This window comes from Psychrobacter sp. BF1 (genome assembly GCF_019279065.1).
GTDB lineage: Bacteria > Pseudomonadota > Gammaproteobacteria > Pseudomonadales > Moraxellaceae > Psychrobacter > Psychrobacter urativorans.
Genome location: NZ_JAGYWV010000005.1, coordinates 1 through 57,671, shown reverse-complemented (window position 1 = coordinate 57,671; position 57,671 = coordinate 1). Strand labels below are relative to the sequence as shown.

The 57,671-nt window shown below is 42.0% G+C and carries 46 protein-coding genes and 1 pseudogene (1 of these 47 running past the window's edge); 23 read left to right on the top strand and 24 right to left on the bottom strand.

What is annotated here, in order from left to right; genetic code table 11:
- From KZA12_RS07440 to KZA12_RS07410, 7 genes are all read right to left on the bottom strand, one after another.
- Positions 1–827, bottom strand: partial view of a tRNA-dihydrouridine synthase gene (locus KZA12_RS07440; RefSeq protein WP_218689799.1) — the 5' portion only. 178 nt of this gene lie to the left of the window's left edge; only the first 827 of its 1,005 coding nucleotides appear in the window; the start codon lies at positions 825–827; the stop codon falls past the left edge of the window.
- Positions 828–1,099: 272 nt separating this feature from the next.
- Positions 1,100–2,596 carry a UvrD-helicase domain-containing protein gene (locus KZA12_RS07435; RefSeq protein WP_218689798.1) on the bottom strand — a complete coding sequence of 499 codons (1,497 nt, stop codon included), beginning with the start codon at positions 2,594–2,596 and terminating at the stop codon, positions 1,100–1,102.
- Between the two features lie 324 nt (positions 2,597–2,920).
- Positions 2,921–3,655 (bottom strand): twin-arginine translocase subunit TatC, encoded by a 735-nt coding sequence (tatC, locus tag KZA12_RS07430; protein ID WP_373416599.1) that lies wholly within the window; start codon positions 3,653–3,655, stop codon positions 2,921–2,923.
- Between the two features lie 137 nt (positions 3,656–3,792).
- On the bottom strand, positions 3,793–4,653 hold the full coding sequence (tatB, locus tag KZA12_RS14870; protein WP_256932890.1) for a Sec-independent protein translocase protein TatB: 861 nt from the start codon (positions 4,651–4,653) through the stop codon (positions 3,793–3,795).
- Positions 4,654–4,711: 58 nt separating this feature from the next.
- A complete protein-coding gene (gene tatA, locus KZA12_RS07420) occupies positions 4,712–4,996 on the bottom strand; it encodes a Sec-independent protein translocase subunit TatA (protein WP_201622928.1) in 285 nt (94 codons plus the stop codon).
- A gap of 222 nt (positions 4,997–5,218) precedes the next feature.
- Positions 5,219–6,145, bottom strand: coding sequence for a phosphoribosyl-AMP cyclohydrolase (gene hisI / locus KZA12_RS07415; protein WP_218689796.1), 927 nt, complete (start codon positions 6,143–6,145; stop codon positions 5,219–5,221).
- Positions 6,146–6,232: 87 nt separating this feature from the next.
- Positions 6,233–6,676, bottom strand: coding sequence for a thioesterase (locus tag KZA12_RS07410; protein WP_201622930.1), 444 nt, complete (start codon positions 6,674–6,676; stop codon positions 6,233–6,235).
- Positions 6,677–7,243: 567 nt separating this feature from the next.
- Between KZA12_RS07410 and rpmI the strand changes: the two genes are divergently transcribed.
- From rpmI to KZA12_RS07370, 8 genes are all read left to right on the top strand, one after another.
- A complete protein-coding gene (gene rpmI / locus KZA12_RS07405; RefSeq protein ID WP_201622931.1) occupies positions 7,244–7,441 on the top strand; it encodes a 50S ribosomal protein L35 in 198 nt (65 codons plus the stop codon).
- A gap of 91 nt (positions 7,442–7,532) precedes the next feature.
- Positions 7,533–7,889, top strand: coding sequence for a 50S ribosomal protein L20 (rplT, locus tag KZA12_RS07400; RefSeq protein WP_218689795.1), 357 nt, complete (start codon positions 7,533–7,535; stop codon positions 7,887–7,889).
- Between the two features lie 272 nt (positions 7,890–8,161).
- On the top strand, positions 8,162–9,217 hold the full coding sequence (pheS, locus tag KZA12_RS07395) for a phenylalanine--tRNA ligase subunit alpha (protein WP_218689794.1): 1,056 nt from the start codon (positions 8,162–8,164) through the stop codon (positions 9,215–9,217).
- A 109-nt stretch (positions 9,218–9,326) separates the two neighbouring features.
- Positions 9,327–11,741 (top strand): phenylalanine--tRNA ligase subunit beta, encoded by a 2,415-nt coding sequence (gene pheT / locus KZA12_RS07390; RefSeq protein WP_218689793.1) that lies wholly within the window; start codon positions 9,327–9,329, stop codon positions 11,739–11,741.
- Positions 11,742–11,961: 220 nt separating this feature from the next.
- Positions 11,962–12,261: an integration host factor subunit alpha gene (locus KZA12_RS07385; RefSeq protein WP_201622934.1), complete on the top strand. Its 300-nt coding sequence runs from the start codon at positions 11,962–11,964 to the stop codon at positions 12,259–12,261.
- Between the two features lie 572 nt (positions 12,262–12,833).
- On the top strand, positions 12,834–13,565 hold the full coding sequence (locus KZA12_RS07380; RefSeq protein ID WP_218689792.1) for a hypothetical protein: 732 nt from the start codon (positions 12,834–12,836) through the stop codon (positions 13,563–13,565).
- Positions 13,566–13,657: 92 nt separating this feature from the next.
- A complete protein-coding gene (locus KZA12_RS07375) occupies positions 13,658–14,185 on the top strand; it encodes a BLUF domain-containing protein (protein ID WP_218689791.1) in 528 nt (175 codons plus the stop codon).
- 71 nt (positions 14,186–14,256) lie between these two features.
- Complete coding sequence (locus tag KZA12_RS07370; protein WP_218689790.1) at positions 14,257–14,688, top strand: BLUF domain-containing protein; 432 nt, start codon at positions 14,257–14,259, stop codon at positions 14,686–14,688.
- A gap of 263 nt (positions 14,689–14,951) precedes the next feature.
- On the opposite strand, the gene KZA12_RS07365 is transcribed toward KZA12_RS07370, so the two are convergent.
- Complete coding sequence (locus KZA12_RS07365) at positions 14,952–15,299, bottom strand: hypothetical protein (RefSeq protein WP_201622938.1); 348 nt, start codon at positions 15,297–15,299, stop codon at positions 14,952–14,954.
- 426 nt (positions 15,300–15,725) lie between these two features.
- On the opposite strand from KZA12_RS07365, the gene KZA12_RS07360 reads away from it, so the two are divergent.
- Positions 15,726–16,616 (top strand): neutral zinc metallopeptidase, encoded by an 891-nt coding sequence (locus KZA12_RS07360; protein ID WP_218689789.1) that lies wholly within the window; start codon positions 15,726–15,728, stop codon positions 16,614–16,616.
- A gap of 142 nt (positions 16,617–16,758) precedes the next feature.
- Here the strand turns inward: KZA12_RS07360 and KZA12_RS07355 are convergent, their stop codons facing one another.
- From KZA12_RS07355 to trxA, 3 genes are all read right to left on the bottom strand, one after another.
- Positions 16,759–17,004, bottom strand: coding sequence for a glycine zipper 2TM domain-containing protein (locus KZA12_RS07355; protein WP_201622940.1), 246 nt, complete (start codon positions 17,002–17,004; stop codon positions 16,759–16,761).
- A 416-nt stretch (positions 17,005–17,420) separates the two neighbouring features.
- Positions 17,421–18,689 (bottom strand): transcription termination factor Rho, encoded by a 1,269-nt coding sequence (rho, locus tag KZA12_RS07350; protein WP_201622941.1) that lies wholly within the window; start codon positions 18,687–18,689, stop codon positions 17,421–17,423.
- Between the two features lie 534 nt (positions 18,690–19,223).
- Entirely contained in the window at positions 19,224–19,550 is a 327-nt protein-coding gene (trxA, locus tag KZA12_RS07345; RefSeq protein ID WP_201622942.1) for a thioredoxin, read from the bottom strand.
- A 377-nt stretch (positions 19,551–19,927) separates the two neighbouring features.
- Here trxA and KZA12_RS07340 point away from each other — a divergent pair, with 377 nt between their 5' ends.
- A complete protein-coding gene (locus KZA12_RS07340; RefSeq protein WP_201622943.1) occupies positions 19,928–20,641 on the top strand; it encodes an RluA family pseudouridine synthase in 714 nt (237 codons plus the stop codon).
- 207 nt (positions 20,642–20,848) lie between these two features.
- The gene (locus KZA12_RS07335; protein WP_373416598.1) at positions 20,849–22,411 is read left to right on the top strand and encodes a flavin-containing monooxygenase; all 1,563 of its coding nucleotides are present in this window, start codon (positions 20,849–20,851) and stop codon (positions 22,409–22,411) included.
- 230 nt (positions 22,412–22,641) lie between these two features.
- Here KZA12_RS07335 and KZA12_RS07330 read toward each other — a convergent pair whose 3' ends face one another.
- Positions 22,642–23,586, bottom strand: a complete 945-nt coding sequence (locus KZA12_RS07330; RefSeq protein ID WP_218689787.1) for a D-2-hydroxyacid dehydrogenase — start codon at positions 23,584–23,586, stop codon at positions 22,642–22,644.
- A 357-nt stretch (positions 23,587–23,943) separates the two neighbouring features.
- Here KZA12_RS07330 and rapA point away from each other — a divergent pair, with 357 nt between their 5' ends.
- Together rapA and KZA12_RS07320 are read left to right on the top strand one after the other, a co-directional pair.
- A complete protein-coding gene (gene rapA, locus KZA12_RS07325; RefSeq protein WP_218689786.1) occupies positions 23,944–26,847 on the top strand; it encodes an RNA polymerase-associated protein RapA in 2,904 nt (967 codons plus the stop codon).
- A gap of 236 nt (positions 26,848–27,083) precedes the next feature.
- Complete coding sequence (locus KZA12_RS07320) at positions 27,084–27,986, top strand: acyl-CoA thioesterase II (RefSeq protein ID WP_201622947.1); 903 nt, start codon at positions 27,084–27,086, stop codon at positions 27,984–27,986.
- 155 nt (positions 27,987–28,141) lie between these two features.
- Here KZA12_RS07320 and mutY read toward each other — a convergent pair whose 3' ends face one another.
- The 5 genes from mutY to KZA12_RS07295 all read right to left on the bottom strand — a co-directional run bounded on the left by mutY (position 28,142) and on the right by KZA12_RS07295 (position 36,584).
- Positions 28,142–29,434, bottom strand: a complete 1,293-nt coding sequence (gene mutY / locus KZA12_RS07315) for an A/G-specific adenine glycosylase (RefSeq protein ID WP_218689785.1) — start codon at positions 29,432–29,434, stop codon at positions 28,142–28,144.
- A gap of 295 nt (positions 29,435–29,729) precedes the next feature.
- Positions 29,730–30,656: a GIY-YIG nuclease family protein gene (locus KZA12_RS07310; protein WP_218689784.1), complete on the bottom strand. Its 927-nt coding sequence runs from the start codon at positions 30,654–30,656 to the stop codon at positions 29,730–29,732.
- Between the two features lie 293 nt (positions 30,657–30,949).
- Positions 30,950–31,906, bottom strand: a complete 957-nt coding sequence (gene ylqF, locus KZA12_RS07305; RefSeq protein ID WP_201622949.1) for a ribosome biogenesis GTPase YlqF — start codon at positions 31,904–31,906, stop codon at positions 30,950–30,952.
- Between the two features lie 205 nt (positions 31,907–32,111).
- Positions 32,112–35,156, bottom strand: a complete 3,045-nt coding sequence (locus KZA12_RS07300) for a DUF2339 domain-containing protein (protein ID WP_256932879.1) — start codon at positions 35,154–35,156, stop codon at positions 32,112–32,114.
- Between the two features lie 690 nt (positions 35,157–35,846).
- Positions 35,847–36,584 (bottom strand): dienelactone hydrolase family protein, encoded by a 738-nt coding sequence (locus KZA12_RS07295; protein ID WP_218689782.1) that lies wholly within the window; start codon positions 36,582–36,584, stop codon positions 35,847–35,849.
- A gap of 208 nt (positions 36,585–36,792) precedes the next feature.
- Between KZA12_RS07295 and KZA12_RS07290 the strand changes: the two genes are divergently transcribed.
- Positions 36,793–37,383 carry a YcgN family cysteine cluster protein gene (locus KZA12_RS07290; RefSeq protein WP_218689781.1) on the top strand — a complete coding sequence of 197 codons (591 nt, stop codon included), beginning with the start codon at positions 36,793–36,795 and terminating at the stop codon, positions 37,381–37,383.
- A 157-nt stretch (positions 37,384–37,540) separates the two neighbouring features.
- Here the strand turns inward: KZA12_RS07290 and KZA12_RS07285 are convergent, their stop codons facing one another.
- Positions 37,541–38,914 carry a DUF4105 domain-containing protein gene (locus KZA12_RS07285; protein ID WP_256932878.1) on the bottom strand — a complete coding sequence of 458 codons (1,374 nt, stop codon included), beginning with the start codon at positions 38,912–38,914 and terminating at the stop codon, positions 37,541–37,543.
- 325 nt (positions 38,915–39,239) lie between these two features.
- Between KZA12_RS07285 and KZA12_RS07280 the strand changes: the two genes are divergently transcribed.
- The 5 genes from KZA12_RS07280 (at position 39,240) to KZA12_RS07260 (ending at position 46,674) form a co-directional block, all read left to right on the top strand.
- Positions 39,240–40,139 carry a CBS domain-containing protein gene (locus tag KZA12_RS07280; RefSeq protein WP_201622954.1) on the top strand — a complete coding sequence of 300 codons (900 nt, stop codon included), beginning with the start codon at positions 39,240–39,242 and terminating at the stop codon, positions 40,137–40,139.
- A 461-nt stretch (positions 40,140–40,600) separates the two neighbouring features.
- The gene (gene lnt / locus KZA12_RS07275) at positions 40,601–42,175 is read left to right on the top strand and encodes an apolipoprotein N-acyltransferase (RefSeq protein WP_218689779.1); all 1,575 of its coding nucleotides are present in this window, start codon (positions 40,601–40,603) and stop codon (positions 42,173–42,175) included.
- Positions 42,176–42,310: 135 nt separating this feature from the next.
- Entirely contained in the window at positions 42,311–42,766 is a 456-nt protein-coding gene (locus KZA12_RS07270; protein WP_218689778.1) for a hypothetical protein, read from the top strand.
- Positions 42,767–43,047: 281 nt separating this feature from the next.
- Positions 43,048–44,610, top strand: a complete 1,563-nt coding sequence (locus KZA12_RS07265) for a peptide MFS transporter (RefSeq protein WP_218689777.1) — start codon at positions 43,048–43,050, stop codon at positions 44,608–44,610.
- A gap of 243 nt (positions 44,611–44,853) precedes the next feature.
- Positions 44,854–46,674, top strand: a complete 1,821-nt coding sequence (locus tag KZA12_RS07260; RefSeq protein ID WP_218689776.1) for an aminopeptidase P family protein — start codon at positions 44,854–44,856, stop codon at positions 46,672–46,674.
- Positions 46,675–47,063: 389 nt separating this feature from the next.
- On the opposite strand, the gene KZA12_RS07255 is transcribed toward KZA12_RS07260, so the two are convergent.
- From KZA12_RS07255 to KZA12_RS07245, 3 genes are all read right to left on the bottom strand, one after another.
- Positions 47,064–47,828, bottom strand: a complete 765-nt coding sequence (locus KZA12_RS07255) for a hypothetical protein (RefSeq protein WP_256932877.1) — start codon at positions 47,826–47,828, stop codon at positions 47,064–47,066.
- A 169-nt stretch (positions 47,829–47,997) separates the two neighbouring features.
- The gene (fabF, locus tag KZA12_RS07250; protein ID WP_201622960.1) at positions 47,998–49,344 is read right to left on the bottom strand and encodes a beta-ketoacyl-ACP synthase II; all 1,347 of its coding nucleotides are present in this window, start codon (positions 49,342–49,344) and stop codon (positions 47,998–48,000) included.
- Positions 49,345–49,565: 221 nt separating this feature from the next.
- On the bottom strand, positions 49,566–50,918 hold the full coding sequence (locus tag KZA12_RS07245; RefSeq protein WP_218689774.1) for an anhydro-N-acetylmuramic acid kinase: 1,353 nt from the start codon (positions 50,916–50,918) through the stop codon (positions 49,566–49,568).
- A 414-nt stretch (positions 50,919–51,332) separates the two neighbouring features.
- Here KZA12_RS07245 and tyrS point away from each other — a divergent pair.
- A pseudogene (gene tyrS, locus KZA12_RS07240) lies at positions 51,333–52,547 on the top strand (tyrosine--tRNA ligase); the annotation flags it as partial.
- 359 nt (positions 52,548–52,906) lie between these two features.
- A complete protein-coding gene (locus tag KZA12_RS07235) occupies positions 52,907–53,131 on the top strand; it encodes a DUF1653 domain-containing protein (RefSeq protein WP_218689773.1) in 225 nt (74 codons plus the stop codon).
- A gap of 71 nt (positions 53,132–53,202) precedes the next feature.
- Here the strand turns inward: KZA12_RS07235 and KZA12_RS07230 are convergent, their stop codons facing one another.
- Positions 53,203–54,240 carry an alpha/beta fold hydrolase gene (locus tag KZA12_RS07230; RefSeq protein ID WP_256932876.1) on the bottom strand — a complete coding sequence of 346 codons (1,038 nt, stop codon included), beginning with the start codon at positions 54,238–54,240 and terminating at the stop codon, positions 53,203–53,205.
- Between the two features lie 190 nt (positions 54,241–54,430).
- Here KZA12_RS07230 and KZA12_RS07225 point away from each other — a divergent pair, with 190 nt between their 5' ends.
- Positions 54,431–55,135, top strand: coding sequence for a hypothetical protein (locus tag KZA12_RS07225; protein ID WP_218689772.1), 705 nt, complete (start codon positions 54,431–54,433; stop codon positions 55,133–55,135).
- On the opposite strand, the gene KZA12_RS07220 is transcribed toward KZA12_RS07225, so the two are convergent.
- Together KZA12_RS07220 and upp are read right to left on the bottom strand one after the other, a co-directional pair.
- Complete coding sequence (locus KZA12_RS07220; protein ID WP_218689771.1) at positions 55,136–55,888, bottom strand: SDR family NAD(P)-dependent oxidoreductase; 753 nt, start codon at positions 55,886–55,888, stop codon at positions 55,136–55,138.
- Positions 55,889–56,090: 202 nt separating this feature from the next.
- Positions 56,091–56,765 carry a uracil phosphoribosyltransferase gene (gene upp / locus KZA12_RS07215; protein WP_216581820.1) on the bottom strand — a complete coding sequence of 225 codons (675 nt, stop codon included), beginning with the start codon at positions 56,763–56,765 and terminating at the stop codon, positions 56,091–56,093.
- A 68-nt stretch (positions 56,766–56,833) separates the two neighbouring features.
- Between upp and KZA12_RS07210 the strand changes: the two genes are divergently transcribed.
- Positions 56,834–57,535, top strand: coding sequence for a DNA glycosylase (locus KZA12_RS07210; protein ID WP_256932875.1), 702 nt, complete (start codon positions 56,834–56,836; stop codon positions 57,533–57,535).
- Positions 57,536–57,671 lie beyond the last annotated feature (136 nt).

Here is a 57,671-nt window from a genome sequence, read left to right as displayed (position 1 = left end):
TGAGTGATCAAGGTTTGCCATGATAGTTCAGGGGTACTCATCGAGTCAGTTTGTGGTAGTTCTAAGTCGAGCTTCCGTACTTCTGCAATCAAATCTGGACGAGTAACAGCGCCGCGACCTAACATCAAGTGCTTAGTTCCCGACTGTTGCATACAAGCCTGCGCTTGCTCCGCATTCCAAATCTCACCGTTAGCAATCACCGGAATGTCCAACGAGTTAAAGGCGTGAATCTTATCCCAATAAGCGGGTGGCTTATAGCCTTGGGTTTTAGTGCGGGCATGAATAGTCAGCCAATTGGCACCACTAGCAGCGATAGCTGCCTGGATATCATCCATTCTACTAGTATCGGTATAGCCCAATCGTATCTTGGCAGAAACGGGTATATTGGCAGGAACGGCCTGACGTACAGCGCTAATAATCTGATACAGCACTTCAGGCTCATCTAACAGTACTGAGCCACCACGATGGCTATTGACTGTCTTAGCAGGGCAGCCGAAATTAATATCGATAGCTGGCGCGCCAAGCTCACAAGCGTAAGCGGCATTTTCTGCCATTAGCTGGGCTTCGCTACCGAGTAGCTGGATATGAATAGGGGTACCCGATGCGGTCTTGGCATCATGGTGCAGTTCTGGCACATATTTATAAAACACATGAGCGGGCAAGACGTGCTGAGTGACTCTTATAAACTCACTGACTGACCAATCATAAGGCCGGCCTAAATCCACGGCAATTTGAGTTAAGATTTGGCGCATTAGAGGATCAGTCAAGCCGTCCATTGGAGCGAGGAGGCGGACAGGGCTGGCAAAGAATTTGTTTTGAAAAGACATTGAGCTCATAGGGTATAGTCTAAAAAATACATGATAGCTTATCGGTATTTTTCTATGTTGGTTTGAATTGATATTTTAAAAGGTAGTGGCTATTGGATTAAACATTATCGTGCTAAGAGTTTTAAAGTGTAGCGGAATTAAGTCATATAGCTAGCGTAGGCTAAGTTTTTCAGTCAGCTTCAATATTTTGTAAAATTAAGATGCTGGGTTAAAAACCCAGCCTACAAACAATCAAGCTCAGTTTAAAGAATTGTGAATATATCCAACCAAACTTAAGACCCATAAATCACCTTTTTACCTGTCTGCAAACCTGATATTAACGGTTGAATATTATGGATATCTAAATTGCTTTGTGCGCGGGTACAAGCCACATAAAGCAAGCGTAACTCCTCAGGGCTAATCTTAATACCATTAGTAGTGACATCATAATAAAAGTCATCATCGAGCTGGACACGACCCCACTCTAAGCCTTTGGCTTTATGCGCGGTTGAAATCACATAGTCAGCATTTTCGATACGGGTGAGACTATTCACGGCTTGCGTCAATACTTTGGTGCCATGGTCATCGACTAGCTTGACCAAAGTCTTTAGGTCACTGCCTTCATTGGTTTCAGAGTATTCCTGTACATCTGACCAATTATAAAAGTATGCTAACTCAGGAACCCCATAAGCCGACTTACCATTCTTCAAATTTTCAGCAGCTTGGCAGAACTTAAGCATGCGCTCAGTATCCGCTTGTAATGCTACTCGATGACCTAGTTTTAATCCCGTTAATAACTGTGACATAGCTGCGGCATTCGTACGACAGAGGATGGCATCTTTTTTGCTATGTACTAGCTCTTTTTCAGTAGAGGAATTTTTATTAGGGTTGCCCACTAACGGCACGTCTTCTTGCAATGCTTTTAGCAAAGTATTAGCAATCTCAGCGATAGGATCGCCGAAACGGAAAGACTGAGTCAATAAAGTTTGCGGTAGCGGTAGTTTTTTCATCGCATTAACAGCACCACGCCACTCATAAATCTGCTGATGCGCATCACCGACATAGATAACTTGCTTCGACTGCTGGGTTAATATGCCCATCATTAGTGGATCAGCGTCTTGCGCTTCATCAAACAAAATGAAGTCAGCAGGAATGCTAGGTTTAGATAGCGCCCATAATTTCAGATAAATATCATGACCGATACCCGCCGGATGGCGAGGGTCTATGGACTGCAACCAACGCTGTTCAACAGCAGGATACAGCATCTCACGCAGTTGCTCGGCATCAGAATCATCGAGCCATTTAGGAAATTCGAGATGTCTTGGCGCCGGATAGCTGGCATGAGTACTACAAAAACCACTTACCGCATCACTGACAAAACGTGCCAAGCGTGCTGGTGTTAAAGTAATATATTTATTAACCCCATCCATCTGTCGACGCACTTGTACTGGCTGCAAGCCTAGATCATCCCCTAAGCGTTTGGGTGAAAATCTCGGTAGTGATAACTTAGCGGTAATATCTCGTGGCACGTGACGGTAAGCCAGCGAATGAAAAGTGCGACAATCTACATGACCGGGAAACTTGGAGCGCGCATCATTAGCGATGGCTTTATTAAAGGCTAAATATAAGCCGCGGCCACGTAAGCGCTCACCAATTAGTTTTAGGGTAGTGGTTTTACCAGCTCCGGCATACGCCACCACTTTGAATGACTTATGGTCCATCGCCATATTGAGCGCATTTAGCTGCTCATCGGTAGGACTACTCATATAAGCGGGCATAGATGCGGACATAAACAAGTTACCTGATAATAGGATAAAGATTGAACTATAAAAATGAATAAAACTACAATCAACAAAAGCAGTAGTGCTAAAAAAAAGCCAAGGTATAAACGATGGCCCGTAGACGTTAGCGAATATCAAAACTCTAAGCGTTATAAAATAATGAGAGCCATAAGTATTTGAAAAATATTGAAATATTGAAATTTATAACGCAATTAATATTAATAGTATAAAGGATATTGGCATTAGATAAGTAAGGCAATAATCAACGCTTCAGTTACTAGTTTTTTACTTATCCTCAATCAAATTAACTGTCCTAAGTGCTTAGCTCGATCCTTATTCTAAATCTGTATTAAGCTGTTTTTGCTTATCTTTCTTAATTAAAATTTTAGCCAGTAATAAGCCTAACTCAAACAATAACCACATAGGGATAGCTAGCATCAACATTGATATGCCATCAGGCGGCGTGACTATTGCTGCTACACCAAAACAACCAACGATGATATAACGACGTTTATCCTCTAAGCTCTGAATGGAGACTATACCGACCAATATCAATAAAAAGGTCACTACTGGAATCTCAAAAGTCAGGCCAAATACCATAAACAACTTTAGCGCAAAGCTGAGATAGCTGTCGATATCAGTCATTGGTAGCACGTTTTGTGGAGCAAACATAATAAAGAATTTCAGTACGCCCTTGAGCACGATAAAGTAGGCAAAGGCGACCCCAGCGTAGAACAGCACTATAGAAGATAATAATACTGGAACGGCGACCTTCTTTTCTTTCTTATATAAACCAGGCGCTACAAATGACCATATTTGATACAAGATAAAAGGCATAGCAAAAAAAGCAGCGACAAAGATCGTCAATCGAATTGGTGCCATAAAGTTAGAGGTAATATCAGTAGCAATCATCGTCGAATTAGCAGGCAGCTGAGCAACTAACGGGTCTGACAAAAAGTCATACAGCTCGCGTGAAAACCCTACTAAAGCCAAAAATATTACTAACACTGCCACGCATATCTTGATCAGATGACCACGTAACTCAATGAGATGTTGGGTAATAGGCATGTCGCCTAAGCTATCTAACAACTCATCAGGCTCACTAGCGTAGCTATTTTTGTTTTCAATGCTTTCAGTAGCAATAGTGGCCTCTTCTGCCGCTGCTATTTTTTGTTGGCGAGTCTTTTTGCGTTTAAATAAACTCATTAATTCGCCTGCTGTTTATCTAAAGCGCTGTTATTCATTGAGCTATCTGCTTGCTTTAAGTTATCCAAGCTATCCTGTTTATACAAGCTATCCTGTTTATCTAAGCTATCTGGTTTATCTAAGCTATCTGGTTTATCTAAGCTATCTGGTTTATCCAAGCGAACCGAGCTATTTACGCTATCTATGCTATTTACGCTATTTACGCTATTTACGCTATTTAAGGTAGTAGAAACTGCTGGAGCGGTATATAACAACATATCAGCCTGATAGTTGGGTAGATAAGGCGCTGCTGGCAAACGCCTTACTCGGTCATAATCGCCTAAGCGAAACCACATGTTTTCCCATGGCCGAGTAATTATCAGTGGCTTAGTAGTCTTCGCTACAGTTGCATCACTAGTGACTGTCTCACCCTCAATTGCTGGCGCTGACTTATCCCCTATTGCATCAGTTGCACTGCTCTCGTAAGCCTCGTAAGCATAGGCAAACTCTGCCGGTAAGTTTTTTCCAGACGGCTGTTGAGTGCTATCAGTTGCAGAAGAGGGCATTGGGCTTTGCTGCGACTTGAGACTATGATTCTGTGAGTTTTCGAACGCTTTTATGCTACCGCGCATCTCTGCCATTTCGCGGTCCATATCGGCTTTGGTCTTGCGGATGTTAGCCAGCTCATCTTGCATCTGTTGCCTAGTCTCTGCCAGATCAAGTTCGGCTTCTATTTCAGATTGGATAGTAGAGATGGTACGACGCAGTTTGGCATACCATTTCCCAGCAGTACGGGCAGCTTGTGGTAACTTCTCAGGACCCAAGACAATTAAGGCGATTACGCCAAACAAGAATAATTCAGAAAAGCCGATATCAAACATAATGGTCAAACATCACTATCTAAAACAGTTTAAAAATGACAGTGGCAAACTGCTTATGTTATACCTTGCGCTGATCATCGACAGGAGCAGGGCTAATTTCGATATCATCAACCTTAGTGCCTAGCGGTCTATTTAAATCGTTATTTGCAGCATGCAAACTAGCATCATGATCAAGCACTCGATGTTTTTTGGCATTTTCAGCCTCTTCATCTTTCACTGCTTCTTTAAAGCCTTTTACCGCACCGCCTAAATCTTTGCCAGCATTTTTAAGCTTAGAAGTACCGAATATCACTACGACTACTACTAATAGAATTAACCAATGTGTAATGGAAAAACTGCCCATAACGTTGTCCTTATCTCTTGACTAGATCAGTATCTTTTTTGTCCAAAGCCATCTATCAGCACGGTTTAAATTTCACAATTAAATGCAATAGCCGTTAACTAAAAATAAAATCTTGTCAGCAGACAATACTTTAGGCAATAGCGCTATATTATAACGCTATTGCTATGGAAAAGGTAAAAACAACTTTATTTAGCCTAGTCACTTTGTTAGAGCTGTCAATAGCTAGCTATTGATAGCCCAAGATTGACGAGAGGCTTTTTCATCAATACCTGAAAGACCAAAGCGTCGTCCTAGCTCACTTAACACTACGTCTGACTCGATATCGAACCAAGCCAAAGCTACCAAAGTATGAAACCAAACGTCAGCTACTTCGTAGATAAGCTCATGCCGTGCGGCATCATATTGGTTTTTATCAGTCAGCGCATTGTTATTGGCCAAATCTTTGGCAGCGATGATGCTTTCAATGGCTTCTTCACCTACTTTTTCTAGAATCTTATTCAGCCCGCGTGCATATAAGCTGGCGACATAAGAGCTATCAGCATCGGCCTGTTTGCGCTCGTTGAGCACTTTATCAAGCTGCTGTAGGATCGACTCACTAGTGGTATTGCTAGGTTGCTTAGTGTCAGCACGATTTGCGCTATTTACTGTTGAGGTAGAGCTTAGGACTTTATTAGTGTCTTCTGTCTCAATACTATGGTCAACAAGATTTTTTTGTTCAGTAGCATTGTGTGCAGCGCCATATATGGCAGCAGGATCTTTTAAAATATCATCGACTGCTTGCCATTGAGGGCTGGCTCCAGAAGTATCTAAGCGCTGATAAAAGCAGGACTCTCGACCAGTATGGCAAGCAATACCGCCAATTTGAGTGACGCTGAGCACAATAACATCAGCATCACAATCTAGACGGATATCGTGAACTTGTTGAGTATGACCGGAGGTCTCGCCTTTATGCCAAAGTTTGGCACGCGAACGAGAAAAATATACCGCGGTCTGAGTCTGTGCCGTCAACTGCAAGGCTTCAGCATTCATCCAAGCCATCATAAGAATGCGGCCTGATTGATGATCCTGCGCAATAGCAGGAAGCAAACCGTCGTCATTGAATTTTACAGCAGTAAGCCAAGCAGGTAAGAGCTGGGTAGGGTCAGTCATAGTAGTCATCTTATAGAAATTAACTAAAAAACAAATAGGGTGCTATTTTCATATCGATGATACTGTGAATACGCCCTGAAAGCGATCTTAAATATCAAGTAATTGCTGATTTAGAGCTTGTTTGATACTGTTATTAATGGTGGTAACTTTGTTAAAACGATAGTCATAATTTACAAAGTGCTGTTGGGCTATTGCTATGGTAGAACCATCATACATTCGTGTCACTTTAGTGGTTATATTGCCACCATCACCAGTCAATAACGATACGCCCATTTCAAATAATAGCTCTTCGCGTGCGCGTACTAAGCTTACAATATTCAATTGCAGGTCATCAACAATCAAGCCCTGATAATCGGCATCAATCTCTTTGATTCCTTTAGAGTATAAAAACCGCACTCGAGTTTCAGATATTAGGGCAGTCAGCGCCTCTAAAGTCAAATGTTGACCAATATCGACCTCCGTATTACGCACCCGCATGACTGTCTCAAAAACGAATATCTGTTCATCAAGATCTAACACTTCATCTATCATCGTTTTCTCCTATAGGGTAGCTGTATAGTCATTCTCATAGCCCGATAAGCAAAGATATAGCTATAAATACGGTCAGCTACGAATCCTATCAGCCATAAGCGATCAATAATTACATTAAAAATAAATACTCCTAGTGAACTAATTAAGGGTTTTACGGCCGTAAGGCAGCACTACATTAATAGGTATTGCTACTTTGCATTCTATATGGTGAATATAATGAATATAACAGTTTACTTAACCATAGCAAAGGCATGGTTGCAATAGTTTTGATGATGAACGGTAGAATTAGCTACTTTTCCGTAAATAATCCATAAATTTTTGCAGTAATAGAATAACAAATAAACTCAACTTTAGTGGGGTAATATTTATTTTATTAGAGGAGTAACGATTATTATGGGTTAGAGTGAATAAACAGCTTAGGCTTAGCTAATAATGGTTAAACTAGCAGTGGCAAAATAGTAACGCTTCTGCTAAAATAGCGCCTCCCACCTCGAGGCAAATAGTTGACGTTAATAACTATAGCTATTTGACGACCAGGTTCTAACTAAGACAAAGAGGCAAATCATCATGAAAGTGAAGATGAAAACCAAACGTGGCGCCGCCAAACGCTTCAAGAAAACAGCGAACGGTTTTAAGCGCAAGCAAGCATTTAAGAGCCATATTTTGACCAAGAAATCAGCTAAGCGTATTCGCCAGTTGCGTGGTCTTAAGATGGTGGACAAGTCTGACGAAGCAGCTGTTCGTCGTATGTGCCCATACATCTAATTGACTTTGCAATCTGACAACAACGGCTATCTTAATAGTAAGCATTGTTGTTTCATTTGACTAATACCGCTAAAAATTCTTGGAGTAAATTATGGCCCGTGTAAAACGTGGTGTACAGGCGAATCGCCGTCACAAAAAAATCTTAAAACGCGCAAAAGGTTACTATGGTGCTCGTTCACGTGTTTATCGTGTAGCAGTACAAGCAGTAACTAAAGCTGGTCAATATGCATATCGTGACCGTCGCAACAAAAAGCGTACTTTCCGTCGCCTTTGGATTGCTCGTATCAATGCTGGTGCACGCTTAAACGGTTTGAGCTATAGCCGCTTTATCATTGGCATGAAAAAAGCTAACATCGCAATCGATCGTCGCGTACTTGCTGACATCGCTATGCATGATGCTGCTACTTTCACTGCTTTGGTCGAAAAAGCAAAAGCGGAACTGGCCTAAATATTAATGGTCCTATCGGTATCTAGATTAGATATTTGTATAGGCAACGTTGATATTGATTAATAGTACGATATTAATGAAAGCTACCGCTAGTCGGTAGCTTTTTTTATGCGTTTGCTGCTCAAGTAGGTTATATTGCTAAGCTATTAATGGTTAATATAAATAATAAGTTTGTTAATATAAATGCCAAGCAGCATAAAGCCTGCTGCGCCGATTAGTGACTATTTCGTCAACCCCTCAAAATTTTGTTCAACTCAGGAATAATGCGTCTTATGACTACCCCTGCTGCTACTACCGATTTGTCGGAATTACCGGTTCTATCTTCAGAGCTAAATGAGCTCAATGAAAGTCAACTGAATGAGCTTGCCAGTGCTGCCGAAATCTTTATTGCCAAAGCTACTAGTGTACCCGTGCTGCAAGAATTACGAGTTCAGCTTACTGGTAAAAAGAGCCAGCTAACCGGCTGGTCAAAGCAAATGGGTAAGCTAAGTAGTGATGACAAAAAGACTTATGGCGGATGGCTGCATCTAGTACGTAGTCGTATCCAAGAAGCATTAACTGTGCAACAGCAACAGCTAGAAATCGCCGCTCTAAATGCCAAGCTTGCTAGTGAAAGTATTGATATTACTTTACCTGCGCGTGGCAGTGAAAGAGGTCACTTGCATCCGGTGACTATGATTACCCAGCGCATGCAGCAGTTCTTTATTCAAGCGGGTTTTAATGTTGCGACAGGGCCAGAAGTTGAGAGTGACTATTACAACTTTGAGGCGCTGAATATTCCTTCGCATCATCCTGCACGTGCTATGCACGATACTTTCTATTTTGATGCGCATTATTTATTGCGTACTCATACTAGTCCAGTACAGATCCGTACTATGGAGAAGAGCGCACCGCCTATCCGTATTATCTGCCCCGGACGCGTCTACCGTAACGATTCAGACCAAACTCATTCGCCAATGTTCCATCAGTTAGAAGGGTTGATGGTCACTGAGTGTAGCTCTTTTGCAGAGTTAAAAGGCTTGATTAGTGAATTTTTACAGGCGTTTTTTGCCAAAGATCTAACGGTACGTTTTCGTCCTTCTTTTTTCCCTTTCACTGAGCCATCCGCTGAGGTCGACATCTTAGACGATAATGGTAAGTGGCTTGAAGTTATGGGCTGCGGTATGGTGCATCCACAAGTACTGACCAACTGTGGCATTGATGCTGAAAAGTACACTGGCTTTGCTTTTGGAATGGGTATTGAGCGTTTTGCGATGCTGTACTATGGCATTGATGATTTACGCTTGTTCTTCCAAAATGACGTACGCTTCTTAAAGCAATTCGGCTAAACAGTGGCTATGTAGAATAGGCTAACGACCCTAGCAACTATGCGTTAGGGATAGACAAGCCGTATCAATACGCCGTTTTTTTATTTTGAAATTTTGATCTGAGATATCTATGAAAATTAGCGAACAGTGGTTACGTCAATGGGTAAACCCTACTAATACTAGCGAGCAATTGGCCGAACAACTCACTATGGCAGGACTGGAGATCGATGATCGTTATGCGGTCGCACGTCCATTTAATGGCGTAGTGGTTGGCGAAGTCATCAGTGTTGAGCCGCATCCTGATGCCGATAAGCTAAGAGTAACGCAAGTTAATATTGGTGCTAAAGAGACGGTACAAATCGTTTGCGGTGCTCCTAATGTCCGTGTCGGTATGAAAGTCCCTGTGGCAACAGTCGGTGCTGTGCTTCCTGGCGATGGCGGTAAAGATAAACCAGGCTTTCATATCAAAGCCAGCGAACTACGTGGTGTAGCTTCTAACGGTATGCTATGCGGCGCCTCTGAGATTGACTTGACCGACGATATCGACGGTTTACTGGAACTTGCAGAAGATGCGCCTATCGGTACAGATATCCGCGATTATCTAGGGTTAGATCATCAGATATTCGACATCTCTATTACCCCCAATCGCGGTGACTGCTTTAGTGTGCGTGGTATAGCTCGTGAAATCGGTGTTATCAACGGCTTGGCAGTGCAGACCCCAGTAGTCAATCCGCCAGTGCTAGCTAGTGATAGCCAAACTACCCCTGAAGTGACAATTACTGCCCCTGCAGCTTGTCCTCGCTACTTAGTCCAGTCTATTAGTAGCATTGATCGTAGTGCTCAAACACCCAAATGGATGACTGATGCTTTAGTTCAGTCCGGTTTACGCTCGCACAATTTCTTAGTTGACGTCACTAACTATGTATTGATGGAGCTAGGTCAGCCTCTACATGCCTTTGATGCAGATACTATTGTTGGCAGTATAGTAGTACGTTTAGCTGAGCCTAAAGAGAGCCTTACTTTGCTCAATGAGCAAACTATAAGCTTAACTGGTGATGAGTTAGTTATTGCTGATGATAGTGGTATCTTAGCTCTGGCTGGTATCATGGGTGGCAAGCGCAGTAGTGTCACGGATGCTACTACTAATATCGTTCTTGAGAGTGCTTTTTTTAGTCCGCTAGCTATCGCAGCTCGTGCACGCCGCTTCGGTCTGCATACTGATGCTTCACAACGTTTTGAGCGTGGAGTAGACTTTGAGTTGCCGGCATTAGCATTAGCGCGTGCTGTTGATTTGATCACTACTATTACTAATGGCAAGGCGGGACCTATCATTACTGTTGAGCAGCAAGATCAGCTACCTGCTCGTACGGCTATCGTTTTACCCATTGCTAAAGTAAAAGACGTCCTTGGTATCGAAATTGCAGTAGATACTATGGTGCGTATTTTAACCCAGCTAGGGCTGGTAGTAGAGCAACAGCCTGATATGCTTATCTGTACACCACCATCGTATCGCTTTGACATGGTCATTAGAGAAGATCTGATCGAAGAAATAGCACGCATCTATGGCTATGATAATATTCCTAGCGTTTTGCCGCATCTACAAGTCAGTATGAACTATGATGACACTGCGGACTTGACTCACGAAATGAAATTGGCTTTGGTTGATATCGGCTATATGGAAGCCATTAGCTTTAGCTTTAGTGATGCTAAGTTAGAAGCCTTAATTAATGATGAAGCACTAGGTGAGGTACTAGCATTAGCTAACCCTATATCTAACGATCTAGCGGTTATGCGTCGTACGCTATTATCAAGTTTATTGCCTTGTGTCCAATACAACCTCAATCGTCAACAAGCGCGTATCCGTTTCTTTGAGACCGGCTTAAGCTTCGTTGGTCAAAACGTGAGCGCCTTAGTACAGACTCCTAGTATTGCCTTAGTCGCTGTCGGTAATCTATGGGATGAACAAGCTTATCAAAATCGTGCGCTAGACTTCTATGATCTTAAACACGATGTCGAGCAACTATTACCTGCGCAGCTTGCGTCAGGACGTATCCGTTATGAGCGTAGTGATTTGGACTTTCTGCATCCAGGACAAAGCGCTAAACTGTATATAGATGAGCATTATATCGGTTGGCTTGGACAGCTACATCCTAACACTGCAAAACAGCTTGATCTACCAGCTACTTGGGTTGCGCAGTTGGCTTTAGCACCATTATTGACACTGGCACGCGAACAACAACTGATCGCCACTCCAAGTAAATTTCCGCAAGTGCGCCGTGATATTGCTATTCTTGTTGACAGCGATATCAGTGTACAAACGCTACAAGCAACTATCCGTAATGCCGCTGGGCCATTATTGACCGATTTATGGTTGTTTGATGTCTATCAAGGCGACAAAGTGCCAGCGGGCCAGCGCTCTCTAGCTTTTGCTTTGACTTGGCAGGATCATAGCCAAACCTTAGCTGATGAAGTAGTTAAAACCGCTACGGATAAAGTAGTTAATGCTCTAACAGAGCAGCATAAAGCCCAATTACGTGATAGCTAATAGTAAATAATAGCGTTACTTTTTAATTTCTCAAACCCTATGACTTACAGGGTTTGGGAGATTGAATTAGTCGTCAACAGTGTTAACTAGTTATTAATAAAAGGTTTTATTGCAGACTCTATTAAAAGTTCGGTAGAAATCATTTATAATAGCTAATATTATTTGTCATAGTTATCCATAACATTAGACACTAGCCACGATATAGCAAAGGAGCACCATAGTGAGCACTTTAACTAAGTCTGATATGATCGAGCATCTAATGACTCGCCTCGATTTAACTCGTCAAGAAGGGCGTTGTTTAGTAGAGAATTTCTTTGATGAGCTGTCAGAGAGTTTGATCGAAGGGAAAGAAGTAAAACTTTCAGGCTTTGGTAATTTTGAGCTTAAAGACAAAAATAGTCGTCCAGGTCGCAATCCAAAGACTGGGGAAGCAGTAGCAGTCTCTGCTCGCCGAGTAGTCACTTTTAAGACCGGTCAAAAGTTCCGTCAAAAGGTTGATGAGCGCTTATTTGATGTTTAATAGTTAGAAATGTTAGCTATAATGATTAACTAGATTATAACTACTTAGCACAGTAAGCCAATTAGTAAAGCAAGCAAATATACTGTAGATAAAGCGGCAAACTAAGCGACATATTAATGTTTCTTAGTTTGCCGCTTTATTTTTGCCATTATTAATACTATTTAGCATTACTTAGTAGGTTTAATACTATTAAACATCAATAATGCAAATAGGGACCTATCCTGCTGGCAAAACTTTATGACACTATTGAGACCGAGCTATATAGCAACTTGCAGACAGGAACTTGTAGACAGGAACTTGTAGATAGAAGCTTGCAGTGGTAGACAAACCGCTCATTGAGTTTATTAGCTGACCATGGAATTATATATTGGTATTAACCTCAGATAGGCTATGCAATAATATACAAAGCTCGATAATCAATTACTCCCTGCTATAAGTAAGCAATATAACTAAGATTTCACTACTACTTATAAAGTTACAGGTAGATGGCTTAACTGCTTAGATCACAAAATTATTCGGTTAGCATCATTTTGCTAAAATACTAGTCTGAATATCTGCGTTGGATTAAAACAATGAATAGTAATGATGTGTATCAAAAAAGCAATTTAGGTCGAGAAGAAATTAGAAATCAAACTTTGGGTGTGTTGCCAAGAGAGGCTAGAACACTACTAATCACTATCGATGGTAAAAAAACTTATCAAAATTATCTGGACTCGCTTAATGACAATGATATGTTTGCTGAGTTTGGTGGTATAACACCGCTATTCGAATTACTTGTGGATTTTCAATGCATTGAGCTTAGCCCGCAGAGTAAGGCCAACGCTGCACACCCGCTCGGCAATGTTGTTAACCAACCGCAATCTACTACGCTTACACAGCCAGACGGTCTCTCTACTACCAGATCTGAAGTAAATACAGCGCTTAATAATAGACAGACAAGTGTTGATCATTATCAGGCTAGTCGATCTTCCGTTATAGCTTTTGACGCAGTGGCAACTCAAGTGCATGATGAAGCTGAGCTTGCTGCTGAGTTCAATAATGTTGCAAACCATAAGCTTGCTGCTAAAGAGGGCTTTGTTAATAGTAAAGCTCCTAAAGTCAGCTATGAAACCATAAAGTCAGACTTGGCAACTTATATAGAAAAAAATCTGCCCGCCCAAGAGGCTTGGGGTTATCTATTAAGTCTAGAGCGATGTGAAAACGATTCGCAGTTATTGGCTCTAGTGCAACGAATTCAGCAGGCTATTAATGGCAATAATATGGCGTGGGATATGGATAATTATATGCAAGCGCTGAGAAAATAAGGGTTACAGTCTCTGTTACCGGACGTACTATAGTGCAAGTTAGTATTCTTATATTGGTTCTTATTTCAGTTTTTACTTGACCGGAGTCCGTTATGGCAATAGCTGAACCTTTAAAAAATAGTCATGCAAAAATGATGAATGGCGAGCATATCATGGTGCGCCTAACTTATATTAGTCGTTATAACAGCTATAATTTAAAGGGCGAAGTATCTAGTATCCTTGCGCAAGCGCAACAGAATAATAGTCAAAATGGCATTACTGGCGCTTTAATATTTAATCATAATTACTTTTTGCAAAGTATTGAAGGCTCCAGACCTGTTATTAATGATCTGTTAAGAAAATTGGTCAAAGATGAGCGGCATTTTTCGTTACAGGTTATTGAATGTAGCGAGATTGAACAACGTCGCTGGGATAAATGGTCGATGAAATATCTGATTCCTAGCGTAGATAATAAAGAGCATTTGCTTAAGTTTTCAGCAGGTACTGAGTTCAATCCTTATTTAATGAGTACTAAGCAAATTATACTGTTTATTGATGCTCTGTCGAAACAACAACAGCGACAAGAACAACAACACAAACAAGCAATAGAAAAGAAGAAATCTTGGTTTGGTAGGAGATAGTTGGCTTTTAGTAGGGTAGTTACCACCGTTAGCCCCTCTACATTGAATATTTTTTATATAAGAGATAACCGATGATCGAGAATAATACTGACGCCCATATTTTAGTTAGCATGACTTATGCCAGTCGTGCTAACTCTGATGTATCGGCTAATGATTTTAATGAGATTTTAAAACAAGCCCAACGTAACAATGCCGCCAATGGTATCACTGGTATGCTTATTTTTAATAAGGATTATTTTTTACAAACCATTGAAGGACCAAGAGCGCAGATCAATCGATTGCTGTATAGTTTGATTGCTGATCAGCGCCATCATGATCTGCAATTGATTGAGACTCGTGAATTAAAGCATAGATTATGGGCTAAATGGTCAATGAATTATGCTTCTCCAACTGAAGAAAACGCCGCCATTTATCTTAAATATTCTACTACTGTCAGCTTTAATCCCTACTTGCTAAATGCTGAATCGGCCAACGATTTGATGCGTGAACTTAGTGAGGTTTGATCGGAGCAGCTGCTAGCTTGATACTAAGAGTCTAGTGATCAATCAGCCATTATAAAGAGATATTGATGAGGGTTTTTAATAGTGCTAGATATTCCCTATAAGGCTTTATATAGCTGTAGATATGTGGACAGCAATTATAGAAATACAGTCAGAACTCAAAATACTTGCGAGTAAGGATCAAATTACTAAATTTTTGCCATAAAAAAAGAGAGCTTAAGCTCTCTTTTTTTTGTACAAAATAACTATTATTTATATAATAATAATTATTTAGTAGCTGGCTCAACAACAACAACTTCGTCAGCAGCGATAACAGCTGGATCAGTTGCTACATCAGTAGTAGCAGTAGCAGTACCGTCTACTGGAACTTCAGCATCAACTTCGCTAGTTGCAGTTGCTTCAGCAGCATTGTCAACAGCTACAGCAGCGTCAGCTACAGCAGCATCAGCTACAGGAGTAGCTTCGTCAGCTTTGTTTAGCTCTTCAGTTGCATCAACAACGTCAGCTTTTGCATCAGCAATGTCTTCAGCAGCGTTTTCTTTGTTGCTATCACAAGCAGTTAAGCCCATAGTAGCGGCCATGATACCAGCTAGAGCAAGTAATTTAAGTTTCATACGATATTCTCCGGAAAATGAAATGAGCAATAGACATAACTAAAGGTTGAACTTCCAGTTTATTTTTGGAGATCAACTACTCTTGGTTACAGCTACTCAGCTTGCACGCATTCTATATCTTTTTTAAGTAAATGAAAAGAGTTTATACCATTAATTAACAATAAATATGTAAATAATATTTACAAGCTCGACTTTTATATAAGTTTAATACAAGTTAATAGCGTAATGGACGTATAATTTGCTAAATTGAAGCCAGTAAAAATAGTTAGTAGCTTAGACAAAGGTTATCGGCTCTTTGGCTATACATTAAATTAAATAGAGTTGCTATCAGTAGATTTTGATACTTTACCCATAAGAGTATGTATTGGCTTAAAGGGTTAAGTGTCGACAGCGCCTGATATATATTGTTGTGAATTGGAGAATGTTATGAAATGGCAAGGTAGAAGGGGTAGCTCTAACGTCCGTACTAGTAGTGGCGGCGGCGGTAAGATAATGGGTGGCGGTATTGGCGGTATTATTATCGCTGGTATTTTATGGTTAGTATTTGGAGTCAACCCAATGACTGCATTGCAAACTGGTCAAGTAGTAGCTGGTGGTGGCAGTAATAACTCAACTCAACCAGCTACTAGCGATGATCGAGATACCCAGTTTGTAAAAGTTGTGCTGGCGGATACTGAAGAGGTGTGGGGTCAAGTATTTAAAGAAGGTGGGCAGACTTATAAGGATCCCTCACTAGTGCTATTTAAAGGGCAGATCAATTCAGCTTGTGGTAGTGCTACTTCAGCGACGGGACCTTTTTATTGTCCTGGTGATCAGACAGTGTATCTAGATACTTCATTTTTTGTAGAAATGCGTCAAAACTTTGGTATTAGTGGTGATCAACAACAGTCAGGCGATGAAGAAAACCGTGATAAAGCTGGTGACTTTGCGCAGGCTTATGTCATTTCGCACGAAGTAGGTCATCATGTGCAGACCTTGCTGGGTATCTCCCAACAAGTCAGCGAAGCTAGTCGCCAAGTTACTCGTGCCCAAGCGAATAAACTTTCGGTATTACAAGAGTTACAAGCAGATTGCTTCGCTGGGGTATGGGCCAACCGTAATCAACAGCGTGTACAGTTCTTAGAAGCAGGCGATGTTGAGGAAGCTATCAATGCTGCCGGACAAATTGGTGATGATAGATTAGCGCGCGCTAGTGGCGGAGCAGTGGTTCCCGATAACTTCACTCATGGTACGAGTCAGCAACGTGTGCAATGGTTTACTCGTGGTTTAGAAAGCGGCAATATCCAAAGCTGTGATACTTTTAGCGGTGGGTTATAGTCTCTAAGTAGCGCCGTATTATCGGTAAACAGCTTAGGACTAAAGGTATAATTTTTTAGATTAAAGGACAGTTATTTAAGCCAAAAAAAGCCCACAACTTAGATTGTGGGCTTTTAACATCAATCTGACCAAAAACTATTTATTAGTTTTTAGTTTTGTCATAGATATAACCACCTGCACCACCGACAGCAGCACCCGCTAGAGCACCACGAGCGATATCTTTACTATCGCCTTTACTTTTAATAAGTGCGCCTGCAACTGCACCAGCAGTAGCTGCTTTAGTAGTGTTACTTACGCCACTGTTATAACCACCAGTAGAGTTACAACCAGTCATAATTAAAGCGGTACTAGTAATAGCGGTCATCGCGATAGTTTTAGCAAATTTCATATCATCACCTATTAAATGAAGCAAAATGATAATAAGTACTTTTAATAATTAATCAAAATAGCCATTTGAGCGCTATTTTTAGATAATTACTAGCTAGGATAACTAGCAAAGCACTTATTAACAATTTTTGATTGAGTGTATTAGTATCAATATTGATAATACCTTGTTACTAGTGTTGGAGTCGTAGTAGAAACGCTAAGCTTTGCACATGCAATGTAAGTGATGTTGCGCTTATATGTCGTGAGTAGGGCTTTGACTTAGTTTTCTTGTATTCATCATGATAATACGCTAACTAACTAGCACTGAAGTGTAAGCCAAAAAAAAGACCGCTATAAGCGATCTCCTTTTTATGACTGCAAGATAATAGCAACCCTATTAACTTTAGGTTGAATATTAATAACTCTAGCTAACAACTTCTAGTTTTGAGATTTACGTTTCATCTGGTCAAAGAACTCATCATTGGTTTTAGCTTCTTTGAGGCGGTCCAATAAGAATTCAGTAGCTTGTACACCATCCATCGGCTGTAACAATTTGCGTAGAATCCAAACTTTACGCAGCTTATCTTCATCGAGCAAGCGTTCTTCACGACGAGTACCAGACTTTTTGATATTAATAGCTGGGAAAACGCGTTTTTCTGCCAAATCACGTTCTAGAGTGATTTCTTGGTTACCAGTACCTTTGAATTCTTCAAAGATTACGCTGTCCATTTTACTACCAGTATCAATCAAAGCGGTGGCGATAATAGTCAAGCTACCCCCTTCTTCGATGTTACGAGCAGCACCGAAGAAGCGTTTTGGCCGTTCTAAAGCATTTGAATCAAGACCACCAGTCAGTACTTTACCCGATGACGGAATAACGGTGTTATAAGCACGGGCAAGACGAGTGATGGAGTCAAGTAAGATAACCACATCTTGCTTATGCTCTACTAAGCGCTTGGCTTTTTCGATGACCATATCAGCGACTTGTACATGGCGCTGTGGGGGTTCATCAAAAGTTGAGGCGACCACTTCACCACGTACAGTACGTACCATCTCTGTCACTTCTTCTGGGCGCTCATCAATCAGTAATACAATCAAATAGCATTCAGGATTGTTACGAGTGATCGCTTGAGCGATGGTTTGCAGCAGTACCGTTTTACCAGCCTTAGGTGGTGCTACGATAATTGAGCGCTGACCTTTACCAATAGGAGCAATCAGGTCAATAATACGACCCGTCAAGTCTTCGGTAGTACCATTACCTGATTCAAGCTTAAGCTGCTCAGTTGGGAACAGAGGGGTCAAGTTCTCAAAAATAAGCTTATGGCGTGAGCGATCAGGAGTATCAAAGTTGATTTCTCCCACCTTTAATAAGGCAAAATAACGCTCAGAGTCTTTTGGCGGACGGATAGTACCGGCAATACTGTCACCAGTCTTGAGACTGAAACGTCGAATCTGACTAGGACTGACATAAATGTCATCAGGACCTGCCAAATATGAGCCTTCAGAAGAACGCAAAAAGCCAAAACCATCTGGTAGTACTTCTAGTACCCCGTCGCCATAGATGGCTTCGCCGTTACGGGCATGGGTTTTTAGAATAGCAAAGATGATGTCTTGCTTACGGCTACGAGCCATATTATCAAGGCCCATTTCTTTGGCGATGGTCAATAGCTCAGCGATTGATTTTTTCTTTAATTCAGTTAAATTCATAGAGTAGTCATTAGCAATTTGTCGGGTGGGAACTGCGATTAGCAGCACAACCCACGACATTGATTTAGAACAACGTTAGTATAGTAATAGGATGTGTGCGCAAAGTTGATCTTTATACAGATCCAATTCCTATACATCAAATTATCACCTGCTGTACATTGACAGTACTGAGTGAAAATAAGAACGATAGAAAAGGCTACATAAAGGGATACGATAAGCATTTACTGCTAATAATCGTATTTAGTCATTTTATTCAATTATTGTATTCAGTAGCGATAAATGTGTTTTATAGTGATAAACACAGGGAGAACAGCGACAAGACGCTTATGAAAATACTATATTTTTCTTGTCACAAGACTATACGGTTTTCACGATACGCTTGTCAATTATTTTTACTAAAAAAGTCGTATAATTAAATAGTTTGCGATGAACGTTAGCGAAAAGCCATTATCTGGAGAAGATAATGGCTTTTCAGAACTCTATTTAACCACCGATTAATCAGTGATAAATTGGGCAAAATTAGCTAGCAATGTTTTACAAGTGCTTGTCTAGTACTTTAGCCAATTCACTTTTAGGTTGTAGGCCCATTACTGAATCAACTTTTTCGCCGTTTTTGAAGACGAATAAGGTAGGAATGTTACGAATACCAAAACGACTCGCAGCTTGTGGGTTACTATCCACGTCCACTTTAACGATTTTAACTTTACCTTGGTATTCGGCAGCTAAGTCTTCTAAGATAGGAGCAATAGCTTTACAAGGTCCACACCAAGTGGCCCAAAAATCCACTAAAACTGGTACATCAGCTTGCAATACATCTTGGTCAAAGTTGTCATCAGTGGTATTAACGATAAGGTCAGACATTATTTTCTCTCTTGTTTTGTGGTCTCTTTAGTACATCGACTCTATATCACTATAGCAGCCAATCAAAATTGCTACCAGTTATGCTATAAATATTATTAGTAGCAATCATCAAATATTAGTCAATGGCTAAAGAAGTATTATGAATGAATAACAATATGTCATTATATTAACATGTTTATCAGCAGTTACTAGCGCATGGCTGGTTGAATTACTCAACAACTAATATTAGTACAATAAATCGAAACCCAACCCTAGTTACTGTCAATAACCCATTAACTCATCTGATACCTTATAGACTTTTAGTCATAAACCTGTAAAAAAATACTTTTCAACCCAGACAATCAGTAGTCAATAACCAAAAAATAAGTGGTCATTTTATGCCTTACGATAGTAATACCATCACTGCTCTAAATATCCAAGAGACTCAATACCAAGCCAGTTTCTTTGAAGACTTTGCGCAACAAGTCACAGTGTATGAAGATGAAGATATTTGGGTAGTAGATAAGCCGGCAAGCTTACTCAGTGTCGATGGCAAGACCCTCAAAGTCAGTCTGCTATCACGACTAGAGCGTGTTAATCCACAAGTGAAACTAATACATCGCTTAGATATGGATACTTCAGGTCTCCTAATATTCGGCAAAAATGCTGCGGCGCAAACTCATATTAGTAAACAGTTTATTGAGCGCTTGCCGCAAAAGACTTATGAGGCACGAGTATTTGGTGCTTGGGAAACGGTAGGGGCAACTGGCAAAATATCAGTACCAGTACGTTATGAACCTGCGACTAAGCCGCGCCATATCGTTGATCCTGACTGGCATAAAAATGCTTTAACCCACTACCAAATACTCAGTCATGAAGAGTGCGCTGGTCAAACGGTAACGCGAGTAGCCTTAAAGCCGGTCACTGGCCGTAGTCATCAGCTGCGGGTACATATGGTGCACTGCGGTCATGTGATCATCGGTGATCCTATTTATGCTGAAGATAAAGCGTTAACCATTACCGCGCGGCTAAATTTACATGCGCACCAATTGCGCCTTAAGCATCCAGTATTAGGGGCTTGGATGGATTGGGAGAGTCCTTGCCCTTTTTAACTGATGTTTTTAATTATTGAAGTAAAACAAGCAAAAATGAATAAGACTAGCAATAGGTAGCAAGGCAGTGACAAATTAGCCTGGCAATCAAATTATCAAAGAATACTATTATTAAGGGATATTATTATGATGAATGTCAGTTCTGCCAAACAAGCCGCTAAAAGTGTTATTAAACGTGGTTTAAAGTCTAGCAAAGCGCAAGCAGCTATAGAAGCTGATTATGAGGTGCTAATTATCGGCGCTGGCATTGCTGGTATCGGTATGGGCTGTTATATACAACAGCAAAACACGGCAAGTTTTTTTACTCCTAAATCTAAGATGAAGCAAAAGCGTAACTGCAACCATAAGCGCCAAGGACAGTCATCAACGCAGCGATTTGTCGTATTAGAAAAACGTCAAGACTTGGGCGGTACTTGGGACTTATTTAACTATCCTGGTATTCGCTCTGATTCTGATGCGCTAACCTTTGGCTACAGCTTTCGACCTTGGCTAGATCATCGGATGCTAGCAAGTGGTGGCGATATCAAGAGCTACATTACTGATACTGCACGTGAGTTTAAGGTCATCGACCATATTCGCTATCGTCACGAAGTTGAGCAACTGTCATGGTCAAGTACGGCGCAGCAGTGGACGGCAATGGTCAAAAACCATGCTAGTGGTGAAGTGTTTACGTTAACCGCCAATTTTGTAGTCGGCGCAACGGGCTATTACGATTACCAAGCTGGCTATCGGCCTCACTTCGATAAAGAAGAAGACTTCCAAGGTCAGATTGTGCATCCGCAGCACTGGCAAGACTTAAATTATGATGATAAAAAAGTAGTCATTATCGGTAGTGGGGCAACGGCAATGACTTTGTTGCCAGCACTAGCTGCTGAAGACGGCGAACAGTGCGCCCGCCATGTGACTATGTTACAACGCTCACCAACTTATGTCGCTAGTGTACCAGGCGATGATTATGCGCTCGATTGGTTGTCTGCTAAGTACTCACCGTTATCTAAGCAGCAAGCTTATACTTTGCTACGAGCACGTAACGTGCTAAGGCAACAAGGCGTCTATCAAATCGCTATGCATGCCCCAAGTGTCATGAAGGCGTTGCTAACACGATGGGCGAAGCAAGAGCTTAAGGGTAGTGAGGTTAACATTGAGCACTTTTTGCCCGATTATAATCCATGGGAAGAGCGCTTGTGTGCAGTACCTGATAGTGATTTATTTTTAGCCTTAAAAGGGACACGTGCTGAGGTGGTGACTGATCAGATTAGCCATTTCACCGCATCAGGTATTGCCCTCAACTCAGGTAAGCATTTGGATGCCGATATTATCGTTACTGCAACTGGGCTAAAACTGCAGATGTTAGGCGGCGCAAAGTTATATGTCGATGGTGTAGCGGTGGATATAGGCTCGCGCATGACTTATAAAGCAGTACTAGTTGAAGATATTCCTAATATGGCAGTCATATTTGGCTATACCAATGCCTCGTGGACACTAAAAGTTGATTTAGCCTGTCACTATTTAATTAGGTTATTGAGCTATATGCATAAGCATGGCTACCATACGGTAGTGCCAAAAGCCCAGATTGAAGGGGAAAAAGCGCAAGTGCAGGAAGATACTATTATGGGCGCATTATCAGCCGGCTATGTACATCGAGCTAAAGATGAGCTACCCAAACAAGGCGATCGCTATCCATGGAAAGTCACTAGCAATTACTTAAGTGATCGCATCGTGCTAAAGCACCGTCAAATAAAAGATAAGTGGTTAAGCTTTAGCCGTTAGTGCCGCACTTATAGCTAATAACAAGCGCTGTACTTTGCAAGTTGGCGTAAGTTAGCAGCTTACTGAGACAGTTGTTTATGGGGCTAGTAGAGCTGAGAGTTATTTATAGCAGTAGATGGCGATAAATAACTCTGTTTTAATCTGCCACGGTTATCTGTAAGCTTTATAAAAGCTATAAAACAACTAATCTGGTAGCAAAAACATCAACTCAATCTTAGTCGAAGAAAAGCTTAGGCATAGTTGTCAATAAAACCGACTACTTGCTTGCTAAGAATCTGCCATAAGGTTATCTGAGCGCTTTCGCTACCCCAAGCATTATGCGGGCTAAAAATGACTCGTGGATGCTCAGTAATAGTTAACAATGGATCGTCATCAAGCATCGGCTCATTTTCAAAAACATCACTGGCATAGCCCATGATTTGCTCATTATTAATAGCATCAGCAAGCGCTTGACTGTTAACAATACCGCCGCGTGCAACGTTGACTATTAGCGGCTGTTTGCTCATTTTTGCCAAAGTAGTTTGGTTGATAAGATGGTGAGTACGCTCGTCTAATGGGCAATGCAAACTAATCACATCCGAGCAAGCCAACACGTCATCAAAGGCAGTATAATCGCTATTACGCGGGCTACGTCCTTGATGCTCAGCCCACAATACCGTCATACCAAAAGCTTTGGCAATGTCAGTGACACGTTTGCCGATAGTGCCAACCCCAATAATGCCTAAGGTTTTGTCCTCTAAATCTATCAGGGGGATATCTAATAGACACCAATTACCATTAGCCTGCCAACTGCCATCGACGACTTTTTGGTGATAATAAATACCAGCACGCAGCGCATTTAGCATTAGCATAAAGGTATGCTCAGGCACACTCTTGACCGCGTAACCTGCGACATTGTTTAGCGTAATGTTATGAGCTGTACAAGCTTGATGGTCAACGTTATTCATACCGGTAGCAGTCAACTGGATCAGTTTGAGCTTAGGCAACTGGGCGATAACTTCGGCGTTAATCTTAACCTTGTTAGTGAAAATAATATCAGCGTTTTTACAACGCTCGATAATCAACTCGTCCTCTTGAGGAGTGTCATCATAAGTGATGTAGTCAGTAATGCCTTGTGGGGCTGGCAAGTCAATGCCCTCAGAAAATGTGCCTCTATCTAAAAATACTGCTCGCATGAAAACTCCTTAAAAGATAATTTTTGTTAATAAGTAATTTTGGTTAATAGCTGGTTTTACTACTGATAATTTATGGTTCATAACGGATTGCTCTAGCGGTCAACCTGACTTTTCATGACGCTAAATCAGGTTTATCATTGCAGATTTGGCTATCAATGTAGCACGACTAAGCAGCAACTAGAACCGCTGACTACTATAGCTAGTATATTCCTAGCTGCTAGGCTCTTGAAAAGTTAGATTAATGCACTCATCTAACCGCTAACGTTATATAATAGCTCAGCTTTGATACTGACCAAATAACGAAATTATTACTCCTGCTTATCCTTTTCTTAACTGAGTACAAAAAGACCCTGCCCTATGACTATCTCTGCCGCCTCTTTACACAGCTCCGAATTTGCCGTTGGTCAACGTTATTTATCCGATACTGAGTCCGAATTGGGCTTAGGTGTCGTTATCGATTTAGATGACCGTTGTGTGCACATTTTATTCCCCCAAAGTGAAGAGATGCGCGTCTATGCCAAGATGTCCGCGCCTTTATCACGAGTGGTGTTCAAGGTTGGCGATAGTATCAGTGATCAGCAAGGTCACAACTATACAGTCACTGGCGTTGATGAAGTGATGGGGGTGCTGAAATACAGCGTTAATAACCCTGATGGAGGGGCGGTTAGTAAAGGCATAATGGAAACCCGCCTCGCTGCTAATATTACGCTAGCTAAACCGCTTGAACGCCTATTAGCGGGTCGTATTGAACGCAGTGATTGGTATGAGCTGCGCCAAGATATTCTGCGTATGCAGTCGGCGCTGGCTGGACATCCTCTAAAAGGGTTGATGGGTGCCCGTGTCGATATTATCGAGCATCAGCTCTATATCGCTCACGAAGTCGGTAAACGTATTGCGCCACGCGTATTACTTGCCGATGAGGTAGGCCTGGGCAAGACTATTGAAGCTGGGCTGATCATTCATCAGCAGCTACTCACTGGCAAGGCTGAGCGGGTATTAATCTTAGTGCCTGATAGCTTGCAGTACCAGTGGATGATTGAGTTACGTCGTCGCTTCAATCTAAATTTTGCTTTATTTGATCTAGTACGTACTGCCGCGATTAGAGAGCATAACCCTGAGCAAAACGTCTTCGCTACTGAGCAATGTATCATTGCTGGGATGGATTTATTACTCGATCATCCTGATTTGTATGACCAAGCGATGGAAGCTGGCTTCGATCTATTAGTAGTCGATGAAGCGCATCATTTGCATTGGAATGAAGCGGAAGGTGGCAACGAAAAGTATGACTTAGTAGCCGATTTCGCTGAAGAAACTGCTGGGGTACTACTGCTAACCGCGACTCCTGAACAGCTTGGGGTGCAAAGTCATTTTGCTCGTCTGCGTTTGCTCGATGCTGATCGCTTTGATGATCTAGATGAGTTCATCGATGGTCAAGAAGCCTTTGCTCAAACGGCGGCTGTTGCGGCAACTTTAATAGAAGACAAGCCACTGACTGCCAGTCAAATTGCCGCTTTAACTAATTTGCTTAGCGTGACTGAAGATGAATTAAGCACCATCAATGAAGACGATAAGCTTCGCACTTATGCGCTAAATGAGCTGCTTGATCGTCATGGCACTGGTCGAGTATTGTTCCGTAATACTCGTGAGAGCGTTAAAGGCTTTTATGGTCGTAGCAGTACGGCGCATCCTTTACCCTTGCCGGACACTTGGGTCAATAGCTATCAGACTACAGGCAAGTTACGTGAGCAGCTATGGGGCGAAGAGAACCAACCTGATGGTGGCTGGTTAGAAGACGAACCTCGTGTACCTTGGCTAATCAATATTTTAAAGGGCGAACTAAAACACCAAAAGGTACTGCTTATTGCTCGTAGTGGTGCAACAGTTGAAAGCCTTGAGGCTGTGTTGCGCTTACATGCTGGTATTAAAACCGCTATCTTTACTGAGCAGATGACTCTGCTTGAGCGGGACCAGGCTTCTGCGTACTTTGCTGATAGTGAAGGGGCGCAGATATTACTGTGCTCGGAGATTGGATCTGAAGGGCGTAACTTTCAGTTTGCTAGTCAGCTTATTTTATGGGATTTACCGGCTAATCCAGATATCTTAGAGCAGCGTATAGGTCGCTTAGATCGTATCGGCCAGACCCAAAAAATAACTTTGCATGTGCCTTATATCCAAGGCACCGCGCAAGAGCGTCTATACCATTGGTATGATAGTGCTCTGAATATCTTTAATCAAATATCACCGACTGCGCAAAGCGTGCAAGAGCTATATATTCAAACCTTGAAACCTTTGTTAGAAGGGGCTGATAACGCTGATAATCGCCTTATTCTACAAGATTTGATTGCCGATGCTAAGCAAACACGTCTAGGATTAGAGTCACAATTGCAGTCTGGTCGTGACCGCCTATTAGAGTATAACTCTTGTCGCCCAAGAGTGGCTGGACGTATCGCTGATGCTATGCGCGACTTCGATGGTAATAACCTATTGCCAAAATTCGTTGAACGTTTCTTAGCCTCAGCTAACATTGATTATAGCGTTCAGCGTGATGGCTCGTGGGTAATTTCGCCAGTCGATAGTACTGAGATTAGCGAATATATTGAAGGGCTACCGCTCGGTGAAGAAGATGGTATGACTCTGACCTTTGAGCGTGAGCTGGCGCTGGCACGTGAAGAGATCGAGTTTATTACTCATGAACATCCGTTAATGCGTGCTATTTATGAGCTGGCTAATACTAGCACCTTTGGTAATACGACGGTTGGGATGCTCAAGAGTGCCGCTATGCCACAAGGGATGGTGATGTTAGAGGTCAACTTCCGTGTCGAAGCTATTGCACCAAAAATATTGAATTTGCCAGCTACTCTGTCTGCACAAAGTATTCGAGTATTTATCAGTGAGCAAGGTAGCGATCTGTCAGCGCGTATCAGTAGCGATATGATTATGCCGCATATTGAGCGCTTGGACAAAAACCGCGCGCGACAAGTTATCAAAGCACGTGGTGATGTGATCGAACAGCGTTATTATGAAGCGGAAGCTATTGCTAAAGCCCAACTGGCTGAGATTGGTACACAAGCAAGTATGCGCTTTAGCCAGCAGTGGTCACGTGAGGTCAAGCGTCTCAAGCATCTACAGACGATCAATCCAAACGTGCGACCTGCGGAAATTGAGCGTTTAGAGCAGCTACAGTTACAAGGCGAGCAAGCATTAGCGACGTTATCTTTAGTGCCGGATTCAATCCGAGTACTAGTATCGGTAAAACCTTAGACTGTACAATACTAGACTGTGATTTGAGTGTTTATAACCAAGAAGAGATACTGTGATAGTATCTCTTCTTGGCGATAAAAAGCTGAGTTTTACTGCAAGCGAATGCTATTAGTCACTATTTTTACTGTTTATTAGTACTTATTAATACTCAAGCTAAATGAAGATTATGCTAAGTTACTGTAAACCCTATTGCTATGTTATCGAGCAATAATGGTCATCCAACATAAGGAAACTCAATGTCTAATAATACGCAACTGATCGCTGAACTGCTAGCTACAGTCGCCCTCATTGAAGTCAGCCCTGATGTATTTGAAGGTAAAAGCCACGACTATGTTGGTGCTCGTATCTTCGGTGGACAAGTACTAGCTCAAGCGATAATGGCCGCTGCTCATACGCTTGATGAGGACAAACCTTGTCATTCGCTACACGGTTATTTTTTGCGTGGGGGCGATATTGATCAGCCAGTAATTTATCAAGTACGACGTTTGCGTGATGGCCGTAGTCTATCAGCACGTCAAGTCACTGCTATTCAATACAAACAAGCTCGTGGCAAAGCGCCGGTTGAGCAAGTCATCTTTTCAATGATTGCTTCTTTTTCTTCGATGGAGGAAGGCCTGGAGTATCAAGAAAATATGCCTGTTTATCCACCACCAGAGGATTTGCGTGCTGAGCAAGAGCTCAAAGAGGATTATGTCGGTAAAGTACCTGATGCGCTCAAGTCACGTTTTATGCGTCGTCGTCATATAGAGATAAAGCCAGTCAAACCACGTGATCCTATCCATCCTGAACCGATGAAACCTAAACAAGCCAATTGGTTACGCATCCAAGATTTGGGGGCGCAACCAGTTGCTATTCAGCAAGCGTTATTGGCGTTCTCATCAGACTTCTATTTGGTTGGTACAGGTTTGATGTCGCATGGTGTTAGCTTCATGACTAGTGGCTTACAAGCGGCCAGTATCGATCATTCGATGCATTTTCATCGTAATTTTGACCTTAATAATTGGCTGCTGTATGACATGTGGAGCGATACTACTTCTAATGCTATGGGACTAAATCACGGTCAGTTTTGGCAAGATGGCAAGCTAGTAGCCACAGTACAACAAGAAGGGCTGATGCGTTTACGGGTGCCGAAGTCTTAACTGGCTATAGATTTGCAAGATCCTATTAAAAGCAGGCAGTTTATTAGAATGTAATACAATATGATCTAAATAACAAAGCGACTCATGATAACGGATGAGTCGCTTTTTTTTGGGTTTATCCAATTACCATTATTTTAAGAGTTTATAGTAATGTATTAGCCTTCTTCGAGTATCTTAACCATCGCTCGTGGCAACCCAAGCGTTGCTTGCGCCTCAGCGCTATTTAGCCAGTTTAAAGTAATATCAGCCGCTTGCAGTAGTTCGGTTAGCTGTTGCGCTTGTTGGTCATTTAAAGTTAGTTGCTGCGGGGTTAGATACCAATGAAAATGGGTTAATGAGTGCTTGATAGGAGCAACTAGTGCATCGTCAAACAAGTCATTCGTCTCTGCTCTAATTATTGGCTTGGCTGTCAACGGCTGCTGGCTCAACCACTCATTAATGATTTGCTCAGCGGTAGTGAATTCTGATTCGTAGGCTTGCTCATTACTGGCAACTTTCAACGACTGCTTATCTGTGACTGCAGTCACCGCTACTGCTTTATCAGTAGCCCTGCCGCTAATCTTTTCTATAAATTCCAACGGTAAGCTCCATAAGCCGCCCCAAATACCATTATCTGGGCGCTGTAGCCATAACAGCTCACTGTCTGCATTGTTGATCATTAACGCATTACTATATTTGCTGGGTTTCGGCTGTTTTTTAGCTTTTACTGGATAATCAGTTTCGCGCCCTTGCGCATGCGCTAAACAGTCATCCGCTAGCGGACATAAGGAACAAGCAGGCTGACGGCGAATACATAAAGTTGCGCCCATATCCATCATTGCTTGGGCAAATAATCCAGAGTTCTCTGTCGGTGTTAAGCGCTGCGCCAATGCCCATAACTCTTTAGTGGTGGCAGACTTCATAATATCGCCATCGATGGCCGCCCAACGAGTCAAAACTCGTTTGACATTACCATCACAGATTACTCCATAACCATGCAAGCCCATAGCTACAATCGCCCCAGCGGTTGAAGGTCCAACCCCTGATATGGCTTCCCAACCTTCTAACGTCTGCGGAAAGTCGCCAGTTTCATCAATAATCTGAACTAGCTGCTTGGCGCCTTTATGCAAGTTACGCGCTCGCGCATAGTAGCCCATGCCTGCCCAGTGTTCGGCGATGACATCCCACTCTGCCGCTGCTAAATCTTGCACGGTTGGGAAGGAAGTCATAAATCGGGCGAAGTAAGGCAACACAGTGGTGACTTGGGTCTGCTGCAGCATGACTTCTGATAACCAAACAATATAAGGGTTGGGCGTATCAGTTTGATGCTGCTGCCACGGTAGGTCATGACGACCATTGGTGGCAAACCATGTTAATAAACGGGGGGCGAAGGTGTCGTAGGAAGTAGTGTTGTGAGCAAGAGTAGCGTCTGCTGATGCAGTATTTATATTGGCGGTAGGCTGGGTCATAGGGGGCTTTAATTAGAGTTTTAAGGTAGTTAATTATACCTTATATCAAGATATTCTAGGACTTAGCTTTGTTTAAAAGTTATAAAATAATACTATAGAAATAATGACTTAACGATATCGAAGAGGGTGGGCTACCTAGGTAAATTATTGGTGCGCAGAGCAAAGCCTATAATTCGTCACCTTAAACTATTGATAACTCCGTTGGCTAGACGCAGCTTGCTATGCCATAACCGTAACTTGTCAGAGTTTTGAGTAAGCGGTAGGCTTAGCTATAAATAGCTATAAAGGGTAAAGCTTAGCGATAAATTTCACTTAAAGTTTGTCCAGCAGAATTTTTCCATTCTGACCAACCGTTAGAAGAGCGTCCAGACACCATCTGTCCTGCAGCACTTGGGGTTTTAAAAAGTTGATTTTCAATCAGCTTATAACTTTTATCATTAATGGCTATCAGCTTTCCGTCGTTTAATAACCTTTCTTTTAGTTTAGTAATGATTAAAGGTAATGATGGTGTTTGGGCTTGTCGTATTGAAGATCCTGCTAATATTACAAAGCCATCATCGTCATAATAGCCTTGAGCATCAGCATCTTTAACTTTGTAATAAAATAATGGCGGTGCAGTCTTGGGAGAAGATATTTCAATGTTTTCAATAACCCTGTTATCAATAGTAGGTTTCAGCTCATCAGCATAAAGAATATTTTCATTGATACTCAAAGTTTCAAAAATTGGTTGCCCTAAAGTTGATAGTAAAACATCCAGAGTATAAAACAACTCTTCGCAATCAGCTTTTAACGGATCAGGAGTATGAGGACGGTTTCCATTGTTACCATTTTTAATTTCATAGCGCCCAACCTCGATAGCAGTTGCTATAGCCTTATGCTCCATATAAAGAGCATGAGTTTGAGTCATAGTGTTGTTAGTAGATAGCATTACAAAAGCACGTGTCCAGAATTCTTTTTTATGATGCTGATTGAGTCGTGCTTTTAAATCGCCAGTTTGTCCAATGTACAGCTGAGGTTTTTCTACACTATCAGTATCACTTATTAAAAAGTACAAGCCCACTTGGTTAGCTTCTGGCATCGCAAAAAAATCATTAATATGGATTCGTGGAATCTCGATTAGACGGACGGTTCTAGTGGTCATCTCTGCTATGCGCAAACCGCGTGGATTGCCTTTTGGTAGATAGATTTGAATGGTTTTAGCAGATGGAGTCGAGGAATTCATAGCGGCCTATACTAATGATAAAGTTTGTTTATACAATTAAATAATGCTGAGTAAGGGTTTCGTAGAATATAGTATGCTCAACGATTATTAATCATACTATTGTCATTAGTACACAGAACGCCCCCTACGCCCCTTTTAAACATCACCATCATCGCCTCTATTCTAACTTTAAATTTTGCGTAGCGTGGGTGGTTAACCCACGAAATCATTGGGTTTTATAGCACTGTATTTCGCTATTGATTATAATTTGGCAAGAGGGTATCTAAGCTTGTAGCAACAATAATGACCAAACCCTATTTACGATTCTTGCGAGCACGTTTTTTACGTAATAGCTTTTCCTCTAACTTTGCCGCTTTTCTTTCTTCATCAGTAATACGTTGTTGCGCAACCACTGCTTCTTCGGCTTCACGCATATCTGGAGTTTCCAGACTGATTCGACCTAACGTACCACTGCGTAATTCATTAACCAAAATCTCTGACATCCGGTAAGTATCTACTTGATTACCAGAACGGATACAGCCACGATTGCGACCAGCAATTTCAAAGAACTGCCAATCGGTCTTAGGTAGCTCATCAATTTTATAGCGAACTTTTAGTAGCTCAGGATAAGCTTTTAGTAAGAATTCTGCGGTATAACCAGCCACATCATCAAAATCGAACGCCGTATCACGGATACCGCCAGTAGCGGCTAAGCGATAGCCAGAGTTAGCATTTTCAACCTTTGGCCATAGCATACCAGGGGTATCATAAAGCATGATGCCACCGTCGAGCTTGATCAGCTGCTGCGACTTCGTGACTGCTGGCTCGTTACCGGTTCTGGCAACAGCACGACCGGCTAAGGTATTAATCAAAGTTGATTTACCGACGTTAGGAATACCCAAAATCATGGCTTTGATTTGTCGGCCTGACTCAGCCTTGTTAGGCATCAGTTTTTTGCACAGCTCCACGATTCGATGCACATGATCAGCTTTGTTATCATCGAAGGCTAAAGCTTTGACCCCGTTTTCTTGCTCGAAGTAATCCATCCAGGCTTGGGTCATTACCGGATCAGCAAGATCGGCTTTATTCAAGATTTTGATGACGGGTTTTTCACCACGTAACGATGCCACCATAGGGTTTTCACTGCTATAAGGAATACGGGCATCAAGAACCTCAATGATGACATCCATTTGCGGCATGATTTCTTTAACTTCATTACGGGCTTTGTTCATATGGCCTGGGAACCACTGAATACTTGCTTTCTTATCCATTTGCTTTAACTGCCTTTTTAATAAATAGTGCGCTAACCTTAGACAATGCGCCTAAAGTAACGGTGGTGCTCAGTTTACTACAGAACCAAAGCCATCACCCTAAAACTTAGCTGATGACTTTTTAAAGCGGTATTTTTTAGTAAGGTATTGTTTATTGATAAATCGTTTAAGCCTAATTTTTAAACCAGCGCTGCCGTTATAAATCCTAAGCTAACGGTTCACCCTCATCAGCGATTTTAGCTTGCTCAGGCGGTAGGGGCGCAAGATAACCAATCAGCAATATCAAGCTACCAGCAGTTAAAAAGGACAGTACTCGCCAAATGGCCTCTGTCTGTGATAGATCGACGACAACTAGTTTGAGTACCACCACCCCTAATAAGCCAATACCCATAAACCATAAAGTACGATGTAATTGGCGACTGGCAACGATAGTGGCGACCAACGCTATTGAGGTCCATAGGATGGTCAGTCCGGTTTGTACTTGCTCACTATTCCAAGCGCCGTCGTCCCATAATGGGGTGCTAATAAAGGCATGCAGGGTTCTTACTAAAATACTCGATAGCAGCCAAAAGCCAATCAGGCCTAAAATAATAAGCGAAGGCTTGCTAGTAAGCATGTTGTTGGCTCTGACATTAACAGGGACATTTACGCTAGCATCGCTAGTAACTGAGTTAGCATAGCTAAGCTGATTTAAGTAATAAGCGCTGAAACCATAGCCTAACACTAACGCTAGACTGAGGTCATATAGATTGACTACTGGGAAATAGGGCAGCCCCCAAATGATACCGTCATAACTCCAGTTGCTTAGAGTTGCCCATATCAAGGTTAAGGGTACAAAAACTTTAGCGCTATCTACTAAGGCTTGTTGCCAATCAAACCAGTACAGCAAGTGCTGGTCAGCGGATTGTTCAGTCGATGAATAGCGATAGCTGAACCATAATCCAGCCAGCATTAGCGCTACTGGAATGAGTATAGTAATGACGCCATTGGAGTCTGGTAAACCATAATGTAGCGCAGCGGCTAGAACTAAGATACTAGTAGCAAACCAGCTGGCAGTGTCATAACGAGATAGGCTGGAGCTACTATACCAAGTCTTTAGCCACAGCTGTCCAACGACTAGCCAGCCAATTAATAAGCTGGCAAAAACCAGCCAAGACGCAGTGCTCCATTGATGATTGAACTCAAATTTTTGTGGTAATTGTAGTACCAGCACTAAGCAGAATAAGCTTAACAGCACATGGCTAAAATGACTGATCTCTTGCCATGAACGATAGCGATTGATTAACCAATAAATTAGTAGGCAGCTTAGAGTCGCTAGTGCTATTAAGCTACTAGTCGCCAATTGCCAGCTGGCAAGCCACTGCTTTAAGTCAGTAAATAATACTAGTAGCGCCCATACGGTAGCGGCAAAAGTTAGCAGACGTATAAACACGGGACTGCGCCAAACCGCATTAAAGGCCGTACTTTGACTATTAATACTTAACAGCCATTGCTGGGCAGATGCGCTACTGATGCCTAAAGAGGTGGCATAGTTTGCAATATTATCAGCGCCAGTACCAGTGTCAGTAACAATATTGCCATTAGACTCAGCAGCCTCAGATATAGTTGAATTTGCTTGAGCGTTGGCTGTTATTAATAAGCTAGGGGAGTGGCTAGCACGCAGAATAAACATTGAGGCAAGAGCACTTAGTGCGGAAATTGTCAAAGTCAAAATCGGTACTTCAGACCATAGCATATCTAACAAAAATAGCATGCCGATACTGATCAGCTGCAAGGCTAAACCAAAGATAACTAGCCACGCCCGCAATGAGCGACGTCCAAACCATACTAGTGCTAATCCTTGAATCGCCCAACCGAACGCTAACCATTGATCATCAAAAGCTAACGGAATGACCAAGGCCAAAAACCCAAACCCTAAGGCCAGCATGCCTTCAGTAATTAGCGTATAACGTTGACTGCGTTGAATAAGTAACCAGCCTAACCCTAAATAAATAGCGGCCAATATAGCGCTAGTCAAAGTTAGCGCTTGCTCGATATCATTTAACAGGGCGGCAAATAAGCCAAATGCTAATACGGGCGCTGAGAATAGCAGGCCAATATCTATAGGATACAGATAGAGACTGGACGCAGATTTTGTAGTAGCAGAAGTTGCCGCTAAGCTATTGCTGGCCTCATTATCACTATTATAAGCGATGATTTGCTGAGTATAACGAATAGCTATGAATAGATAGAGTGCTAAATGGAGCGCTACTAGCGATACCAAAGGCCAGCGTTGAGTAGCAATCAATGTGCCCAGATCTTCAGTTAAGCCCCAATAATAGGCCAAGCCAAAAGTGACGGCTACCCCTAAAGCATTCAACACTTTCCAAGTACGGTAATGAGCAATAATCGAAATACTGATGTTCAATAGCAAGTAGTAGCTAAATAAGGTCACTAAATTGCCAGTGTCGGTACCGGTTAATAATGGCGCAAAAAACCCACCAGATAGCGCTAATAAGGCTAAAGGAAAAGCGTTTTGGCGTACCGCTAAGCCAATAGTGAGCGCTGATAATAGCCCTAGAATGATAAAGCTCGGTAAGCTGGGAATGACGTTATAGACACTATAAGCAAAAAAACTAGTCAAATAAGTGATAGCTAAGCCAGTACCTTGCAAAGTGATACCGTAAGCAAAACGTTTGCTGGCAAGCTTGAGACCTAAGCCGGCAAGCCCTATGCCTATAATACCTATTGCTAATAGCTTAAAGGTAATAGGAATCTCGATATAATCACTCAATAAGCGCAGTAATAAGACTACGCCGACTAATAATACTAACACCCCGACTCGTACTACTAAATTACCACCGATAAACCAGTTTTTAAGCGAGTTAAAGAGCGAGGTTACCATAGGTAATGACTGCTCATCTGGCTCTATTACTGGCACAGGACGCTCTATCGTCCAAGGTGCCGTAGTATCATCTACTAACTCTACCTCACTAGTAGTGGCTGCTGTTAGCACAGTTGAAGTTTGAGTTGCAGAATCATCCATGCTGCTAGCCATCAGAGTTTGCTGCTTGGCAACATTAATCGCAGTTGGTAAGGGCGGTGGCACTGAGAGTGAGGGGGTTAAAACAGGCGAGGATGGCACGGCGCTATTGGCTGCAAGTGATGATATAGGAGTAGCGGCAGAACGTGAGGTCTCAAGCTGTTTAAGACTGTGCTCCTGCTGTTGCAAGTCGCTTTGCAGCTTTGCCATATCACTGCGCAGTTGCATGAGCTGCTTATTTATCTTGTTATAAATAATAATAGTGATAAGCAACAAAATAATAAAAGCAAACCAGCCCATTTAAAACCTCAATATATTTAGTTTACTAGGGTCACTAGTAGGTGATCTATCTTATCTTATGCAGATAATGAGCTTATTAAAAAATAAACTCAAGTCTATTACTAATGATAAGCTAATCAGTTTTTACAGGGTAGCTGAAAATATCGCTATGTTGGATTTACTTTAAAGCTAATAAATGGCTATATGAATAATTTTTCTCAGTTTTTTAGTGAGTATTGATGCAGGGGATTATCCTAACTTAACTTTCTGAGAATTAGGGCGCTCTGTTAACGTACAGTCATCTAAAGTCAAATAATTAACTATAGCAGATACTATGCCAGCAATGATAAAAGCATTAACTACCGCTGTTGATATAGAGTCTTTTATTAGTTTAGTATTTAATCGAGTGTTCATCGTATAATCTAGTCATCTATACAAAAAGGTACTGAGCAAATCACAGTTTACTCAGTACCTTTTGCTACTAATTATTAAAATATTAAACCCATCTTAGTACACTTTATGGTGGCCTTTATTCTAAGAGTTAATACTTACAACTAAAAACAGAGCATGATTAACATACTCTGTTTTAAGGTAATCAATGACTATTAGGGTAATAGATTTGGCTTAAATCCATAAATTTTAACCTAGATTAGCTTTCATAAACGCTAGCATGTTATCCCAGCTTTGCTTAGCAGCATTCTCATTGTAGCCTAGATCAGCATTGTTCTCAGCGGCACGTGCATCCGCTTGAGGATTAGTAAAGCCATGCTTAGCGTTATCATAGACACCGATAGTGTAATCAACGTCAACCGCATCCATCTCTTTTTTAAAGCTCTCTACCGCATCCATGGTCACCATAGAATCATCACCACCATGCGCTACTAAAACTTTGGCAGCGAATTTACTATCTGCTGGCTGTTTTGGAGATAAATTACCATGGAAAGTCGCTACTGCTTTTAGAGGCATACCTTCGCGTGCCATATCCAGTACTACTTTGCCACCGAAACAAAAACCTATCGCAGCTAAATTGTCACCATCAACAGCTAGCTGATCGCTAAAGTCATTGAGAATTAAACGGCAGCGTGCCATTAGCATATCTTGGTCGGCAAGTACTTGCTCCATCCACATATTGGCTTGCGCCGCATCACTAGTCAATTTACCTTCACCGTAAACATCCATAGCGACGGCGGCATAACCCGCTTTTGCTAGGCGTTCAGTGATTGATTTTGGATGCTCGACCACTCCCCACCATTCAGGAGCAACTAAAATACCAGCTACCGGCTTATCATCTGCAGCGTTTTCTGGTAAGGCTACATAACTGATTAACTGTACGCCATTCTCGGTAGTACTTATTAGCTCAAAGGTCTTAATTGACATCTTATTATCCTTTTTTATAGAGTGATTTTTGTTATTGAGTGCTTAACTTAGCAAGTGATAGCGATAGCTATTAATCTAGCTATGAGTGCTTTTGATAAGTTACTTATTATTTACTGATATTACCTTAACGCCCATGACAGCGAAAAACAGCTATAATACTGTAACTCTAGTTGTGCAAATGCTACTTATCTAAACCTACGGCCATTTTATGAGTCTAAATTTATTACAAGCTTTAAAATCCAGCTTTGAGAGTGTGCAATCCCAATCAAAGCAGGATGCGGTAGCTTCAGCTGATACCGAGCTCAATACTCACAGCGACCAACCTCTACGACCACAATTTTGGTCGCAGTTTGCGTTGCAGGATCTAAACCATAGCGAATGGGAAGCCTTATGCGATGGCTGTGGCAGTTGCTGCCTGATTAAGTATATTGATGAAGATGAGAACGGCGATGTAGACGAAGAGCAAGTTGAGTATACCGACGTCGCTTGCCAGCTGATGAATTGTGAGACGGGGTTTTGTCAGCACTATGACTCTCGGCAACAGTATGTGCCAGATTGTATTCAGTTGACCGCCGCTAAACTACCCACTATGATGTGGCTGCCCAATCATTGCGCTTATAAACGTTTGTATAAAGGGCAGTCACTACCAAGCTGGCATTTATTATTAACCCAAGATGCGGTCGTTACTCAGCAGCAAATGCGTGATGCTAATGTTGGTATTGCAGGGCGCTGCATCTCTGAGGTAGGGATGAGCGATGAAGCCATGGAGACACGGGTGGTGAATTGGGTAAGGCCTTAGAGCGAGGGCAACCGCTAGTGCTATACTCTATTGCCTAAAATACTCTACTACCTAACATACTCTATTGCTCAAAATATCTGACAAGCACTGATAGCAGCTGCTAGCCCTTTATAATTGCTATGCCCCTGATAATTTCTAATACTAGCTCTTATCAAGGTTATTTATCAGCCGTCTCACTAGCAGATTGCGCTTGGGTTTCAGCTTCAGCAGTAGAGTCAGCTAGTGGTGGAATAGGAATGCCTTGGCGAATTTGCTTAGAAAACTCAGCGCTATTGCTACTAGTATCTAATCTCGCTTGATTATCAAAGCCAATCACCTTTGGATTGATATGGGTATGCTGATACCAAGTATCCATTGACCAAGGCTGAGTACTTTGCGGCTCGTCGGTTGCCACTTCCTGTTTTAGTGAACCCTCCTTTATCTGAGAGCTTGCATCTAGCATACCGATATCATAGAGATAGTTTGGTAGCCAACCTGAGACCCAAATACGGTAATCCCAAGGTAGCCGCTCACCACTGACGATACGTGCCATATAAAAGATAATATTAGTACAGTTGCTGGTCAAAGTATTATACCAAGCAGGCTCAGCATTGAGCTCATCAGCAGCCGTTAAGTAAGACTCGAATAAAGATTTTACTTCGCTTTGTTGCAAGTGACTGATAGGGAAGAGATAGACCTGTTCACCGCGCACATTAGTACGAGTATAAATAATATCACGCTCCTCAGAGGCGATAAGGCTCAGCTCAAAGCGCCTAAAAAATCCAGCTAGAGCCGAAAAGCTTTCTTCTTCCTCTTTACGAATCTCAAGGGAGAACGCTAGCGGTCTATCGTCTTCAAAACGGAAGCTGACTAAAGTATGAGCAATTAGTGGTCCCATCCAATAAGAATTAGCGATATCGATACCAGATAGTTTAGATATATCGACAGTGCGGGTCTCCCAGCGTTCCGTAGGCGCAATCTCATCAGGGCCATTACTCGGGTGCCAATCAAAATTGCGTACATTAGATAGAGTAATCAGATCAGGGTTACTAGGATCACGAGTATAAGAAACTGCTTGACTCACTTCAGGCTGCCAATTGCGCTCTTGCTTAGGGTTAATAGCGTTAAACCAGCCTAAGCCAAGCAGCCAAACCAGTCCATAGCTAGCCACTAAATAGTTGCTGAGCTTGCTTTTATTGAGCCTGCTGTTGCTAGTATTATTGGTATTAATATGAGCTGTATTCAATTCACTATTTTTAGCTACCGATTGCTGCGTAAGCTTATAGGCCAGCTTAGGGTAGTACGGTAGCGTCAACCAACAGCCTAGCAAGCCGAAAACTATTAGTGCTACTAGCCAAGTGATAGGGCTGCTTATACCAAAATGATAGTAAATCGCCATTAGTAACCAAACGGCAGAGAGTATTAAGGCCACAGCAATAAAAAACCTTGCTACACCACGCCAGCTAAGCCAACCAAATCTTTTAGATTGAGGTTGATGGTTACCGTTGTTATTACGGTTAGATGAAGGATCGAGGCTAGAGCGAGATGACATAAGCCTTGAAAATAAACAGCGAAGCGACATAAGAGTGGATTACATAAATAAAGTCTTTGACTCTAGCAAAATTTATAACACACTGACAATACAATTTGCATAAATTTATCGTTGAATGTCGCTGAGCCTTGCGATAAAGTGAAACTAAAGTAACAGCAGTTGAGTTTTAAAAGCGTTGTTTTGAATAAATAGCTATACTTTAGATACAGTAGTTGATATTTTTAGAGCAAGTTTTAACCATAGTTTTTATTTATATTTTAATCCCCATTTAGATTTTTATTAGCAATGCTCTATCCACTAATTGAAGAGGTTAACCCACACCACCATGTCTGAAGACATTCCCAGCCCGAGTAGTTGGTCGATGCGCGGCTTAAAACGCTGGCTATCGACCGCCCCCGAAACCCGTGACGAACTAGTTAGTTTAGTGCAGCAATCACGGCAATTTTTAGAGCCTGATACGGTTGATATGCTTGAGGGCGTACTGGATCTGCCAGCGACGCAAGTACGTGAAATTATGACCCCGCGTCCACAGGTCATAAGTTTGCACGAGAGTACTAGCCTCGCTGAAGTGATGGACATTATTCTTGAGACGACTCATTCACGCTATCCAGTATTCGATAGCCAAGATGATGATGCGGTCATAGGTATTCTGCTCGCTAAAGACTTGATTCCGCTGTTGGTCTATATGGTGCGTGATCAACATGACAAAATTGATAGCCAACGTCTAAAAGATTTGGTACGTCAGCCGCTATACATTAGTGAGTCGGCGCGTTCTGATACTCTGCTACGTTCTTTGCAGCGCACTCAAGTACATATGGCAATTGTCGTCGATGAGTTTGGCAACTTTGCTGGGGTAGTCACTATGGAGGATCTACTCGAAGAGATCGTTGGTGATATCGTTGATGAGCATGATGATTTCGATGAAGACAGTGATATTAATAACATCATTGTCCATCCTGAGAAGCCTAATACTTGGCGAGTACAAGCTTCAACGGTGATTGAGGACTGCAACGATGAGCTCGGTAGTAATTTTGACGATACCGACGTTGATACTATGGGTGGTTTGGTAATGCAGGCGCTTGGTTATGTCAGTGATTTAGAAGGTGAAACTGTCGAAATAGATGATTGGAAAATCACTATCACTGATGTGGAAGGACGCTCTATTAATGATCTTGAGGTCACCAATGTCAAGGCAGATAAGCAATTACTCATAGGCAGCCATTAAAAGGCGTTTGATAAATTATTATTAAAGTCTTTATAACTTAGGCTTAAATTGTAAAATAAGAACACGGCTGCGGTCGTGTTTTTTGCTATCTAACGATTGTAAATTAAGGGTTGTAAATTAAGGATGGTAAAAAACTATAGCTAAGCATAATCTGCTAGCTACAAAAATAGCATGTTTAGCAAAGTTATCAAAAATCATCTTCTAAATCAATCGCCGTAAAACCTAATGGCTGCATAAACGCTAATCTGTGGATTATGTCGAGTAAGTTACCAAGGTAAGCGCCGCCCAACTAGCCAAGCAAATTTACCCCTTTATCAGCACAGGCTGGTATTATAGGCGGGTTTGATTTGGCAGGGGGAGTCGAGTGCTTATAACTTACTCTGAGTTGCTATAACCATAGGCCGCCTAAATATAAAATTTTATGCTTTTTTAAGCCTCGTTTTGAGTTTTGGATAACCAATATGCGCCCGTCTACCGTTGATTTGCAAAAGCGTCTAAATGCTAATAAGTCGAAAAAGAAACCACTTCTTCTAGTGCTTGTTGTGGCTTGGCTAGCAGGAGCAATGTTTATACTGGCCCTTGCCCCTTACGGATTCTGGCCAATAGCTTTAGTATCTCCAGCCATTTTATATGCGTTATTAATGCCTGACATGAGCGGCAAACGCGCTTTTATTATTGGTGAAGCTTATGGGATGGGGCTGTGGTGTGTTGGCGCATTTTGGCTTTATACTTCTATCCATGATTATGGTGACACTCCAGCTTGGTTAGCGCTTATTTTAATTGCGCTGATGGGTCTAGGCATGGGGCTTTTTCATGGCTTTTTAGCCTTGGTATTCAACCGCGGAGTTGGTAAACAACCTTTCGCTTTTGCGGCTCTTTGGGTATTACAAGAGTGGCTAAAAACTTGGCTATTCACAGGGTTTCCTTGGCTATTTGTTGGTTATGCTTTTACTGAGCAGTATTGGCTGTCTTCTTTAGCTCCCGTTGCTGGTGTATTCGCAGTGTCTTTTGTAGCAGTATTATTAGCTTCTAGTGTCGTCGAGCAAATGCGTAACCGCGGTGGTTATCTACTAGCCTCATTTGCTTTATTAGTCGTTAGTACCTCGTTATGGTTGGTCGATCCGCAATGGACCAAACCTAAAGGCACGCCTGATATATCGGTATCTTTGATTCAGGGTAATATTCCGCAAGATCTAAAATGGCTGACTGAATTTCAAATCGAGACTCTAAAAATATATGCCACTCTTTCTAGCACTGAATGGGGGCGCGATATCATACTTTGGCCAGAATCCTCTATACCAATGTTTCAAACTGAGGCGGTTGGTTTTATTGGTGAAATGGTCAAGCTGGCCAAGGAAACGGATACCACTTGGGTGACTGGCATTCCTTATAAGGATGAAGCGGCGTTCAATGCAGCTTCTGATAAGTACCCGCCGTTTTATAACAGTGTGATTGCGTTAGGCGCACAAGCCGATGGTCTCTATAAAAAACAGCGTTTAGTACCTTTTGGTGAGTATATTCCATTCGAGGGTATGCTTGATATTCTGCCCGATTTGGCTGGTAGTCAAGATATCTTAAGCTACAGTCGTGGTGATGATCAGCAGTCACCATTGCGAGTACGTGGTCACAATCTTGGTGCAGCGATTTGTTATGAAGTGGCTTATCCAGATACCACCCGCAAGAATGCTATTGGCACTGACTTCTTACTGACTATCTCTAACGATGCTTGGTTTGGCACTTCAGCTGGGCCTTTGCAGCATTTACAAATGGTACAGATGCGGGCGTTAGAGAATGGTCGCTGGTTTATGCGAGCTACTAACACTGGCGTTACTGCTATCATTGATCACAAAGGTCATATCGTCAAGCGTGCACCACAGTTCGAGCGTACCGTATTACGTGGTAATATTCAGGCCCGAGTTGGTAATACGCCGTTTATGACTTGGGGCAATTATCCTATTTTGATTATTATGGCTTTGCTGTTGATACTTAGCTATTTAGGCAAGCGGACAGGAGTACGAGCACGTTTCGGTAAGTAAAAAGGTCATGGCATTGGCTAATGAGCTGAGTTTTACTAATAATTCCTTTAAATAGTTAAGGGATTTAACAAATCGGCATAAATTGCGATATAATAGCCCATATTTCAAATATTTTTCGTGCAAGGTAGATAAGATATGTCAGATGATATTGTCAATAACAATCCCAAAAAAGAGTTTCTGTTTGCTTTAGGTGGCGTCGGCTTATTTTTAGGCATCGTGTTACTCATCGGTATCTCAGCCTTTTTGCGTCCAGCTGGTGAACATATCACTGCTGAAAGTATTGCAGCGGAAGTGGCTGCAGCTGACAAAGCGGCTGCTATTGCAGCAGCGCCAGCTGCTCCAGCACCAGTGGCAACAGCGGAAGCGGCACCTGCAGATGCAGCAGCAACTACAGTGCCGGCAGATGCTACAGTTACTCCTGCGCCAGCTACTGGTGATGCGATAGTGGCTACTGGTTCAGCGACAGCTACTGCTGACGGTACAGTAGATCAAGCCGCAGTAGCTGCTGCCGATCCAACCGCTGAACAAGCGAAAGCGGATCCAAAGGCTAGTACGGTTGAAGCAGCACCTGCACCTGCTCCTGCTAAATAAGGTAATTGTCCTTGTCAGGTCTTCACTATTCTTACGCTATGCTAGAATTTTAAAGGCCTAATAATGGTTGAATAAGACGTTTATACCTTACGCTAATAATAAAAAACTCGCTGTCAATCATTGGCAGCGGGTTTTTTATTGGGTGAATTTTTCTAACTAGTAAATATTTTCTTCTTTACTTGTAAATGTTCTAGTGAAACAATGACACGCCTAAATGACCACACATCTTAGTAATGATAGGTTTGAGCATTATTACTGTGGCACACCTAAGGAATAAGTGTATGGCAACGGAGTCACAAACGGAGTTCAGTGCTGCCGAATTGGCAGCGTTAGAAAATGGGTTTATGGGGCATCCCAAACCACTACGTCCGCTATTTTTTACCGAAATGTGGGAACGGTTTTCTTATTACAGTATTCGTCCGCTACTGGTTTTATTCATGGTAGCAAGTGTTGGTAGTGGCGGTTTTGGCTTCGATGAAGTAACTGCTTCTGCTATTTATGGTATTTTTGCCGGTTCGCTGTATTTAGCGGCGGTACCTGGTGGTTGGCTAGCAGATAACTGGTTAGGTCAGGAGCGTGCGCTGTGGTGGGGTAGTATAATTATTGCCCTAGGTCATTTGTGTATTGCGCTCTCTGCCTTTTTTGGTATGACGCTATTTTTTGTCGGCTTGATGTGTATCGTTTTGGGCTCAGGGTTATTTAAGACTTGTATCTCAGTAATGGTAGGTGCGCTATACCCCAAAGGCGATTCGCGCCGTGATGGCGGTTTTACTTTATTCTACATGGGTATCAATATCGGTGCCTTATTAGCGGCCCTTATTGTCGGTGTGTTTAAAGAAAAAGGCATGTGGCATGTGGGCTTTGGGTTCGGTGGTCTTGGCATGCTAGTGTCATTACTTATATACCGTTTTATCGCTCAAAAAAATCTAAGCCGTTATGCACAAGCCAAAGGAATTGAGGCTGATTGGGAAAAGTCTAATGGACACTATAACAATATAGGTCGTTGGGTATTAGTATTCCTCGCCGCCTTAGCTGCCATTGTTATGTTAGTCTCTACAGGTATTATGCCATTTGCGCCTGCAGTGGTTGCCTCATATATGACTTATATCATTGCTGCGGTAGTATTGATCTATTTTGCGGTAATGTTTATTTCGCCGCGATTAGATAAATCAGATAAGCTACGCTTGTTGATTTGCTTCATACTTATTATTGGCTCAACGCTGTTTTGGTCAAGTTTTGAGCAGCAACCTACCTCATTTAACTTATTCGCCGATAATTACACAGACCTTAACGTTTTAGGTTTTGAAATACCTAGCATTTGGTTCCAATCGTTGAATCCTTTGTTTATTTTAATCCTAGCCCCGATTGCTAGTATTTTATGGGTGAAGCTTGGCAACAGAGGCCTTGAGCCAAACAGTATGACTAAGTTTGCGCTTGGTATGCTGTTAGCGGCAGCAGGTTTTGCGTTGATGATTTTTGCCTCCAAAAGTATTTTGACTAATGACGGTGGATTAGCATCACCTTTATGGTTAGTGGGTAGTTTGTTCTTGCTAACCCTTGGCGAATTAGCGCTTAGTCCTGTTGGATTGTCTGCTATGACTAAACTGGCTCCGAAGGGCATGCAAGGTCAAATGATGGGCCTTTTCTTTGCTTCTGTAGCTATGGGTAACTTAGTGGCGGCCTTCTTTGGTGGTTATGTATCAGCGGATAAAATTGAAGGCTTACCGAGTCTATTTACTACGATGACGATTTTCTTGGTAGTGGCTGCGGTGATATTATTGATACTAGCAAAGCCTATCAATAAAATGCTTCAAGATAGCGAATCTGCTGAGCAGCTTGATTAACTAAATAAGTAAATAAGTAAATAAATAAAGTGCTAGTTTTGGTCAGCTAATACAGAGTAAGTGACGTATGCTAGATCGTGTTACCTTCATCGGTAGCACGTTTTTGCTAACTAATTATCATAGAGCTATTGAAAGCCTAGTATCTGCCCACACATCTAACAATACGCTTGTCTTCAAATAAGACGACTATCTATAGTCGCCCCACGCTAGAATATCTTCAAAAGATAAACAAGGAACATCCTAATGAGTAAGCAAAACATTCATGAGCGTATCGATAACCTGCGCCAAAATTTAGTTGCCCAAGATCTAACGGCGATTATCGTACCGTCAGCTGATCCGCATTTATCTGAATACTTACCTGAATACTGGCAAGCGCGCCTATGGTTGTCAGGATTTACCGGTTCAGTCGGTACTTTAGTAGTCACTGCGGACTTTGCAGGTTTATGGACTGACAGTCGCTATTGGGTGCATGCTGCTGAGCAATTAGAAGGTACAGGTATTAGTTTGCAAAAGATGGCACCTGGACAGCCTAATCATATTGACTGGTTAGCTGACCATCTGCAAGAAGGCGATAGCGTAGCGGTTGATGGCAATGTATTGTCTATCGCTGAGCAGGATCGATTATTGAATGCTTTTGATGCGAATGATATTACCTTGATCACCGAGCGTGACGTTCTCACTGAGGTATGGTCAGATCGTCCAGCGTTACCAACAGCACCATTGTACGTCCATGATGAATCATTTATTTCCCAATCAGCTGCTGCAAAACTGGCTGCTGTACGCCAAGGCATGAAAGCTGCAGGGGCGACTCATCATCTATTATCGAGCTTAGATGATATCGCTTGGTTGACTAACTTGCGTGGTGCTGATGTTGATTATAATCCGGTATTTTTAGCACATATGCTGATCAGCCTTGATGGCAGTGCAACCTTGTTTATTGATAATAATAAAGTCAGTAGCGAGATTGAAAAAAGCCTAAAAGATAGTGGCTTTACTCTTGCAGATTACGATGCCGTACAAGCTGCATTAGCGACGCTGACGCCTGAAGATTTACTATTGTTAGATCCAAGTAAAGTGGCAGTCGGTACTTTATCGCAGATGGCTGATGGGGTTGGATTTATTGAGCAAATGGCCCCGAGTACTTTGTTGAAGTCGGTGAAGTCTGATGCAGATGTAAATCATGTGCGTGAAGCCATGCGTCAAGATGGCGCCGCCTTGTGCGAGTTCTTTGCCAACTTTGAACAGCGTCTGAGTAACGGTGAACGTTTGAGCGAGCTAGACGTCGATAGTATGTTGATTGAAGTACGTAGTCAGCAGCCAAACTATGTATCGCCAAGCTTTCCTACGATTGCTGGATTTAATGAAAACGGTGCTTTACCGCATTATCGTGCGACGCCAGAAAAGTTCAGCTATCTCGAAGTCAGTGATGGTGAAGGTGGGCTATTGTTAATTGACTCCGGTGCGCAATATCAGAATGGTACTACCGATATCACTCGGGTGGTCGGTATTGGCCAAGTTAGCAGCGAGCACAAACGCGACTTTAGCACGGTGCTAAAAGCTCATGTTGCTTTAGCGCGTGCCAATTTCCCTGATGGTATTGCCTCGCCATTAATCGATGCTATTTGCCGTGCGCCATTATGGCAGGCACAGATGGACTATGGTCATGGTACTGGTCATGGGGTAGGTTATTTCTTGAATGTACACGAAGGCCCACAAGTGATTGCCTATAGCGCTAGCACTCCAAAAGAGCGCGCTATGAAAGTCAATATGATCTCCAGCAATGAGCCGGGACTATACCGTGAAGGCAAGTGGGGTATTCGTATTGAAAACTTGGTAGTGAATAGACCAGTAGCCAAACCGACAGAAACGGAGTTTGGTAAATTCCTGCATTTTGAGACGGTTACTTATTGTCCAATTGATACGCGTCTAATTGAACCATCATTACTAACTCAAGTAGAGATTGACTGGCTAAACAGTTATCATAGCCAAGTTTATGCTGAGTTAAAAGACCGTGTTGATGGTGCCGCTCTTGAATGGTTGACTGAGCGTACTCAAGCGATTTAATGTCGGCCTCAGTAGATATTAGATGCAGTTCAATTATGGCTTAAGTACGGATTCAGTACCTCTTAAGCACAGTGAGCAAAATTTAGTCATAAAAAAGCGCTTAGTAAAATACTAAGCGCTTTTTGTTTGGCCGATAGTAGTTAGTAGGCTATCAGCTATTAACTATCTGCCTGATCAATGCTCATAACTGCTGGCATTAACGGTGGCTTTACCTCAGCAAATAGTCAACCAAAATATTCTATAGTAAAGCACAAGTTAGGAAACAACTAATGAGCTAAAGGCTAGTAGGTGATATAAAATAATTTGCTCTAAAAGCATCAGCCTATTACAACGTTTATTAAGGTAACAGTGACAGTTAACTAAGAAATCTTAAGGGTTTTTAGTCGAATTTATTTATCTGTAGCATTAGTAGCTGTTTGCTGTTTTTCAGCCAATTGACGACTTACCTCAGCACGCAGCCATGACTTTAAGTTTTCAGACATTTGTAGCATCTCATCAGTTAGATAATCATCAATGTGCATCTCAAGCTCATGAATCATATCTTTATGAGTAGCATTCAATTTGCTATCGGCTAAAGACAAGTCGATAGCTGAGCTTTGATTGATACTATCGCTAACCGCTTTGATACTGTTGGCCGAGACCATTTGAGCTTTATCATCATGGCGGTTATTGCTATCATCTTCACTTTCTTCATTACCAGCATTATCAGCATTATCAGCATTATCAGCATTATCAGCATTATCAGCATTATCAGCATTGTCTGCTACTACGCTGGCAGCTTTACTTGCCAAATCTGCTGCTATAGCCGCCTGTTGTTTCTGTCTTTTTTCTGCCATTTCTTGTTGACGTATATCTTCTTTTTCTTGTTCTTCTTGTATGGTTTTACGTTGTTCTGCTAATTTTTGCTGTGCCTCTACAGCGGCCTTTTCATCAGCTATTCTTTTTTTCTCAGCTTGTTGTAATTCATAGGCGCAGTATAGATCGTCCAAATGGGCATCAAGATCATGAATGCTAAAAACAAACTTTTCAAATGGGGTTTCACTTTGCAATAGCTCAGTGATATCGGTCAACTCTTGTACAATAGCTGCTCGCACTGGCTCTGGCGCACCAGTCCAATGTTGATAAAATTGATGTGAAAATGAATAGCTTGACATAGTTGCTTCCATAAATATGCTAAAAATTACCCCTTATCATACGCAAATATCATAAGGGGCTGCAAGAGGACAAACGTAGCAAAATCAATATAAATCTTCTGCTAATCAAACTTGCCTCTAAAATCATAATAAATAGAAGCTAAAACTATAGTCAACATGTCTGTACCGATTAAGCGTTCCAACGAGCGAATACTAATGAGCCATTAGTACCACCAAAACCAAAGCTGTTAGAGACTGCATAGTTCAGGTCAGTCACTCTGCGCGATTGATTAGCCACATAATCAAGATTGCAATTGTCCTCAACATTATCTAGATTAATAGTTGGCGGTACATGCTGATGCTGCAGAGCTAGCACGGTAAAGATAGCCTCTATACCACCAGCAGCACCCAATAAATGACCAGTCATTGATTTGGTTGAGCTGACTAAAATGCTGTCTTTAACCGCAGCAAATACGGTCTCAATCGCTATGGATTCAGCGACATCGCCCGCTGGCGTACTAGTCCCGTGAGCATTGACATAACCTACAGCATCAGCAGTGATTCCGGCATCATTTAAGGCATTTTGCATAGCTCGTGCAGCACCGCTACCATCTTCTGGTGGAGAGGTGATATGACTGGCATCATCGCTCATACCGAAACCAACCATTTCACCCAAAATCTTGGCACCACGAGCTTTAGCATGGGCGAGGCTCTCTAACACCATGACACCTGCACCATCGCCAAGTACAAAGCCATCACGATCTTTATCAAAAGGTCGCGACGCTTTGGTTGGCTCATCATTACGAGTAGATAGCGCATGCATCGCCCCAAACCCTGATATACCCAGCGGACTTGAGCCTTTTTCGCTACCACCAGCGATCATCACATCAGCATCGCCATAAGCGATCAGACGTGCTGCTAAACCGATAGCATGAGTGGCGGTAGTACAAGCCGTTGAGGTAGCAAGGTTAGGGCCTTTTAGCTGATGTTTGATAGCGACTAGCCCTGCTGCCATGTTGGCAATAGAGCCAGGTATAATAAACGGCGAGACTTTTTTAGCGCCTTTTTCACGTAAGGTTGCACAGCTGTCTTCGATAGTCTGAATACCACCAATACCTGAGCCTAAGATCACCCCAAAACGCTGTTGATCAACCCCTTTTACTGGCGCATCCTCGCTACTAATGGTATCTACATAGCCAGCATCATGTAGCGCCATAGAAGTAGCCGCTACCGCATAATGCATGAACTTGTCATAGCGGCGTGCATCTTTAGCACTCATAAACTTGCTAGGATCAAAGTCTTTGACTACCCCAGCGATTTGCGCTCGATAATCAGTAGCATCGAAGTGAGTAATAGCAGTGATTCCGCTCTCACCAGCCAGCAGCTGAGCCCATGTACTTTCAACATCTAATCCTAAAGGTGTCACTGCACCCATACCGGTAACTACTACTCGTGTTTCATCAGAGCGTTCATAATGAGGCGGCTTACGGTGCTTCTGCTGTGGCGATGTGGCTGAACTACTACTACTTTGGCTCATGTGATATATCCTATATTTGTTGCCATCCTAAAAAGATAGTTTTACAAGTTGTATATAACTAATGCCCGTTCTCGCTAGGTCATTTATAGCGTTATATTAGTATTTTAGCAACCATTATAAATCACATCAGCTTACAGCTGTAAACTTAAAACTGTTTAGTATTGCATAGTGCAAAGCTGCGATGGTTGTGAGCTCAAAATAATAATCAAATAGAATGATTTTTAAGCAAAACAAACTTGCCCTAACACCACGCCCTTATTAGCGCCAGTCACTGCGGGCAAGTTACCAGTTTCACCCATTAAGGTTTGCCTTGCTAACCAAGCAAAGGCCACTGCTTCCACCCAAGTTGGTTGGAGTCCTAAGCTGGCAGTAGTGGCAACAGTGCAATGTGGTAAGTGGGCTTGCAGTCTAATCATCAGATAATCATTCAGTGCACCACCCCCACAAACATAGACTTCGCTTCTAGCTTCAGGCGCTGGATTTTCAGTACTCAGGTCCTCATTAGTAAAAGATCTAATTTGCATACTAGCGGTTATGGCTGTCAGTTCAGTTAGCGTCGCTTGTACATCAGCTGATGAGTAGCGAGTATTGGCAGCGGCTTGATCAAATTTTTGTAGCTCGTCTTGTAACCAAGCTAGATTGAAGTCCTCACGGCCAGTAGTTTTGGGATAGGCTCTAGCAAAAAACGGATGGGCTAATAATTGGTTTAGCAAGGGCTCAAGGACTCGGCCTGTTTGTGCCCAAGCACCGCCAGCATCGTAGTTTTTACCAGTATGTAGTGCCGCCCAAGCATCCAGCAATAAATTTGCAGGGCCAGTATCATAACCGACGACTTGACTAGGTTGCTCCATCCCTGTTGCTGGTAACACAGTAATATTAGCTATACCACCTAAATTAAGCAGCACACGAGTGCTAGTAGCATTGCCAAACATGGCTTGATGAAAGGCTGGAACTAAAGGCGCGCCTTGTCCACCGACTGCCATATCACGACGGCGGAAGTCACTGACTACGCTAATAGCGGTACGCTCAGCGATAATATTGGCATCGACTAGTTGGATAGTAAAGCCTAACTGTGGGCGGTGACGTATAGTTTGACCATGACAGCCGATGGCTAGCACTGCTTCTGGGTCGATATTAGCTTGCTGCAATAAAGTATTAACCACTTTGCTGGCGAATTCTCCATACTCACGACTGGCCCAACCAAACCAATCTAGCTCGCCACAGTCGCCATTAGGTTCATCGTTTTGCGAGATTAAATCCTTAGCGCCATTAGGCTGACATAAGGCTAATAGCACTTCACGTAAACGCGGTGAAAAATCTTCACTATAAGTCGCTACTAGCTGCATTGGTGCTACCGTATTATCCTGACTGTTATCCTGATTATCAGCTGCAAACTGGCATAACACCGCATCCATACCATCCAAGCTAGTGCCTGACATCATACCGATATATAGAACGTCATCGAAGTTGTCAAATACCGTTTGTTCAAGTGCATCAGTGAGTGTGGCGTAGTTTAAGTCATCGTGATTGGAGCTATCGTTGCTGTTCAGAGCAGCATTGTTTTCTATAGACATGGTTATACTCAAGTTGTGAAGAATAGGATAAAGAGATCGTAAAATCAAAACTCAATCAAATGTTTTTAGAGTGACTATATTTTAATAGGAGCTTGGCTCAATACCGTAGCTATAAGCAAAATTCCATTAGGTGTTTTAGGCCTTTATTTAAGGTTTATCTAATTACTATCTAATCACTATCTAATTATTATCTGCTTATGATTTATGCGTTTTTATCGTCTGTTTACTACTAGCTTATAGCGTGAATAAAGTAGAGGTGGTTATTGTCCGGTGTCATCCGACTGCTTACTAATGGCAATTTATCTCAAAAAACGCTAGTATATCTGCCAAATTCTAACATTTTTTTGTACAGCTACGAGGCTATAAACCTTCGGGATGTACCAATCATTCAAAAAAGACTATAAAGAGATTATTATGACTGACCACTCATACACAGTAGAAGAACAGCTTGCCCTTATCCAACGCGGTACTCAAGAGATTTTATCTACCGATGATTTAGTGGCGAAGCTGAAGTTAAATCGACCTTTACGTATTAAAGCCGGTTTCGATCCTACGGCACCTGATCTACATTTGGGTCACACGGTATTGATTAACAAGCTCAAGCATTTCCAAGATTTAGGTCACGAAATTTATTTCTTAATCGGCGACTATACCGCCAAGATTGGTGATCCTTCTGGCAAGAATTCTACTCGCCCACCGTTAACCGATGAACAAATCAAAGCCAATGCTAAGACTTATGCAGAGCAAGTGTTTAAGATTTTAGATAAAGAGAAAACCCGCGTGGTTTTTAACTCAGAATGGTTTAACGATATGTCAGCTGCGGATATGATTCAGCTGGCCAGCCAACAAACCGTTTCTCGCATGCTTGAGCGTGACGACTTCTCTAAACGTTATGCCTCACAAACACCTATTTCTATTCACGAGTTCCTCTATCCGCTAGTGCAAGGCTATGACTCTATCGCTCTGAAGGCTGATGTTGAGCTTGGCGGTACCGATCAGACCTTTAACTTGCTGATGGGTCGCACTTTGCAGGGCCGTTATGGTCAAGAGCAACAAGTTTGTATTACTGTGCCTATCTTAGAAGGCTTAGATGGCGTTAATAAGATGTCTAAATCCTTAGGCAACTATGTCGCTATTTATGATGCTCCAGGCACTATGTACCAAAAAATCCTCTCTATGCCAGATACTCTAATCCGTCGTTACTTTGAGTTTTTAAGCTTTAAGCCAATGGAAGAAGTGGAAGCCTTGCTAGAAGAGATGGAAAAAGGTCGTAACCCACAAGAAATCAAACGTATTCTCGCTGAAGAGTTAATTGAGCGCTTTCATGACGCTGATGCTGCTGCTAATGCGCACAAGTCAGCAGGCAATGTTTTAGCTGATGGTGAACTGCCTGTTGATTTGCCAGAAGTGCTTTTGATGCTTGAGAATACTCAGAGTGAATTATTTATTACTCAGATACTTAATCAAGCAGGTTTAGCAAAAAATAGTGCGGCTGCTAAGGATGTGCTGAAACGCAAAGCTGTGAAAGTGGATGGGGAAGTGGTCAATGCAGGCTTTAGCCTGACTTCAGGTCAGACCGTTGTTATCCAAGCAGGCAAAAAAGCGTATGCGAAAGTAGTCATTACCGATAAAGTAAAAGTTTTTGAAAAACTCTTATCTAATGTTAAAGAGCTAACTTATCAAGATCGTAAGAAAATGGATTCGACTCTTAGAAAGGTCAAGACCTTAATTAGTAATAGTTTAGATGATACATCATATTATGTTGACCGATTTGGTAAGATTAGTTTCGATCCCTATAAAGCTTACGGGCTAAAAACAGAAATTCCTGAGGAGTATTGGATTGATGATATGGAATATACTGAGGATCAATGGAAGGAGCATTGGTACAGTACTAAAGCAGAGGTTTTAGAAATTATGGATGAGGCACTAGAAGATATTAAGTTTTCTAGTTCAATTAAAAATAACAATTAACAAAAAAGCAGACAATCATGACCCACGTCCCTCAAGGCATCTACCGCCATTACAAAGGCAATCTTTACCAAGTATTGCATACCGCGCATCATTCCGAAACTGAAGAGGCGCTAGTCGTCTATCGCTGTCTATACGGTGAGTATGGCGTTTGGGTGCGTCCATTAGCGATGTTTTCTGAAACTATCATGCGTGATGGTCAGAAAATACTACGATTTGAGCTGATTAAAATTTTGGTAGATTAGCTTTCTGTTTTTTATAATTTATCAAGCAAATAAAAAGCGACTCCAAAAGTCGCTTTTTCATATCTCAATAACTAACTCTCCAAAAACCCCTTCAAAGCACGATAAAACCCAAACGGCGCATCCATTGGCACCGCATGTCCTGATTTGGCTAATATCTCAACTTTGGCATTGGGTAGCCTATCTGCTAATTCTAATTGCCGCTCTGAATCATATAACTTTGAGCGCCCACCGACCAAGAGCGTCGTTGGAATATTCACCATTTCTAAAACCTCGCGATAATCATAAGGCAATTGCATATAAGCGGATAGGCAACGCAATTTATGCTGCCAAGTGCTGTGCGTCATCAACGCAACCTTATGCGGCGGTCGATAGCTGAGCGTTTTTATCAACAGTTCTGATGATTTACGGCTGACCGAAAGCAGTGAGAACGCGCGCTCCATGGTCAATAAACCTGTTTTTATCTCGTAAGGTAAATGACGAAAATCCTCAACCTGCATATAGGGTTTGGTGTTTGAAATTAATGATTCAAATTGCGCAAACAATTCATCTTGCCTTGCGCCAAATACACCACCTTGAAAGTCTGGCTGATTATGAATAATAGGTGCTTGGTCTATATTGAGATAACGGCTGAATTGATTTGTTCCAAAGCGTTTAAAGTACGCCCACATCACTAGGGCACCCATTGAAATACCTGCCACAGATACAGTGGCAGCATTATTTTCTATAGTGATATATTTTAATACTTGCTCGGTATCTTCAGCGTATTGCTCTATAAAGTCAAAGTTTGGCAACGTCAGCGCTGTTGCTAAGCCAAAGCCGCGAAAGTGTGGCAAATAAAAACGATAGTGGTTGGTTAAGGGCAGAATAAAAGGCAAAAATTGCCGGGTATCCATACCAAAGGCATGCAGCATTAATACGGGCATGCCATTGCCAATCACTGAAATCGGTAATGGCGTGCCGTCCACGGCGAGGACATGAATAGTTTGCAATTGATATTGCTTGGCAAGGATAGTAGGCATATTTTCCATTAACTTCGATGGGGTCTCAGCGCTATAGCTGTAGTAAATAGCTCGTGCTTGCTCTGGGTCATTGATACACAGCTGGCTCATTATTTTATTATTGATAGCTTGTTATAGTAAAAGGGTTAATAATCAAGATTTAGCAAACCTTGCCAAACGGTTATTCGCATCGCGGTTATTTTTATCTGACTTTAACATAAAGCAGTTTATAAAATGCTCTATCCGTCAACACAGAACACTAGTGGTCATTGTTTTTTAATAAATAAAAGGATATCGATTGATGGGCAAAGCGACGCTACCAGAGCTTGATAACAGTCTTTATCCGCAAGTCTGGGAGCAGCAGACATTCGATAATGCGCAGACCTTATTAATGGCCATGCTATTAGGTAAGGTTAGCCCAGATCCTTATCTATTTACTAAGCAGCTACAGGCTAACGATACTTATCAAGAATGGATTACGGCTTCAATATTTGGACGTTATATTCAACACAGTTTTGCTGCACTCTATGGGCAGTCTGAAGACAGCTTTAATAGGGATATACCCGTATTGTTTCGCAATGAATTAATGCTTCATACGCAGTATTTACCTTTAGAGCAGATAGTATTTATGGCAGGTAATATGCCGAAAAAAGCTCGGCAAGAAAGGTTTTTTACTACTACGCTTAATCCAGCTACAGTAATAGTGGGTGCGCAAAAGCTCAAACATGATGCTGGCAAGTCGCTAGTAATAAACCGGCAAGCAGTTATTATTAATCAGATACGAGTGGCTAGTAAGCGAGTATTAGGTTTTCCACTACGCCATAACAAGCGCACCAGCGAACGTATACGTAATGAGGTGTTGATTTTAGGTTTTGATGATTTACGATTAGTAGATGAGCACCATATCAGTCATGATATTATGCATCACAAGGTCGAACAAAAAACAGCGAACACAGCAATATTAGCCAATACTGATGTGCTGCTGCGTTGTTATGAGCTGCGTTAACTAGCTATCATTTTTGGCAATAGTTAAGCCGTTATAAGTTTGTGCCACTGGCATCACTTCCAAGCGATTGACGTTGATATGAGCCGGAGATTCTATTAGCCATAACAAGATATCGCCGATATCATCGCCAGTCATATTTTTAAAGCCGCTATAAACTTTAGCTGCCTTGTCATCGTCACCATGATAACGCACGTTTGAGAATTCTGTACCAGCGATATTACCTGGCTCAAGATTAGTGACTCGCACTTGGGTACCTAATAGATCGGCTCGTAAGTTTAGACTGAACTGCTTTACAAAGGCTTTGGTTGCCCCATAGACGTTCCCACCGTAATAAGGCCAATTGCCAGCAATAGAGCCAACGTTAATGATATAGCCACTATCGCGTTCAACCATCGCTGGCAACACAGCATGAGTTACTGCCATTAGACCTTTGACATTAGTATCGACCATTCGTGTCCAATCAGCCAGATCGCTGTTATGAGCAGGCTCAGTACCAAGTGCTAGTCCAGCATTATTAACCAGCACGTCAATTTGCTTAAAGTCGGCAGGCAAGTCAGCTAGTATTTTTGGGATAGCCGCAATATCAGTAACATCCATAACCACTGGTAAAAATAACTCACCCAAATCTTCTGCTAGCGTATTTAGTCTATCTAAGCGTCGAGCACAGCCGATCACTTTATGACCTTTGGCAACTAATAGCTTGGCTAAGGCTTCACCAAATCCTGCACTTGCACCAGTAATCAAAACATTCATATGTCATCCTTAATTTAGCAATTTTGCGTTTATTAAATTAGTTTTTATGGAGTTTACTTTGATTGATCGTGCTGCTATCAACTCAGTTTTTATGCTTTAACGTATAACTTAGCATGTAATTTAGCGAAGTTTGCTTGTTAATATATCCTAAATGCCTACTGTCAATAGCTATCCGTCCTATTGAGTACTGACCCTAGCACTACTATTCACCGCCAATCTGTCTAGTACCAAAAATCTTATCGCCAGCATCACCAAGTCCTGGGATAATATATCCACGTTCATCCAAATGACTGTCTAATGCGGCAGTATAAATAGTCACGTCAGGATGTGCTTCATTGACTAAGCGTACTCCTTCAGGAGCGGCTACTAGTACTAAAGCTTTGATATTCTTACAACCGTGTTTTTTTAACATCTCAATAGTAGCAATCATTGAACCGCCAGTCGCTAGCATAGGATCAATAATCAATGCTGGGCGTTTGTCCATATGGCTGACGAATTTTTCGAAGAAAGGCACTGGTTGTAGGGTTTCTTCATCACGCTGTAGACCGACAACTGATATCTTTGCCGTTGGGATCAAGTCGAGTACCCCTTCTAACATGCCAAGACCGGCACGTAATATAGGTACTACAGTTACGGTCTTACCGATAATCTGCTCACCGTCGATCTCACCACACCAGCCCTGGATAGGAAAAGTCTCAATCTCGAAGTCACGGCTTGCTTCATAAGCCATCAGGCGAGCAAGCTCTTTGGTCAAAGTACGAAACTTATAAGTACTACAGTCCTTTTCACGCATCAAGCTCAGTTTATGGCGTACTAAGGGATGATTGATTACCGTAATATGTAATTTACTATTGGCACCGTTATTTAGGTCACTCATGGATAACTCTCTAGTTTTTGATCGTATGCTATGATAGCAAAAAAACCACTTTTCTGATGGAGAATATCATGACCAAATCATCATTGAATAATAACAATGGCAGTAATAATTCTGCTAGTGATGCTACTACTGATTTGAACTTATCAGCAGCACAAATAGAAGACCATCCTTTTGCACCAGTGCTACCGCCCGATGCTACAGTTATGATGATGGGTACTTTTCCACCCACTAGCGATAAATGGGCTATGAGCTTTCATTATCCTAATTTTTATAATGACATGTGGCGAATTTATGGCAAAGTGTTCTTTGACGATGTTAACTACTTTAGAGTAGGGGATGAGAAGCGCTTTGATCCTGAACGTATCCGGGCTTTTCTATTTGAGCGTGGTATAGCTTCTTGCCCTACAGTCAAACAAGCTATCCGCGAAACTGGCAACGCCTCTGACAAGAACTTAACGGTAGTCACTACTGTTAATCTAGATGAGATATTGCTACAAGTGCCAAAGGTGAGTGCATTATTTACTACTGGTGGTAAGGCCACAGAAGTATTATTGAACTTATTACCGTCACCCCCGATCAAGTCCAAATATCCTAAGACTAACCAGAGCATTAATTATCCTTACCAATGGCATGATAAAAACGGAGTCACAGACCATGTCAGTGATTTGACTTTATATAGACTGCCTTCTACTTCACGTGCTTATCCGCTAGCTTTAGACAAAAAAGCAGCCGCTTATAGAACGTTTTTTGAAAAGATAGGTAAGCTATAAATAATAAACAAACCCCAGTCCAAACTCTAAACCCATGATAAGCATCAACTAATAGTAGAATCCTTAGGGGAAGGCAAATTAAATCTTAGACTAAGCTTGACCGAGCCTTTAATCTGCGTATAATGCGTCCCAGTCG

Coding starts and splice junctions, on each gene's coding strand:
- KZA12_RS07220 (WP_218689771.1), bottom strand. CDS start 55,888: ATGAATGTTTTGATTACTGGTGCAAGTGCAGGATTTGGTGAAGCCTTA.
- KZA12_RS07210 (WP_256932875.1), top strand. CDS start 56,834: ATGACCAAATCATCATTGAATAATAACAATGGCAGTAATAATTCTGCT.
- KZA12_RS07360 (WP_218689789.1), top strand. CDS start 15,726: ATGAAATGGCAAGGTAGAAGGGGTAGCTCTAACGTCCGTACTAGTAGT.
- mutY (WP_218689785.1), bottom strand. CDS start 29,434: ATGACCCAGCCTACCGCCAATATAAATACTGCATCAGCAGACGCTACT.
- KZA12_RS07295 (WP_218689782.1), bottom strand. CDS start 36,584: ATGTCAATTAAGACCTTTGAGCTAATAAGTACTACCGAGAATGGCGTA.
- KZA12_RS07365 (WP_201622938.1), bottom strand. CDS start 15,299: ATGAAACTTAAATTACTTGCTCTAGCTGGTATCATGGCCGCTACTATG.
- KZA12_RS07370 (WP_218689790.1), top strand. CDS start 14,257: ATGATCGAGAATAATACTGACGCCCATATTTTAGTTAGCATGACTTAT.
- KZA12_RS07320 (WP_201622947.1), top strand. CDS start 27,084: ATGTCTAATAATACGCAACTGATCGCTGAACTGCTAGCTACAGTCGCC.
- KZA12_RS07435 (WP_218689798.1), bottom strand. CDS start 2,596: ATGTCCGCATCTATGCCCGCTTATATGAGTAGTCCTACCGATGAGCAG.
- fabF (WP_201622960.1), bottom strand. CDS start 49,344: ATGAGCCAAAGTAGTAGTAGTTCAGCCACATCGCCACAGCAGAAGCAC.
- KZA12_RS07285 (WP_256932878.1), bottom strand. CDS start 38,914: ATGTCATCTCGCTCTAGCCTCGATCCTTCATCTAACCGTAATAACAAC.
- KZA12_RS07265 (WP_218689777.1), top strand. CDS start 43,048: ATGGCAACGGAGTCACAAACGGAGTTCAGTGCTGCCGAATTGGCAGCG.
- trxA (WP_201622942.1), bottom strand. CDS start 19,550: ATGTCTGACCTTATCGTTAATACCACTGATGACAACTTTGACCAAGAT.
- ylqF (WP_201622949.1), bottom strand. CDS start 31,906: ATGGATAAGAAAGCAAGTATTCAGTGGTTCCCAGGCCATATGAACAAA.
- rpmI (WP_201622931.1), top strand. CDS start 7,244: ATGAAAGTGAAGATGAAAACCAAACGTGGCGCCGCCAAACGCTTCAAG.
- KZA12_RS07330 (WP_218689787.1), bottom strand. CDS start 23,586: ATGCGAGCAGTATTTTTAGATAGAGGCACATTTTCTGAGGGCATTGAC.
- rplT (WP_218689795.1), top strand. CDS start 7,533: ATGGCCCGTGTAAAACGTGGTGTACAGGCGAATCGCCGTCACAAAAAA.
- upp (WP_216581820.1), bottom strand. CDS start 56,765: ATGAGTGACCTAAATAACGGTGCCAATAGTAAATTACATATTACGGTA.
- KZA12_RS07300 (WP_256932879.1), bottom strand. CDS start 35,156: ATGCAACTGCGCAGTGATATGGCAAAGCTGCAAAGCGACTTGCAACAG.
- KZA12_RS07310 (WP_218689784.1), bottom strand. CDS start 30,656: ATGAATTCCTCGACTCCATCTGCTAAAACCATTCAAATCTATCTACCA.
- tatB (WP_256932890.1), bottom strand. CDS start 4,653: ATGTTTGATATCGGCTTTTCTGAATTATTCTTGTTTGGCGTAATCGCC.
- tatA (WP_201622928.1), bottom strand. CDS start 4,996: ATGGGCAGTTTTTCCATTACACATTGGTTAATTCTATTAGTAGTAGTC.
- rho (WP_201622941.1), bottom strand. CDS start 18,689: ATGAATTTAACTGAATTAAAGAAAAAATCAATCGCTGAGCTATTGACC.
- KZA12_RS07280 (WP_201622954.1), top strand. CDS start 39,240: ATGTCTGAAGACATTCCCAGCCCGAGTAGTTGGTCGATGCGCGGCTTA.
- hisI (WP_218689796.1), bottom strand. CDS start 6,145: ATGACTGACCCTACCCAGCTCTTACCTGCTTGGCTTACTGCTGTAAAA.
- KZA12_RS07245 (WP_218689774.1), bottom strand. CDS start 50,918: ATGTCTATAGAAAACAATGCTGCTCTGAACAGCAACGATAGCTCCAAT.
- KZA12_RS07375 (WP_218689791.1), top strand. CDS start 13,658: ATGGCAATAGCTGAACCTTTAAAAAATAGTCATGCAAAAATGATGAAT.
- KZA12_RS07410 (WP_201622930.1), bottom strand. CDS start 6,676: ATGATAGATGAAGTGTTAGATCTTGATGAACAGATATTCGTTTTTGAG.
- KZA12_RS07355 (WP_201622940.1), bottom strand. CDS start 17,004: ATGAAATTTGCTAAAACTATCGCGATGACCGCTATTACTAGTACCGCT.
- KZA12_RS07290 (WP_218689781.1), top strand. CDS start 36,793: ATGAGTCTAAATTTATTACAAGCTTTAAAATCCAGCTTTGAGAGTGTG.
- tatC (WP_373416599.1), bottom strand. CDS start 3,655: ATGCCTATTACCCAACATCTCATTGAGTTACGTGGTCATCTGATCAAG.
- KZA12_RS07225 (WP_218689772.1), top strand. CDS start 54,431: ATGGGCAAAGCGACGCTACCAGAGCTTGATAACAGTCTTTATCCGCAA.
- KZA12_RS07380 (WP_218689792.1), top strand. CDS start 12,834: ATGAATAGTAATGATGTGTATCAAAAAAGCAATTTAGGTCGAGAAGAA.
- KZA12_RS07255 (WP_256932877.1), bottom strand. CDS start 47,828: ATGTCAAGCTATTCATTTTCACATCAATTTTATCAACATTGGACTGGT.
- KZA12_RS07270 (WP_218689778.1), top strand. CDS start 42,311: ATGTCAGATGATATTGTCAATAACAATCCCAAAAAAGAGTTTCTGTTT.
- rapA (WP_218689786.1), top strand. CDS start 23,944: ATGACTATCTCTGCCGCCTCTTTACACAGCTCCGAATTTGCCGTTGGT.
- KZA12_RS07260 (WP_218689776.1), top strand. CDS start 44,854: ATGAGTAAGCAAAACATTCATGAGCGTATCGATAACCTGCGCCAAAAT.
- pheT (WP_218689793.1), top strand. CDS start 9,327: ATGAAAATTAGCGAACAGTGGTTACGTCAATGGGTAAACCCTACTAAT.
- KZA12_RS07340 (WP_201622943.1), top strand. CDS start 19,928: ATGCCTTACGATAGTAATACCATCACTGCTCTAAATATCCAAGAGACT.
- lnt (WP_218689779.1), top strand. CDS start 40,601: ATGCGCCCGTCTACCGTTGATTTGCAAAAGCGTCTAAATGCTAATAAG.
- KZA12_RS07235 (WP_218689773.1), top strand. CDS start 52,907: ATGACCCACGTCCCTCAAGGCATCTACCGCCATTACAAAGGCAATCTT.
- pheS (WP_218689794.1), top strand. CDS start 8,162: ATGACTACCCCTGCTGCTACTACCGATTTGTCGGAATTACCGGTTCTA.
- KZA12_RS07230 (WP_256932876.1), bottom strand. CDS start 54,240: ATGAGCCAGCTGTGTATCAATGACCCAGAGCAAGCACGAGCTATTTAC.